The organism is Streptomyces sp. VRA16 Mangrove soil, assembly GCF_017377775.1.
GTDB lineage: Bacteria > Actinomycetota > Actinomycetes > Streptomycetales > Streptomycetaceae > Streptomyces.
Genome location: NZ_JAFVLN010000002.1, coordinates 230,686 through 288,356, shown reverse-complemented (window position 1 = coordinate 288,356; position 57,671 = coordinate 230,686). Strand labels below are relative to the sequence as shown.

At 69.8% G+C, this 57,671-nt stretch carries 40 protein-coding genes and 2 tRNA genes (2 of these 42 only partly in view); 25 read left to right on the top strand and 17 right to left on the bottom strand.

The window, feature by feature from the left end:
- The 3 genes from J3486_RS07035 to frc (J3486_RS07025) all read right to left on the bottom strand — a co-directional run.
- Positions 1-1,204, bottom strand: the 5' portion of a protein-coding gene (locus J3486_RS07035; RefSeq protein WP_207819175.1) for an OFA family MFS transporter. 194 nt of this gene lie to the left of the window's left edge; 1,204 of the gene's 1,398 nt are visible here — the first part of the coding sequence; it begins with the start codon at positions 1,202-1,204; its stop codon lies beyond the left edge, outside the window.
- Positions 1,205-1,325: 121 nt separating this feature from the next.
- Entirely contained in the window at positions 1,326-3,479 is a 2,154-nt protein-coding gene (locus J3486_RS07030) for an acetate--CoA ligase family protein (RefSeq protein ID WP_207819173.1), read from the bottom strand.
- Between the two features lie 3 nt (positions 3,480-3,482).
- Complete coding sequence (frc, locus tag J3486_RS07025) at positions 3,483-4,712, bottom strand: formyl-CoA transferase (RefSeq protein ID WP_207819171.1); 1,230 nt, start codon at positions 4,710-4,712, stop codon at positions 3,483-3,485.
- Positions 4,713-4,890: 178 nt separating this feature from the next.
- Here frc (J3486_RS07025) and sucC point away from each other — a divergent pair, with 178 nt between their 5' ends.
- The 3 genes from sucC to J3486_RS07010 all read left to right on the top strand — a co-directional run bounded on the left by sucC (position 4,891) and on the right by J3486_RS07010 (position 8,645).
- Positions 4,891-6,030, top strand: a complete 1,140-nt coding sequence (gene sucC, locus J3486_RS07020) for an ADP-forming succinate--CoA ligase subunit beta (RefSeq protein WP_207819169.1) — start codon at positions 4,891-4,893, stop codon at positions 6,028-6,030.
- 10 nt (positions 6,031-6,040) lie between these two features.
- Positions 6,041-6,922 carry a succinate--CoA ligase subunit alpha gene (gene sucD, locus J3486_RS07015; RefSeq protein WP_207819168.1) on the top strand — a complete coding sequence of 294 codons (882 nt, stop codon included), beginning with the start codon at positions 6,041-6,043 and terminating at the stop codon, positions 6,920-6,922.
- A 172-nt stretch (positions 6,923-7,094) separates the two neighbouring features.
- On the top strand, positions 7,095-8,645 hold the full coding sequence (locus J3486_RS07010) for an aldehyde dehydrogenase family protein (RefSeq protein ID WP_207819166.1): 1,551 nt from the start codon (positions 7,095-7,097) through the stop codon (positions 8,643-8,645).
- Between the two features lie 97 nt (positions 8,646-8,742).
- Here the strand turns inward: J3486_RS07010 and fdhD are convergent, their stop codons facing one another.
- A complete protein-coding gene (gene fdhD, locus J3486_RS07005; protein WP_207819165.1) occupies positions 8,743-9,597 on the bottom strand; it encodes a formate dehydrogenase accessory sulfurtransferase FdhD in 855 nt (284 codons plus the stop codon).
- A 340-nt stretch (positions 9,598-9,937) separates the two neighbouring features.
- Here fdhD and J3486_RS07000 point away from each other — a divergent pair, with 340 nt between their 5' ends.
- Entirely contained in the window at positions 9,938-10,612 is a 675-nt protein-coding gene (locus tag J3486_RS07000) for a GntR family transcriptional regulator (protein WP_207819164.1), read from the top strand.
- Positions 10,613-10,894: 282 nt separating this feature from the next.
- On the opposite strand, the gene J3486_RS06995 is transcribed toward J3486_RS07000, so the two are convergent.
- Positions 10,895-12,316, bottom strand: a complete 1,422-nt coding sequence (locus J3486_RS06995; RefSeq protein ID WP_207819163.1) for an OFA family MFS transporter — start codon at positions 12,314-12,316, stop codon at positions 10,895-10,897.
- 590 nt (positions 12,317-12,906) lie between these two features.
- On the opposite strand from J3486_RS06995, the gene J3486_RS06990 reads away from it, so the two are divergent.
- The 3 genes from J3486_RS06990 to J3486_RS06980 are packed head-to-tail and all read left to right on the top strand — an operon-like array spanning position 12,907 to position 16,255.
- Positions 12,907-14,460: an aldehyde dehydrogenase family protein gene (locus tag J3486_RS06990; RefSeq protein ID WP_207819162.1), complete on the top strand. Its 1,554-nt coding sequence runs from the start codon at positions 12,907-12,909 to the stop codon at positions 14,458-14,460.
- A 28-nt stretch (positions 14,461-14,488) separates the two neighbouring features.
- Positions 14,489-15,718 carry a formyl-CoA transferase gene (gene frc / locus J3486_RS06985; protein WP_207819702.1) on the top strand — a complete coding sequence of 410 codons (1,230 nt, stop codon included), beginning with the start codon at positions 14,489-14,491 and terminating at the stop codon, positions 15,716-15,718.
- Complete coding sequence (locus J3486_RS06980) at positions 15,719-16,255, top strand: carbonic anhydrase (RefSeq protein WP_207819161.1); 537 nt, start codon at positions 15,719-15,721, stop codon at positions 16,253-16,255.
- Between the two features lie 40 nt (positions 16,256-16,295).
- Here J3486_RS06980 and J3486_RS06975 read toward each other — a convergent pair whose 3' ends face one another.
- Positions 16,296-16,988, bottom strand: coding sequence for a GntR family transcriptional regulator (locus J3486_RS06975; protein WP_207819160.1), 693 nt, complete (start codon positions 16,986-16,988; stop codon positions 16,296-16,298).
- 237 nt (positions 16,989-17,225) lie between these two features.
- On the opposite strand from J3486_RS06975, the gene J3486_RS06970 reads away from it, so the two are divergent.
- The 7 genes from J3486_RS06970 (at position 17,226) to J3486_RS06940 (ending at position 25,416) form a co-directional block, all read left to right on the top strand.
- Positions 17,226-17,969 carry an acyl-CoA dehydrogenase family protein gene (locus J3486_RS06970; RefSeq protein WP_207819159.1) on the top strand — a complete coding sequence of 248 codons (744 nt, stop codon included), beginning with the start codon at positions 17,226-17,228 and terminating at the stop codon, positions 17,967-17,969.
- A 181-nt stretch (positions 17,970-18,150) separates the two neighbouring features.
- The gene (locus tag J3486_RS06965; protein ID WP_207819158.1) at positions 18,151-18,624 is read left to right on the top strand and encodes a formate dehydrogenase subunit gamma; all 474 of its coding nucleotides are present in this window, start codon (positions 18,151-18,153) and stop codon (positions 18,622-18,624) included.
- 12 nt (positions 18,625-18,636) lie between these two features.
- Entirely contained in the window at positions 18,637-20,268 is a 1,632-nt protein-coding gene (locus J3486_RS06960) for an NADH-quinone oxidoreductase subunit NuoF (RefSeq protein ID WP_207819157.1), read from the top strand.
- Positions 20,265-23,042: a formate dehydrogenase subunit alpha gene (gene fdhF / locus J3486_RS06955; RefSeq protein ID WP_207819156.1), complete on the top strand. Its 2,778-nt coding sequence runs from the start codon at positions 20,265-20,267 to the stop codon at positions 23,040-23,042. The genes J3486_RS06960 and fdhF overlap by 4 nt, the downstream gene beginning before the upstream one ends.
- A 1-nt stretch (position 23,043) precedes the next feature.
- Positions 23,044-23,262 carry a formate dehydrogenase subunit delta gene (locus J3486_RS06950; protein WP_229377670.1) on the top strand — a complete coding sequence of 73 codons (219 nt, stop codon included), beginning with the start codon at positions 23,044-23,046 and terminating at the stop codon, positions 23,260-23,262.
- A gap of 163 nt (positions 23,263-23,425) precedes the next feature.
- Positions 23,426-24,397: a 2-dehydropantoate 2-reductase gene (locus J3486_RS06945; RefSeq protein WP_207819155.1), complete on the top strand. Its 972-nt coding sequence runs from the start codon at positions 23,426-23,428 to the stop codon at positions 24,395-24,397.
- An 80-nt stretch (positions 24,398-24,477) separates the two neighbouring features.
- Positions 24,478-25,416, top strand: a complete 939-nt coding sequence (locus tag J3486_RS06940; RefSeq protein ID WP_207819700.1) for a LysR family transcriptional regulator — start codon at positions 24,478-24,480, stop codon at positions 25,414-25,416.
- 25 nt (positions 25,417-25,441) lie between these two features.
- Here the strand turns inward: J3486_RS06940 and J3486_RS06935 are convergent, their stop codons facing one another.
- Complete coding sequence (locus J3486_RS06935; RefSeq protein ID WP_307804716.1) at positions 25,442-26,974, bottom strand: FadD7 family fatty acid--CoA ligase; 1,533 nt, start codon at positions 26,972-26,974, stop codon at positions 25,442-25,444.
- A 272-nt stretch (positions 26,975-27,246) separates the two neighbouring features.
- Here J3486_RS06935 and oxc point away from each other — a divergent pair, with 272 nt between their 5' ends.
- Both oxc and frc (J3486_RS06925) read left to right on the top strand, forming a co-directional pair.
- Positions 27,247-29,001, top strand: coding sequence for an oxalyl-CoA decarboxylase (oxc, locus tag J3486_RS06930; RefSeq protein ID WP_207819154.1), 1,755 nt, complete (start codon positions 27,247-27,249; stop codon positions 28,999-29,001).
- 87 nt (positions 29,002-29,088) lie between these two features.
- Positions 29,089-30,345: a formyl-CoA transferase gene (gene frc / locus J3486_RS06925; RefSeq protein ID WP_207819153.1), complete on the top strand. Its 1,257-nt coding sequence runs from the start codon at positions 29,089-29,091 to the stop codon at positions 30,343-30,345.
- 95 nt (positions 30,346-30,440) lie between these two features.
- On the opposite strand, the gene J3486_RS06920 is transcribed toward frc (J3486_RS06925), so the two are convergent.
- From J3486_RS06920 to J3486_RS06890, 7 genes are all read right to left on the bottom strand, one after another.
- Positions 30,441-30,866, bottom strand: a complete 426-nt coding sequence (locus J3486_RS06920; RefSeq protein ID WP_207819152.1) for a PAS domain S-box protein — start codon at positions 30,864-30,866, stop codon at positions 30,441-30,443.
- Between the two features lie 73 nt (positions 30,867-30,939).
- Positions 30,940-32,445 carry a metallophosphoesterase family protein gene (locus tag J3486_RS06915; protein WP_207819151.1) on the bottom strand — a complete coding sequence of 502 codons (1,506 nt, stop codon included), beginning with the start codon at positions 32,443-32,445 and terminating at the stop codon, positions 30,940-30,942.
- A complete protein-coding gene (locus J3486_RS06910; protein WP_207819150.1) occupies positions 32,442-33,617 on the bottom strand; it encodes an endo-1,3-alpha-glucanase family glycosylhydrolase in 1,176 nt (391 codons plus the stop codon). Before J3486_RS06910 ends, J3486_RS06915 begins: the two co-directional genes overlap by 4 nt.
- Positions 33,614-34,636 carry a hypothetical protein gene (locus J3486_RS06905; protein WP_207819149.1) on the bottom strand — a complete coding sequence of 341 codons (1,023 nt, stop codon included), beginning with the start codon at positions 34,634-34,636 and terminating at the stop codon, positions 33,614-33,616. Before J3486_RS06905 ends, J3486_RS06910 begins: the two co-directional genes overlap by 4 nt.
- Positions 34,633-35,907: an alkaline phosphatase family protein gene (locus J3486_RS06900; RefSeq protein ID WP_207819148.1), complete on the bottom strand. Its 1,275-nt coding sequence runs from the start codon at positions 35,905-35,907 to the stop codon at positions 34,633-34,635. The genes J3486_RS06905 and J3486_RS06900 overlap by 4 nt, the downstream gene beginning before the upstream one ends.
- Positions 35,904-37,442 carry a glycosyltransferase family 39 protein gene (locus J3486_RS06895; RefSeq protein ID WP_207819147.1) on the bottom strand — a complete coding sequence of 513 codons (1,539 nt, stop codon included), beginning with the start codon at positions 37,440-37,442 and terminating at the stop codon, positions 35,904-35,906. Before J3486_RS06895 ends, J3486_RS06900 begins: the two co-directional genes overlap by 4 nt.
- Positions 37,439-39,838: a glycosyltransferase gene (locus J3486_RS06890; RefSeq protein ID WP_207819146.1), complete on the bottom strand. Its 2,400-nt coding sequence runs from the start codon at positions 39,836-39,838 to the stop codon at positions 37,439-37,441. The genes J3486_RS06895 and J3486_RS06890 overlap by 4 nt, the downstream gene beginning before the upstream one ends.
- A gap of 406 nt (positions 39,839-40,244) precedes the next feature.
- On the opposite strand from J3486_RS06890, the gene J3486_RS06885 reads away from it, so the two are divergent.
- Positions 40,245-40,526, top strand: coding sequence for an ANTAR domain-containing protein (locus J3486_RS06885; RefSeq protein ID WP_207819145.1), 282 nt, complete (start codon positions 40,245-40,247; stop codon positions 40,524-40,526).
- A gap of 18 nt (positions 40,527-40,544) precedes the next feature.
- Here the strand turns inward: J3486_RS06885 and J3486_RS06880 are convergent, their stop codons facing one another.
- A complete protein-coding gene (locus J3486_RS06880; RefSeq protein WP_207819144.1) occupies positions 40,545-41,873 on the bottom strand; it encodes a DUF2254 domain-containing protein in 1,329 nt (442 codons plus the stop codon).
- 116 nt (positions 41,874-41,989) lie between these two features.
- Here J3486_RS06880 and J3486_RS06875 point away from each other — a divergent pair.
- A tRNA-Leu gene (locus J3486_RS06875) sits at positions 41,990-42,074 on the top strand.
- A gap of 182 nt (positions 42,075-42,256) precedes the next feature.
- Positions 42,257-42,344: transfer RNA gene (locus J3486_RS06870), tRNA-Leu, on the top strand.
- Positions 42,345-42,388: 44 nt separating this feature from the next.
- On the opposite strand, the gene J3486_RS06865 is transcribed toward J3486_RS06870, so the two are convergent.
- Complete coding sequence (locus J3486_RS06865; protein WP_207819143.1) at positions 42,389-43,900, bottom strand: serine/threonine-protein kinase; 1,512 nt, start codon at positions 43,898-43,900, stop codon at positions 42,389-42,391.
- 669 nt (positions 43,901-44,569) lie between these two features.
- Here J3486_RS06865 and J3486_RS06860 point away from each other — a divergent pair.
- Genes J3486_RS06860 through J3486_RS06845 form a run of 4 tightly spaced genes read left to right on the top strand, consistent with a single transcriptional unit; the run spans position 44,570 to position 53,872 of the window.
- Complete coding sequence (locus J3486_RS06860) at positions 44,570-45,829, top strand: PD-(D/E)XK nuclease family protein (protein ID WP_229377669.1); 1,260 nt, start codon at positions 44,570-44,572, stop codon at positions 45,827-45,829.
- Positions 45,822-47,063, top strand: a complete 1,242-nt coding sequence (locus tag J3486_RS06855; protein ID WP_207819142.1) for a hypothetical protein — start codon at positions 45,822-45,824, stop codon at positions 47,061-47,063. The genes J3486_RS06860 and J3486_RS06855 overlap by 8 nt, the downstream gene beginning before the upstream one ends.
- Complete coding sequence (locus J3486_RS06850; RefSeq protein ID WP_207819141.1) at positions 47,056-50,760, top strand: hypothetical protein; 3,705 nt, start codon at positions 47,056-47,058, stop codon at positions 50,758-50,760. The genes J3486_RS06855 and J3486_RS06850 overlap by 8 nt, the downstream gene beginning before the upstream one ends.
- A gap of 55 nt (positions 50,761-50,815) precedes the next feature.
- On the top strand, positions 50,816-53,872 hold the full coding sequence (locus tag J3486_RS06845; protein ID WP_207819140.1) for a pPIWI_RE module domain-containing protein: 3,057 nt from the start codon (positions 50,816-50,818) through the stop codon (positions 53,870-53,872).
- Positions 53,873-53,903: 31 nt separating this feature from the next.
- Here J3486_RS06845 and J3486_RS06840 read toward each other — a convergent pair whose 3' ends face one another.
- Complete coding sequence (locus J3486_RS06840) at positions 53,904-55,931, bottom strand: N-6 DNA methylase (protein WP_207819139.1); 2,028 nt, start codon at positions 55,929-55,931, stop codon at positions 53,904-53,906.
- Positions 55,932-56,101: 170 nt separating this feature from the next.
- Here J3486_RS06840 and J3486_RS06835 point away from each other — a divergent pair, with 170 nt between their 5' ends.
- Positions 56,102-57,043: a serine/threonine-protein kinase gene (locus J3486_RS06835; RefSeq protein WP_207819138.1), complete on the top strand. Its 942-nt coding sequence runs from the start codon at positions 56,102-56,104 to the stop codon at positions 57,041-57,043.
- Between the two features lie 91 nt (positions 57,044-57,134).
- Positions 57,135-57,671, top strand: partial view of a serine/threonine-protein kinase gene (locus J3486_RS06830; RefSeq protein ID WP_207819137.1) — the beginning only. Its footprint extends 723 nt past the window's final position; 537 of the gene's 1,260 nt are visible here — the first part of the coding sequence; the start codon lies at positions 57,135-57,137; its stop codon lies off the right edge, out of view.

The window sequence follows — 57,671 nt, the reverse complement described above, 5'->3', positions numbered from 1 at the left end:
CGGAGATGAGCTTCGAGCTGTAGACCATTCCGTAGTTGGAGGCGTTGTTGTTCTCACCGAAGTAGTCGGCCGTCATGGCGGCGAACAGCGGGAAGATCGCGCCGCCACCGAATCCGGACACCATGGAGCAGAACAGGAAGAACGGCATGCTGCCCATCGTTCCGGAGATCAGGACACCGAACTGGGCCGAGCCGAGCACGATACAGACGATGATCAATGTGTTGCGGCGGCCGAAACGGTCGGAGATCCAGCCGATGACCCCGCGGCCCGTACCGTTCACGATCGCCTTGAGCGACATGGCCGTCGCGACGATGCCGCCCGCGAATCCCATGTCCTTTCCGAACGGCACCTGGAAAGCGATCCCGAAGATGTTGATGCCCGCGGTGCACAGAAGGCAGAACCACATCATCCACAGAACGGGGGTGCGCGCGGCCTCCCTGGGGGTGTACTGCTTCACGGCAGGCGGGTTCTTCTCCAGGGCACGCCGGATCTTCGGGTCCTCGGACACCTTCAGCGGGTCCACATGGGCGGGCCACCAGCCCTTCGGCGGGTCCTTGAAGAACCAGCCGGCGAAGGCGACCACGGCGCAGCAGATGAGGCCCACCATGATGAGCACGCCCTGGTAGTTGCTGAGATCCATGTAGGACGTGAACAGGAAGACGAACGGCACGGAGCCATAGGCGAAACCGCCGTTGACCAGGCCGGTCTTGCCTCCCTTGCGCTCCGGGTACCACTTGCCGACCATGTTGACGCAGGTCGCGTAGACGAGACCGGCGCCGATGCCGCTGAACACACCGAAGCCCAGATAGGCGACGATGACATGCGGCGCGTACGCGAGCGACAGATAGCCGCACAGGGTGCCGAACGCGCCGAGCATCATGGCGTTGCGCGCGGGCAGCTTCCCGCTCTCGCGCAACTGGCCCGCGGGGAAGGCGACGGCCGCCTGGAAGAACACCCAGACACCCATCAGCCAGAAGATGTGCCCACTGCTCCACATGTGGGCCTCGTGCAGTGTGTCCTCGGCCGAAGTGAACGCGTACTCGGCCGAGCTGATGCCCAGCATGCCCATCCAGGGGAAGAGCACCATGGTCCATCGTGGTCGGCCCATGATGTCGCGATCGGTCTCGCCGACGCGGTACAGGCGTCCGTTGGAGTCCGTCACCTCCCGATAGGGAACGGGCGTGGAAACGTCAGCAGTTGTCATGACGGTTGATCCCCTTGCGTCGAAAGATCTGGGCAGCGCCCCCTGTCCAAATTGCTTTCGTGCGCGCGCGGGTCCTGGGTCCGGCCGACGCGCACCGCCGACCGGACCCTTCTGCGTCACCTCATCGACCGCCTCCCAACAGTCCGGCGGCACGGGCCCAGCGATACTTCGCGCCGAGCACCGCCACGGGCTTCTCGGTCGTGTACGGGTACGCGACCACGCCCCTTTCGTAGAGGTACTGGCAGGCCTCCTCGACCTCGACGTCCCCGGCCAGCGACGCGACCACGGGCTTCTCGATGCCACGCTCCCGGAACTCCTGGACCACGCGGGCCGTTACTTCCGCAAAGACCATGGGAGGGGTGACGATGGTGTGCCAGTAGCCGAGCACGAGCGCGTGGATGCGCGGATCCTCCAGGCCGAGCCGGATCGTCGCCTCGTACGTCGACGGGGGCTCACCGCCGGTGATGTCGACGGGATTGCCCGCGGCCCCGAAGGGCGGGATGAACGCGCGGAAGGCGGCGTCCAGGTCGTCCGGGATCTCCATCAGCCGGAGTCCGTTGTCGGTCACCGCGTCCGAGAGCAGCACACCGGAGCCGCCCGCGCCGGTGATGATCACGACGTTGTCCCCCTTGGGGGCGGGCAGCACGGGCAGGGCCCGCGCGTACTCCAGCATGTCGTTCAGGCCAGGGGCCCGGATCACGCCGGCCTGCCGGAGGACGTCGTCGTACACGGCGTCGTCGCCGGCGAGGGCGCCCGTGTGCGACCCGGCGGCCTTCGCGCCGGCGGCCGTACGGCCCGCCTTCAGGACGACGACGGGTTTCTTCGGCACGGTCGCGCGCGCGGCCTCCACGAAGGCGCGCCCGTCCTTGAGGTCCTCCAAGTGCATGGCGATGCACTGGGTGTTGGGGTCCTCGCCGAACCAGGTGAGCAGATCGTCCTCGTCCAGGTCGGACTTGTTGCCGAGCCCGACGATCGCCGAGACGCCCGTCTTCGTGGTCCGCGCGAAGCCCAGGATCGCCATCCCGATGCCGCCGGACTGCGAGGTCAGGGCGACCCCGCCCTTCACGTCGTACGGGGTGCAGAACGTGGCGCAGAGGTCCTGCCACGTCGAGTAGTAGCCGTAGATGTTCGGCCCGAGCAGCCGAACGCCGTAGCGTTCGCCGATCGCCACGATCTCGTCCTGGAGGGCCTGTTCACCGGTCTCGGCGAAGCCGGAGGGGATCAGGACCGCGTTCGGTATCCGCTTGCGCCCCACCTCCTCCAGGGCGGCCGCGACGAACTTGGCGGGGATCGCGAAGACCGCCACGTCGACATCGCCGGGGACGTCCGTGACGCTCTTGTACGCCTTGCGGCCCAGGATGTCGTCGGCCTTGGGGTTCACCGGGTGGATGTCGCCGGAGAAGCCGCCGTCGATGAGGTTGCGCATCACCGAATTGCCGATCTTGCCCTGCTCGTTGGAGGCGCCGATCACGGCGACCGAGCGCGGCTGCATCAGGCGGCGCATGGTGGTGAGGATCTGCTCGCGCGTGTACGTGCGACGCGCCTTCGGGACACCCTCGGCGAGGATCACCCGGATGTCGGCCGCGACGGCGGCCTCCGGAGTGGCGATCACCGGGTTGAGGTCGACCTCCGCGATCTCCGGAAAATCCGTGACCAGTTGGGAGACCCGGCGGATCTGCTCGGCGAGCGCCTCGCGGTCGACACCGCGCGCGCCGCGCACTCCGCGCAGCACCTCGGCGGCGCCGATGGAGTCGAGCATCCCGAGGGACTCGTCCGCGTCCACGGGCGCCAGCCGGAAGGTGATGTCCTTGAGGACCTCGACCAGCACGCCGCCGAGCCCGAAGGCGACGACTTTGCCGAAGGTCGGGTCGGTGACCGCGCCGACGATGACTTCCTGGGCCTCGCCCCCGGTGGGCAGCATCTCCTGCACCTGAATGCCCTCGATGCGGGCATGGGGCGCGTACGCGCGCGCGTTCTCGAGAATCTGCTGGTACGCGGCCCGTGTGCCGGCTGCGCCCTCGACGCCCACCACGACGCCGCCCGCGTCGGTCTTGTGCAGGATGTCGGGGGAGACGATCTTCAGCACGACGGGCTTGCCGAAGCGCGCCGCGGCCGCCACCGCCTGCTCGGCATCGGTCGCGAGCTCCTCGCCGGGGACGGCGATCCCGTAGGCGTCGGCGATCACCTTCCCCTCCGGCGCGGTGAGCGCGGTGCGGCCCTCGGCCCGCACGGTGTCGAGCAGCGCCCGTACCGTGAGCGTCCGGTCCTCGGCCATCAATCAGATCACTCCGTTCGACTTGAGCAGGCGCAGTTCCTCGTCCCCGAGGCCGAGCTCACCGATGAAGACCTCCTCGTTGTGCTCGCCCAGCAGCGGCGAACTGGTCACGTCCACGGGGGAGTCGGAGAGCTTGAGGGGGGAGCCGACGGTGGTGAAGGAACCACGCTGCGGGTGCGGCACCTCGACGATCATGTCGTTGGCGACGAGGGACTGGTCCTCGATGATCTCTTTGGTGGAGAGGATCGGGCCGCAGGGGATGTTGTGGGCGTTGAGCCGTTCCAGGACGTCCCACTTGGGGAGGGTGGAGGTCCACTCCTCGATGAGCTGGAACATCTTGGTGAGCTGGGGCAGGCGGGCTTCGGGGGTGGCCCATTCGGGGTCGTCGGCGAGTTCGGGGCGGCCGATGAGCTGGGTGAGTGGCTGCCATCCGACGGGTTGGACGATGACGTAGACGTAGTCGTTGGGTCCGCCGGGGGCGCATTTGACGGCCCAGCCGGGTTGGCCGCCGCCGGAGGCGTTGCCGGAGCGGGGGACCTCGGTGCCGAAGTCTTCGTTGGGGTATTCGGGCAGGGGGCCGTGGGTGAGGCGTTGCTGGTCGCGGAGTTTGACGCGGCACAGGTTGAGGACGGCGTGTTGCATGGCGACGTTGACGCGTTGGCCGCGGCCGGTGTTCTCGCGTTGGAAGAGGGCGGCGAGGATGCCGGCGACGGTGTGGATGCCGGTGCCGGAGTCGCCGATCTGGGCTCCGGTGGCCAGTGGGGGGCCGTCGTCGAAGCCGGTGGTGGCCATGGAGCCGCCCATGGCCTGGGCGACGACCTCGTAGGCCTTGAAGTTGGTGTAGGGGCCTTCGCCGAAGCCCTTGATGGAGGCGTAGACGATGCGGGGGTTGATCTCCTGGATGCGGTCCCAGGTGAAGCCCATGCGGTCCACGGCGCCGGGGCCGAAGTTCTCCACCATGACGTCGCTGCGGGCGATCAGCTCGGTCAGCAGCTGCTTGCCGCGTTCGGTCTTGGTGTTCAGGGTGATGCTGCGCTTGTTGCAGTTGAGCATCGTGAAGTAGAGGGAATCGACATCGGGGATGTCCCGCAACTGCCGGCGCGTGATGTCCCCCGACGGAGCCTCCAGCTTGACGACATCCGCACCCAGCCAGGCAAGGAGCTGGGTGGCGGAGGGGCCCGACTGGACATGCGTCATGTCGAGTACGCGGATGCCTTCGAGAGCCTTGGTCACGAACGTCTCACCTCGCTACGTGCTGCTGATGGACTGGATCCTGAGCCGGGCGCGTGAGCAAGGGGAGCCGTCGCCCGTACATTGCATACAGTCATCGAATACTGTATGAAAACTGGTATCCCGCATCCGATGGGTGGTGTCCAGGGGGCGTGCGGCACTTTCTTGTCAGGAGCCGAAAATGGACCTGTACGAACACCAGGCGAGGGATCTCTTTGCGGAGTACGGGATTTCGGTACCGCGGGCCGAAGTCACCGACTCCGCCAAGCAGGCACGTGAGATCGCGCGCAGGCTCGGCGGCCCTGCCGTCGTCAAGGCGCAGGTGAAGACCGGCGGCCGAGGCAAGGCGGGCGGCGTCAAGCTCGCCGCCGACCCCGTCGCCGCCGAGAACGCGGCACGTCAGATCCTGGGCATGGACATCAAGGGCCACACCGTGGGCACCGTCATGCTGGCCCAACCGGTCGACATAGAGAGCGAGTTCTACGTCTCCTACGTGCTCGACCGCGCGGCCGGCACCTTCCTCGCCATCGCCTCCTCCGAAGGAGGCATGGAGATCGAAGAGGTGGCCGCCACGCGGCCCGCCGCCGTGGCGCGCATCCCGGTCGATCCGGCGGTCGGGGTGACCTCGGCCAAGGCCGCACAGATCGTGCGGGCGGGGGGACTTCCGGCGCAGACCGCCGACGTCCTCGTCCGGCTGTGGGATGTCCTGATCCGCGAGGACGCGCTCCTGGTGGAGGTCAATCCGCTGGTGCGCACGGCGAAGGGGCAGATCCTCGCGCTCGACGGCAAGGTCACCCTCGACGACAACGCCCGCTTCCGGCACGCGCGGTGGGGTGTGCAGGACGCGGCGCCCGACGACCCACTGGAGGCGCAGGCGGCCGCGAAGGGCCTCAACTACGTGAAGCTCGACGGCGAGGTCGGCATCATCGGGAACGGCGCGGGGCTCGTCATGTCCACTCTCGACGTCGTCGCGGGCTGCGGCGCCCGCCCCGCCAACTTTCTCGACATCGGCGGCGGCGCCTCCGCGCGGATCATGGCCGACGGGCTCGACGTCATCCTCGCCGACCTCGCCGTGCGATCGGTATTCGTCAACGTCTTCGGCGGCATCACCGCCTGCGACGCGGTGGCCGACGGCATCGTCCAGGCACTCGAACGCGTCGAGTTGACGAAGCCGCTCGTCGTCCGTCTCGACGGGAACAACGCCGCGCGCGGCCGCGCCGTGCTCGACGAGCGGGCCCATCCCTTGGTCGAACAGGCCACCACGATGGACGGCGCGGCCCGCCGGGCCGCCGAACTCGCCCTCGCCGGCCACAACAGCTGAGGAGCAGGACATGGCCATCTACCTCACCCAGGAGAGCAAGGTCCTCGTCCAGGGCATGACCGGGGCCGAAGGCATGAAGCACACCCGCCGCATGCTCGGGGCGGGCACCGACGTCGTCGGCGGCGTCAACCCCCGCAAGGCCGGGCACACCGTCGACCTCGACGGCCGGTCCGTGCCCGTCTTCGGCAGCGTGCGCGAGGGCATCGCGGCCACCGGGGCCGACGTCAGCGTCGTCTTCGTGCCGCCCGCCTTCACCAAGGACGCGGTCGTCGAGGCGGCCGACGCGGGGATCCCACTCGCCGTCGTCATCACCGAAGGCATCCCGGTGCACGACGCCGTCACCTTCCAGGCGTACGCGCGTGAGAAGGGCACCCGCGTCATCGGACCCAACTGTCCGGGCCTCATCTCGCCCGGCGCCTCCAACGCCGGCATCATCCCGGCCGACATCACCAAGCCCGGCCGGATCGGCCTCGTCTCCAAGTCCGGCACGCTCACCTACCAGCTCATGTACGAGCTGCGGGACATCGGCTTCTCGACGTGCGTGGGCATCGGCGGTGACCCCGTCGTCGGCACCACACACATCGACTGCCTCGCCGCGTTCGAGGCGGACCCGGAGACCGAGCTGATCGTCCTGATCGGGGAGATCGGCGGCGACGCGGAGGAGCGGGCGGCGGCGTACATCCGCGAGCACGTCACCAAGCCCGTCGTCGGCTACATCGCCGGGTTCACCGCGCCCGAGGGCAAGACGATGGGCCACGCGGGCGCCATCGTGTCCGGGTCCTCCGGTACGGCGGAGGCGAAGAAGGAGGCCCTGGAGGCCGTCGGCGTTCGCGTCGGAGCCACGCCGACGGAGACCGCACGGCTCGTCTTGGAGCGTCTCGCCGACGGGTAGTGACGCTTCTCATAGGCTTCAACTGCCGGGAACAGTACGGTCCTCGGCATACGGGAGGTGCCCAGCGGGCACCTCCCGTCCACGGCTGCCGTCGCGAGCCGACGGCGCCGCAGAGCACCGACAAGCCATGGAACACCCGCCCCGACTGTGCACCGTGAGCGGAGACCGACTGATGGCGAAAACCCTCGAACTGAAGTCCGGTACGTCCTGGTCCGATGCTTGGCAGCGTTGCCTGGCTGTGGCTCCGGAGGCGTTCCGGGACGATCGTGTGCTGAATCTGTGGGGTGGTGAGTGGCGTGCGGACGGTCGTGCGTTGTCTGCCACTTCGCCGGTGGACGGTGGTCCGATCGCGGGTCCGCCGCGGTTGGATGCCGTGGCGGCGCATCGGGCGGTGCGCGCATCGCTCGACCAGCACCGTGCCTGGCGCCACATCCCCCTCCCCGAACGCCGTGCCCGTGTGGCCGCCACCCTCGACGCCCTCGCGCAGCACCGGGAGCTGCTGGCTCTGCTGCTGGTCTGGGAGATCGGCAAGCCGTGGCGGCTCGCGACGGCGGACGTGGACCGGGCCATCGACGGCGTCCGCTGGTACGTGGACGGCATCGACAACATGCTCGGTGAGCGCACCCCCCTCGCGGGTCCGGTGTCGAACATCGCGAGTTGGAACTATCCGATGAGTGTGCTCGTTCATGCGGTACTGGTTCAGGCACTGGCAGGTAATGCGGTCATCGCCAAGACCCCGACCGATGGTGGTGTTTCCTGTCTGACGCTGGCGTGTGCGTTGGCGGCGCGTGAGGGTGTTCCGGTCACGTTGGTGAGCGGGAGTGGTGGGCAGTTGTCGGAGGCGTTGGTGCGGGCGCCGGAGATCGGCTGTGTGTCGTTCGTGGGTGGTCGTGACACGGGTGCGGCGGTGGCGACGGCGGTCGCGGATCTGGGTAAGCGGCACATTCTTGAGCAGGAGGGGTTGAACGCCTGGGGGATCTGGAACTTCTCGGACTGGGAGCGGCTGACGGCCGTGATTCCCAAGTTGTTCGACTACGGCAAGCAGCGGTGTACGGCGTATCCGCGGTTTGTGGTGCAGCGGGATGCGTTCGACGATTTTCTGGCGGCGTATCTGCCGGCGGTGCGGACGTTGCGTGTGGGGCATCCGCTGGCTGTCGAGGGGCCTGAAGACCCGTATCCGGTGCTGGACTTCGGGCCGCTCATCAACGCGGCCAAGGCCAAAGAACTCACCGACCAGATCACTGAGGCGATCGACCGCGGCGCCGTGCCCCTGCACCGCTCCACTCCCGACCCCGACCGCTTCCTGCCCGGCCAGGACACGAGCGCGTACGTCCACCCGGTCACGCTGCTCGGTCCGCCGTCGTCGTCGCCGTTGCATCATGCCGAGCCGTTCGGTCCGGTGGACACGATCGTGCTGGTGGATACCGAGGCGGAGCTGCTGGCTGCCATGAATGCGTCCAACGGTGCGTTGGTGGCGACGCTGTCGACGGACGACGAGGCGACGTTCGCGCGTCTGGCGCCGCAGATCCGGGCGTTCAAGGTCGGTCATGGGGTGCCGCGGTCGCGTGGGGACCGGGACGAGCTCTTCGGTGGGTTCGGGGGGTCGTGGCGCGGGGCGTTCGTGGGTGGGGAACTGCTCGTGCGCGCGGTCACCGACGGCCCCGACAGTCCCGGCGGCGAGCGGCTGCCCGGCAACTTCCCCGAGTACCAACTCATGCCCTGACACGGCCCGACGCGTCGCAGCTGCGGCGGGGTCCACGCGGCGCAGGGGGCGCTCCCCGCCGCTCATGGACCCCGCCGCCGTGCCGCGGCTGCGCCGCTCAGCCCTGGGGGACCTCGGCCCGCAGGGCGACGCGGTGCTCGCCCGCGTACACGTTCATGGAGTTGCCACGGAGGAAGCCCACCAGCGTCAGACCGGTCTCCGTGGCCAGGTCGACCGCGAGGGACGAGGGCGCCGAGACGGCGGCGAGTACCGGGATGCCCGCCATCACGGCCTTCTGCGCCAGCTCGAACGAGGCCCGGCCCGAGACGAGCAGGATCGTCCCGCGCAGCGGCAGGGTGCCCTCACGCAGCGCGCGGCCGACGATCTTGTCGACCGCGTTGTGCCGGCCCACGTCCTCCCGGACGTCGAGGAGTTCGCCGTCCGGGGTGAACAGGGCCGCCGCGTGCAGGCCCCCGGTGCGGTCGAAGACCTGCTGCGCCGCCCGCAGCCGGTCGGGGAGGCAGGCGAGCAGTTCGGGTTCCAGCCGCACCGGGGAGGTCGTGTCGTCCTCGATCGCCCACCGGGCCGTCGTCCGCACGGCATCCAGGCTCGCCTTGCCGCACAGACCGCAGGAGGACGTCGTGTACACATTGCGTTCGAGCGTGATGTCGGGGAGGACGAGGCCGGGAGCGGTGCGCACGTCCACCACGTTGAACGTGTTGGAGCCGTCCGCCGTCGCGCCGGCGCAGTACACGATGTTCCGCAGGTCGTCCGCGCTGCCCAACACCCCTTCGCTGACCAGGAATCCGGCGGCGAGCGCGAAGTCGTCACCGGGGGTGCGCATGGTGATGGCCAGGGGTTTTCCGTTGAGCCTGATCTCCAGAGGCTCCTCGGCGACGAGCGTGTCCGGGCGGGTGGAGACGATGGTGTCCCGGATGCGGAGCACCGGGCGGCGTTGCGTGACGCGTCCCATGAGCCGTCCCCATTTCCTGCTGTTTCCCCAACAGTGTGCAATGTGTCGACGGGATATTGTCTACAGGATGGGATCGGCGGCGGCAAGGGATGCGGCAACACCAGTGCGCCGGGCCGGAGTTGAGGGTGTGATCGAATGCACGTCTGCGCCGATTCCGGGGCGGGCGGGATGGTGCGCCGTAGACTGTAGGCGAAAGCCAATGTCTTCGACGTGCGTCTCTCGCGGCGCGGCGGCGCGGCGATGTGGCTGCGCGACGGTGCAGCGGCATCAGGGCGCCGCGGTGTCATGACGCGGTCCTGCAGCCGTCGCGTGCGAGAGGTGCCTGGGGGAAGGGGCCGCGATGTTGCCGACCGGACTGCCGCAGGGTGCGGTGCCCAAGCTGGAGCGGCCAGGACCGCTGCGTGAACGGGTCTACGAGGCACTCCTGGAGCTCATCATCACGCGCACGCTGCCGCCGGGCGCGCACCTCGTCGAGACCGAACTGGCCGCGCAACTGGGCGTGTCCAGGCAGCCCGTGCGCGAGACGCTGCAGCGACTCAGCACCGAGGGGTGGGTGGATCTGCGCCCCGCCCAGGGTGCGTTCGTCCACGAGCCGACGGAGTACGAGGCGGACCAACTTCTGGCGGTCCGTACGCTCTTGGAGACCGAGGCGGTACGGCTCGCCGCCGGCCGTGCGGACGCCCGGTCCGTGGCCCAGCTGGAGAAGCTGTGCGCGGCGGGGGAGCAGGCCGTCGCCGAGGACGACGTGGAGGGCGCGGTCGCGCTTAACGCCCAACTGCACGGCGCCGTCATGGAACTGGCGGGCAACGCCGTGCTGGCCGGGCTCGCGGCGCAGGTGGACCGGCGGGTGCGCTGGTACTACACGCCCGTGGCGCGGCAGCGCGGGCACCAGTCCTGGGCTGAGCACCGCGAACTGATTGCGGCGCTGGCGGAGGGAGACGCCGACCGGGCCGCCGAGGTGATGCGGGTCCACACGGAGCACACCCGCACTTCGTACCACGAGCGCGAGAAGTAGCCCTCCCGCCACGGCTCTTTACGAGATGTGTGAGCCCCACAGGACGCAAGGACCCCTACAAGACGTACGAGCTATGCGAGTCGTACGAGACGTGCGAGCCATGCGAGATGTACGAGTCGAGCGAGATGTACGAGCCGCGCGAGTCGTACGAGTCATGCGAGATGCACGAGCCACGCAGATCGTACGAGTCGCCTGAGACGTACGGGTCGCGTGAGACGTACGAGAGCGGGATGGCCCGCCCCCTCACTTGGACAAGGGGCGGGCCATCCGGTCCGGCTCTGCTCAGGTGGCCGCTTGCGGCTGCCGCACCTTGGCCCGGGTGCCCGTCTTGGGGCGGCCGGGCTGCCGCAGCGTCATCGCGATCACCGCGGCGATCAGCGACGTCCCGCCTGCCAGGGCGTACGCGCCGTCGTAGCCCCAGGCGGAGACCACCATGGAGCCGAGGCCACCGCCGAACAGGCCGCTGATGAGCTTGCCGCTGTAGACGAGGCCGTAGTTGGACGCGTTGTAGTTCTCGCCGAAGTAGTCCGGCGTCAGGGCTGCGAACAGCGGGTAGAACGCGCCGCCGCCGAACCCGGACAGGAACGCGAACACCAGGAACAGCCACTCGCTCTTCACGTCACCGGCCCAGATGACACCGAACTGGGCGAGACCGAGGACGAGGATGACCATCACGAGAGTCGGTTTGCGCCCCCACTGGTCGGACGCCCAGCCCACGACTCCGCGGCCGATGCCGTTGATGACGGCCATGACACCCATCGACGAGGCCGCGACGAGAGGTCCGAAGCCGATCTCCTTGGCGTAGTCGACCTGGAAGGAGATGCCGAAGATGGAGACACCGGCGCTGATGACGAGAGCCACCCACATCAGCGGCAGGATGCCCGTCTTGATGGCTTCCATCGGCGTGTACTGACGTACCGCCGGCGGGTTCTTGGCGAGGCTCGCCGCGCTCTTGCCGGAGCCGCTCTGGGCGAGCGGGTCGACCTCGGCGGGCCACCAGTTCTTCGGCGGGTCCTTGAAGAAGAAGGCGCAGACGAAGACGACGATCAGGACGTAGACGCCGATCAGGTCCAGGACGGTCTGGTAGTTCCCGGTGTCGAAGGCGTAGTTGAAGATGAAGATGAACGGCAGGGACCCGTAGGCGAAGCCGCCGTTGACGAAGCCCGTCTTGCCGCCCTTCCGCTCGGGGAACCACTTGCCGACCATGTTGACGCAGGTCGAGTAGATCAGGCCGGAGCCGATTCCGCCGACGACCCCGAAGCCGAGGATCGCGAAGAAGACGTTGTGGATGTGGGAGAGGGCGAGGAACCCGAGCAGGCAGAGGCCCGAGCCCACGAACATGGCCCGGCGTGCCGTCAGGATGCCCTTCTCCCGCATCCAGCCGGCCGGGAAGGAGACACCGGCCTGGAAGAAGATCCAGACGCTGAGGATCCAGAAGGTGTTGGACTGCGTCCAGCCGTGCGCGGAGGACAGGGTGTCCTCCGCCGAGCCGTACGCGTACTCGAAGACGCTGATGGCCATCATGGCGAGCCAGGGCAGGTACACCATCAACTTGCGGGAGTGGCCGAGGATGTCGCGGTCGGACTCGCCGACGCGATAGACGCGGCCACGGGCGTCGGTGATCTCGCGATATCCGCGGGACGACGCGTCGGACGCCTCGGATCCGTCGGGCGCGCCTTCATTTGTCGTGTGGTTCAAGGTCATTTCAGGCTTTCCCTCACAGAGCGGCAGTGCTTCATGTGCGGTGTTCTGGGCCTGGGGTCCGTCGGAGCCGGTGTCCGAGGGGGCGAGGTCCCGTCGGACACGTCCGCGCGAGGCGGTTCGGACCGGGTCGGCTCCGACTTAGTCGGATCCGATCGTGGCGGCCGGGCCGGAGACTGGTTCGTTCTCCGGGACGTCGGCCGAGGCTGTACGTCTTATGTAGACCCAGTCGTGCGGGTACTGAGCCGTCACGTTCCATCTCACCTGTCCCTCGCCTGAGCAGTGAGCAGTGAGCAGTGAGCAGTGAGAAACGGGCAGTTGATGGTGCTGTCGATGACATGGGACGTCGCGGCCGGGATATTGCATACAGTCGACGAATACTGTATGAAGAGTGTTATCCCTCACTGGATGGGTGGGTGTCCAGGGGTCGTCCGGATCTTTTAACGCTGAATGAAGCTTCAACCGGGCCGCAAGATCAACCCCCTTGACGACACCTCGGCCGACACCACCGCTGTCCGCCTGTCACCACCCGCCCCACGAAGGCCCATCGGGCCTCGGCATCTCGACTGTGCACCGAGAGCGGAGAGAGACTCATGGCAAACACCCTCAAGTCCGGTACGTCCTGGTCCGATGCTTGGCAGCGTTGCCTGGCTGTGGCTCCGGAGGCGTTCCGGGACGATCGTGTGCTGAATCTGTGGGGTGGTGAGTGGCGTGCGGACGGTCGTGCGTTGTCTGCCACTTCGCCGGTGGACGGTGGTCCGATCGCGGGTCCGCCGCGGTTGGATGCCGTGGCGGCGCATCGGGCGGTGCGCGCATCGCTCGACCAGCACCGCGCCTGGCGCCACACGCCACTGGAGGAGCGCAAGGCGCGGGTGAGCGCGGCGCTCGATGCGATGACCGAACACCGGGAGCTGCTGGCTCTGCTGCTGGTCTGGGAGATCGGCAAGCCGTGGCGGCTCGCGACGGCGGACGTGGACCGGGCCATCGACGGCGTCCGCTGGTACGTGGAGCACATCGACCGGATGATGGCCGGCCGTGTGCCGCTCGCGGGTCCGGTGTCGAACATCGCGAGTTGGAACTATCCGATGAGTGTGCTCGTTCATGCGGTACTGGTTCAGGCACTGGCAGGTAATGCGGTCATCGCCAAGACCCCGACCGATGGTGGTGTTTCCTGTCTGACGCTGGCGTGTGCGTTGGCGGCGCGTGAGGGTGTTCCGGTCACGTTGGTGAGCGGGAGTGGTGGGCAGTTGTCGGAGGCGTTGGTGCGGGCGCCGGAGATCGGTTGTGTGTCGTTCGTGGGTGGTCGTGACACGGGTGCGGCGGTGGCGACGGCGGTCGCGGATCTGGGTAAGCGGCACATTCTTGAGCAGGAGGGGTTGAACGCCTGGGGGATCTGGAACTTCTCGGACTGGGAGCGGCTGACGGCCGTGATTCCCAAGTTGTTCGACTACGGCAAGCAGCGGTGTACGGCGTATCCGCGGTTTGTGGTGCAGCGGGATGCGTTCGACGATTTCCTGGCGGCGTATCTGCCTGCGGTGCGGACGTTGCGTGTGGGGCATCCGCTGGCTGTCGAGGGGCCTGAAGACCCGTACCCGGCACTGGACTTCGGGCCGCTCATCAACGCGGCCAAGGCCAAAGAACTCACCGATCAAGTGGCCGAAGCGGTCGACAGGGGTGCCGTCCCGCTGCACCGGGGCCGGCTGGACGAGGCCCTGCTGCTGTCCGGCCAGGACACGAGCGCCTACGTGCCGCCCGTCACGCTGCTCGGTCCGCCGTCGTCGTCGCCGTTGCATCATGCCGAGCCGTTCGGTCCGGTGGACACGATCGTGCTGGTGGATACCGAGGCGGAGTTGCTGGCGGCCATGAATGCGTCCAACGGTGCGTTGGTGGCGACGTTGTCGACGGACGACGAGGCGACGTTCGCGCGTCTGGCGCCGCAGATCCGGGCGTTCAAGGTCGGTCATGGGGTGCCGCGGTCGCGTGGTGACCGGGACGAGCTCTTCGGTGGGTTCGGGGCGTCGTGGCGCGGTGCGTTCGTGGGCGGGGAACTGCTCGTGCGCGCGGTCACCGACGGGCCCGACAGCTCCGGCGGAGTCGGCGGCGAGCGGCTGCCCGGCAACTTCCCCGAGTACCAACTCATGCCCTGATGTGCAACGGAGAGAGTGGGTGGCGATCATGACAAAGGCCCTGGAAGGCATCCGCGTCCTGGACATGACGCATGTCCAGTCGGGCCCGTCGGCGACGCAGTTGCTGGCGTGGCTGGGTGCGGATGTCGTCAAGCTGGAGGCTCCGTCGGGGGACATCACGCGTCGGCAGTTGCGGGACATCCCCGATGTCGATTCCCTCTACTTCACGATGCTCAACTGCAACAAGCGCAGCATCACCCTGAACACCAAGACCGAACGCGGCAAGCAGCTGCTGACCGAGCTGATCGCCCGCAGTGACGTCATGGTGGAGAACTTCGGCCCCGGCGCCGTGGACCGCATGGGCTTCACCTGGGACCGCATCCAGGAGATCAACCCCCGCATCGTCTACGCCTCCATCAAGGGCTTCGGCGAAGGCCCCTACACCAACTTCAAGGCCTACGAGGTCGTCGCCCAGGCCATGGGCGGCTCCATGGCCACCACCGGCTTCGACGACGGCCCCCCACTGGCCACCGGAGCCCAGATCGGCGACTCCGGCACCGGCATCCACACCGTCGCCGGCATCCTCGCCGCCCTCTTCCAACGCGAGAACACCGGCCGCGGCCAACGCGTCAACGTCGCCATGCAGCACGCCGTCCTCAACCTGTGCCGCGTCAAACTCCGCGACCAGCAACGCCTCACCCACGGCCCCCTGCCCGAATACCCCAACGAAGACTTCGGCACCGAGGTCCCCCGCTCCGGCAACGCCTCCGGCGGCGGCCAACCCGGCTGGGCCGTCAAATGCGCCCCCGGCGGACCCAACGACTACGTCTACGTCATCGTCCAACCCGTCGGATGGCAGCCCTTGGCCGAACTGATCGGGCGGCCGGAGATGGCGGAGGACCCCGAGTGGGCGACGCCGGAGGCACGCCTGCCGAAGCTCACCAAGATGTTCCAGCTCATCGAGGAGTGGACCTCCACCCTCCCCAAGTGGGACGTCCTGGAACGGCTCAACGCCCACAACATCCCCTGCGGCCCGATCCTCTCCACCAAAGAGATCATCGAGGACCAGTCCCTCGTCGCCAACGACATGATCGTGGAAGTCGAGCATCCCGAACGCGGCACGTACCTGACCGTGGGCAATCCGCTCAAGCTCTCCGACTCCCCGGCGGAGATCACCGCCTCCCCGCTCCTCGGCGAGCACAACCTCGACATCTACGCCGATGAACTCGGCTTGGACCAGGCCGAATTGACGCTTCTCGCAGAGCAGGGGGTCATCTGAATGGCGACCACGACACAGTCGGCCACCGCGGGCACCACCCCCGTCACCGACCGCCTGATCGAGGCGAACGCCCGATACGCCGCCGCGTTCACCGACCCCGGCATGGACGCCCGTCCGGTCCTGGAGGTCGCCGTCGTCGCGTGCATGGACGCCCGGATCGATCTGCACGCCGCGCTCGGTCTCGGTCTCGGCGACTGCCACACCGTCCGCAACGCGGGCGGTGTGGTCACCGACGACACCATCCGGTCCCTGACGATCAGCCAGCGGGCCTTGGGCACGCGCAGCGTGGTCCTCATCCACCACACCGGATGCGGACTCCAGTCGCTCACGGAGGAGTTCCGGCACGAGCTGGAGCGCGAGGTCGGACAGCGGCCGTCGTGGGCGGTGGAGGGCTTCACCGACGTCGACCAGGACGTCCGGCAGTCGATGTGCAAGGTGCGTACGTCACCGTTCCTGCCGCACACCGACGACGTACGCGGATTCGTCTTCGACGTGCACACCGGGCAGTTGCGAGAGGTGGACGCGCCGGTGGCGTGATCCGCCACCGGCGCAGTCCGTCGTGAGCCCCCGCGGCCGGTCAGAGCTCCAGACCGGCCGCGGCCTCGATCTGCCGGCAGTAGAAGTCCGTGGTGTTCTGCGTGTGCCGGCGCATCAGGGCCTCGGCCTGGTCCGGGTCGCCCGCGCCGATCGCCTCGATGATCAGGGCGTGCTCGCTCCAGGCGTCGTTGCCGCGCGGCTTGGCGATGGGCATGTAGTACCAGCGCACCCGCTGGTCGACTTGCGGGATCAGCTCGGCCAGGACGGCGTTGCGGGACAGCGTGGTGATGTGGGAGTGGAGCGCGGCGTTGGCCTCCACGATCGCCCGCGCGTCCTGCGCGGTCAGTGCGTCGAGGCCGGCCTGCTGCAACACCCACAGCCGGGCGACGTCGTCCGCGGTCGCGTGCTCGGCCGCGCCGCGCGCCGAGTACGTCTCCAACACGGCGCGCACACCGAGCAGTTGGGCGCACTCCTGCACGGTGGGCGAGTGCACGAAGGCGCCCTGCGCGGGGCGCAGATCGACCCAGCCCGCGGCCTGGAGCCGCTGCAGCGCCTCACGGACCGGCTGCCGGCTCACCCCGAGACGGTCGGCGAGATCGGCCTCCACCAGGTGCTGCCCCGGCATCAGCCGGCCGCTGATGATCATCTCGATCAGGGCCTCGTAGACGGCCTGCCGCAGCGGGGCGGGCCGGGAGATCGGGCCGCGAGCGGCCACGGCGGGTACGTCGGGCATGGGTGAGCCCTCCCTTGTCCGTCCACTGACGTGACGTCAGAGGCGCTTGGGATACTGACTTTAGTATGCAATAGACAGTCTTGAACAAGGCCCGTAGGGGCGGGAGTTGAAACTCGGCCCGTCGCACATCTGGCGCTGGATCGCCCTGCGGAATACTGTATGCAATCATCGCGTCGCCGCTCAGCGGCAACGCGCTCCCTGCTGGCAGCTCGCTGACGAGAACGAGGGAGTCGCCTCGTGTCGCACCGCACCGCACTTGCGCAGATCCTGAACGAAGTCATCGCCCCGGACGCCGAACTGGCCCGCATGCAGGGCAAGTTCCCGCGCGCCGCCGTCACGGCGCTCGGCCGCGTGGGCCTGCTGGGGCTCACGGTCTCCCCCGAACTCGGCGGTGGGGGAGCGGGGTTCGAGGAAGCCGCCGACGTCGTGGCGGAGGTCGGCCGCGTCTGCCCCGCCGCGGCGGCCGTGCTCCGCTCGCACTACGCGGCGACCGCCGTCGTCGAGGCGTACGGAAGCGCCTGGCTGCGCGGCGAGATCGCCTCCGGGCGCCATCTGTGCTCGCTCGCCCTCGTGGAGCAGGGGGGTGGCGAGTCCGATGCCCCGCGCTCCACGGCCCACCGCACCGCCGGCGAGGTCGTGACCCTGCGCGGCCGCAAGCGCCAGGTGGTCGCGGCGGGGGAGGCCGACAGCTACGTATGGTCGACGCGCCCCTGCGGCGGCCCGGCGGGTGAGGGGCCATCCGGTGACGGGCAGCATCTGTGGCTGGTCCCGGCGCACGCCCCTGACCTGTTCGTGCCCGCCCGGCCGGTGGGCTCCGGTCCGCGGGGCAGTGCCACCTCCACCGTCTGCGCCGACCCCGTGCGCGTACCCGCAGGTGCGCTGCTCGGTGACGAGCGGGCCATGGCGGACGTCCTGCGCCCCTGGCTCCTGGCGTCGGGTCCCGCGGCGCCGGACCGCGCGCCGACGCTTGTCACGTCCTGAGAACCCCTCGAACATCGGTGTACGGCAGGGAAATTGAGGGATCGGGTGGTCCGATTCCGTCCCGCTACTTTACGGCGGGCTTCTGTATACAGAAGTCTGTATGGAGTGGTGTCCTTGTCTCCCGCGCCCGCGGTCCCCTGCGACCGCGCCGGAGACCCGCACGACGGAAGGCGGAGCGATCATGACGAGCAGCGGGACGGACGTGTCGGTCGAGAGCGTGGTCAGGAGAGTGGCGGCCGCACACCGTGCCGAGCGCGGCGCGCTGTTGCCCGTACTCCACGCCGTACAGGCCGAGTTGGGGTGCGTGCCACAGGAGGCGGTCCCGGTCCTCGCCGACGAGTTCAACCTGTCCAGGGCCGACGTCCACGGGGTCGTGACCTTCTACCACGACTTCCGGCGGGAACCGGCGGGCCGCACCACCGTCCGCATCTGCCGCGCCGAGGCCTGCCAGGCCCTGGGGGCGGAACGGCTGCTGGGGCACGTACGGGAGTCCGGCCTGACGCCGGGGGAGACCACGGCGGACGGCGCGGTCACCGTCGAGCAGGTCTTCTGCCTCGGCAACTGCGCGCTCGGCCCCTCGGTGGAGGCGAACGGGCGGCTGCACGGTCGTGTGACCCCCGAGCGCCTCGGCGCGATCCTCAATGGAGCGGTGTGACAAGTGAGTTCGATGAAGACGAGGACGACTGACAGCGGCACGGCGAAGGCCGGCCCGACCACCGTCTACGTTCCGCGCGACGCGGCCGCCCGCTCCGTCGGCGCCGACGAGGTCGCCGAACGGTTCGAACGGGCCGCGGTGGACGGTGAGTTCACCGTCGTACGCAACGGATCGCGCGGGATGCTCTGGCTCGAACCGCTCGTCGAGGTGGCGACGCCCGCAGGCCGGATCGGCTACGGACCCGTCACCCCCGATGACGTGCCCGACCTCCTCGCCGCCGGGCTCCTGGACGGCGGCGACCACCCCCTGCGCCTCGGGCCGGTCGATCAACTGCCCTGGCTGGAACGGCAGAACAGGGTCACGTTCGCGCGCGTCGGCGTCATCGACCCGCTCTCGCCCGAGGACTACGAGGCGCACGGCGGCCTGCGCGGGCTGCGCGCGGCCCTCGCCATGACACCCGCCGACGTCGTCACCGAGGTCACCGACTCCGGACTGCGCGGCCGCGGCGGCGCCGGCTTCCCGGCCGGCATCAAGTGGAAGACGGTCCTCGACTGCGAGGACGAGCTCAAGTTCATCTGCTGCAACGCCGACGAGGGCGACAGCGGCACCTTCGCCGACCGCATGGTCATGGAGGGCGACCCGTTCCTGCTCATCGAGGGCATGACGATCGCCGCGCACGCGGTGGGCGCCCGCGAGGGATACCTCTACATCCGCTCCGAGTACCCGGACGCCATCGCCACGATGCGCGCCGCGATCGACATCGCGCGCGGCAGCGGCTGGCTCGGCAGCGGCATCCTCGGCTCGCCGCTCGACTTCGACCTGCACGTGCGGGTCGGCGCGGGCGCGTACATCTGCGGCGAGGAGACCTCCATGCTGGAGAGCCTGGAGGGCAAGCGCGGCATGGTCCGCGCGAAACCGCCGATCCCGGCGATCGAGGGCCTGTTCGGCAAACCGACCGTAGTCAACAACGTCCTCACGCTCACCACGGTCCCCGTCGTCCTCGCCGACGGCGCCAAGACCTACCAGGACCTCGGCGTCGGCCGCTCCCGCGGCACCCAGGTCTTCCAGCTCGGCGGGAACATCAAGCACGGCGGCATCGTCGAGACCGCCTTCGGCATCACGCTGCGCGAGCTGATCGAGGAGTACGGCGGCGGCACGCTCAGCGGCCGTCCGGCGCGCGCCGTCCAGGTGGGCGGGCCGCTCGGCGCATACCTCCCCGAGTCGCGGTTCGACCTGCCGATGGACTACGAGGCACTGGCCGAGGCCGGCGCCATGCTCGGCCACGGCGGTGTCGTCGTCTTCGACGACAGCGTCGACATGGCGGCACAGGCCCGCTTCGCGATGGAGTTCTGCGCGGAGGAGTCCTGCGGCAAGTGCACCCCCTGCCGGGTCGGCTCCGTCCGCGGCGTCGAGGTCATCGACCGGATCGTCGCGGGCGAGCGGCGCGACGAGAACCTGGCCCTGCTCGAGGACCTCTGCGAGCTGATGACCGACGGTTCGCTGTGCGCGATGGGCGGGCTCACCCCGATGCCCGTCCGCAGCGCGCTCGCCCACTTCCCCGACGACTTCCTCGACAGAGGCGACCGTCCGCTCCTGCCCGTCCATCCCGTACGGCAGACGACACGAACGGAGGGCATGGCATGACGCTCCTCAAGGAACCCGACTACGGAACACCCGAGCGCCCCGGACCCGCCACGGTGTCGGTGGAGATCGACGGCCGGCAGGTCACCGTCCCCGAGGGCACCTCGGTCATGCGGGCCGCGGCCCAGGCCGGCGTCGACATCCCGAAACTGTGCGCCACCGACAGCCTGGAGGCGTTCGGCTCGTGCCGGCTCTGCGTCGTCGAGATCGACGGCCGGCGCGGCGCCCCCGCCTCCTGCACCACCCCCTGCTCCGAGGGCATGTCGGTCCGCACCCAGACCCCGAAGGTGGAGAAGCTCCGCCAGGGCGTCATGGAGCTGTACATCTCCGACCACCCGCTGGACTGCCTGACCTGCCCCGCCAACGGGGACTGCGAACTCCAGGACATGGCCGGAGTGGTCGGCCTGCGCCAGGTCCGCTACGGCTACGAGGGCGAGAACCACCTCGACGCCGAGAAGGACACCTCGAACCCCTACTTCGACTTCGACCCGGCCAAGTGCATCGCCTGCTCGCGGTGCGTGCGCGCCTGCGGCGAGGTGCAGGGCACGTTCGCACTCACCATCGAGGGGCGCGGCTTCGAGTCGAAGGTGGCGGCGGGCGCGGGCGAGTCGTTCATGGACTCCGAGTGCGTCTCGTGCGGCGCCTGCGTCCAGGCCTGCCCGACCTCGACGCTCCAGGAGAAGTCGGTGGTCGACCTCGGCATGCCGACCCGTTCGGTCATCACCACGTGCGCGTACTGCGGCGTGGGCTGCAGCTTCAAGGCCGAGCTGCGCGGCGACCAGGTCGTGCGGATGGTCCCGTACAAGGACGGCGGCGCCAACGAGGGCCACTCCTGCGTCAAGGGCCGCTTCGCCTTCGGCTACGCCTCCCACCCCGACCGCAAGCTTAGGCCGATGGTCCGCGAGTCGATCACCGACCCGTGGCGCGAGGTGGAGTGGGACGAGGCGATCGGCACGGTCGCCCGCCGGATGCGTGAGATCCAGGCCCGGTACGGGACGGGCGCGATCGGCGCGATCTCCTCCTCGCGCTGCACCAACGAGGAGGTGTACGTCGTCCAGAAGATGGTCCGCGCCGCCTTCCGCAACAACAACATCGACACCTGCGCCCGCGTCTGCCACTCGCCCACCGGCTACGGCCTCAAGCAGACCTTCGGCGAATCGGCCGGCACCCAGGACTTCCGCTCGGTCGCCGAGGCCGACGTCATCATGGTCATCGGCGCCAACCCGACCGACGGCCACCCGGTGTTCGCGTCCCGGATGAAGCGCCGGCTGCGCGAGGGCGCCGAACTCATCGTGATCGACCCGCGCCGCATCGACCTCGTGCGCTCCCCGCACATCCAGGCCGCGCACCACCTCCAGCTGCGGCCCAGCACGAACGTCGCCGTCGTCAACGCCCTCGCGCACGTCGTCGTCACCGAGGGCCTCGTCGACAAGGGGTTCGTCGCGGCGCGCTGCGAGGGGTACGAGGACTGGGCCGAGTTCGTGGCGCGCCCCGAGAACAGCCCCGAGGCGACCGAGGAGATCAGCGGCGTCCCGGCCGCCGAACTCCGCGCCGCCGCCCGCCTGTACGCGGGCGCGCCCAACGGCGCGATCTACTACGGGCTCGGCGTCACCGAGCACAGCCAGGGTTCCACCATGGTCATGGGAATGGCGAACCTCGCGATGGCCTGCGGCAACATCGGCCGCGACGGCGTCGGCGTGAACCCGCTGCGCGGCCAGAACAACGTACAGGGCTCCTGCGACATGGGCTCCTTCCCGCACGAGCTGCCCGGCTACCGGCACGTCTCGGACGACGCGGTGCGCTCCGTCTTCGAGAACCTGTGGGGCGGAACCCTCCTCCCCGAACCGGGACTTCGCATCCCCAACATGTTCGACGCGGCGATCGAGGGCGACTTCCGCGGCCTGTTCGTGCACGGCGAGGACATCGCCCAGTCCGACCCCAACCTCCGGCACGTCACGGCGGCCCTGGAGGCGATGGAACTCGTCGTCGTCCAGGACCTGTTCCTCAACGAGACGGCGAAGTTCGCCCACGTCTTCCTCCCCGGGGCCTCCTTTCTGGAGAAGGACGGCACGTTCACCAACGCCGAACGGCGCGTCAACCGCGTGCGGGCCGTGATGCCGCCGAAGTCCGGCAAGCACGAGTGGCAGATCGTGTGCGAGATCGCCACCGCCATGGGCTACCCCATGGACTACGACGACCCGTCGCAGATCATGGACGAGATCGCCACGGTCACCCCGACGTTCACCGGTGTCTCCTTCGATCTCATCGACAAGCTCGGCAGCGTCCAGTGGCCGTGCAACGAGCAGGCCCCCGAGGGCACCCCGACCATGCACGTCGACGCATTCGTGCGCGGCAAGGGCAAGTTCGTGGTGACGTCGTACGTGCCGACCGACGAGCGCAGCACCCGGCGCTTCCCGCTGGTGCTCACCACCGGGCGCATCCTCAGCCAGTACAACGTCGGCGCGCAGACCCGGCGCACCGGCAACGTCGCCTGGCACCCCGAGGACGTCCTCGAAGTGCACCCGCACGACGCGGAGGAGCGGGGCATCCACGACGGCGACCTCGTCACGCTCGCCAGCCGCGTCGGCACGACGACCCTGCACGCGCAGATCTCCGACCGGATGCCGCCCGGCGTCGTCTACACCACCTTCCACCACCCGGTCACGGGCGCGAACGTGGTGACCACGGAGAACTCGGACTGGGCGACCAACTGCCCGGAGTACAAGGTGACGGCGGTCCAGGTCGGACGCGCCCCGGCCGCCGCGGTGGTGGACTGACATGACACATTCCACCGTCCCGGCCGAGCGCCGGATGGCCAACGACATCGCCCGCAACCACGGCCACCTCCCCGGCGACCACGCCGCCGAGGCGATCGCCGGGCACGTCGGCAGGTTCTGGGACCCGCGGATGCGGCAGCGGCTCTACGACCTCGTCGACGCCGGGGACGACGCCCTCGACCCGCTCGTGGTGGCGGCCGTACGGCTGATGCGGATCTAGGGCGCCGGACAGCCATCTCCCAGGATGGCCGCCGCGCGACAGGGCACGCGCGGCGGCCATCCGCTTTCTCGTACGCACATCAGTCCGGCCCGCTCACGTGCTGTGCGGCACCGATGAGCCGGCCGGGAACCCCTCCACACCCTCGAACCCAGGAGGAGCACCCATGAAGATCGCAGTCCTCGGCGCCGGAGCCATCGGCGCCTATGTCGGAGCGGCCCTGCACCGCGGCGGCGCCGACGTGCACCTCGTCGCCCGCAAGGACCATCTGCGCGCCATCCAGCAGAACGGCGTCCAGGTCCTCAGCGACCGCGGCGACTTCACCGCCCGCCCGCACGCCACCGACGACCCGAACGAGATCGGCCCCGTCGACTACGTGTTCCTGGGCCTGAAGGCGCACTCCTACCCGTCGAGCGGCTCGCTGATCGCCCCGCTCCTCGGCGAGCACACCGCCGTCGTCGCCGGCCAGAACGGCATCCCCTGGTGGTACTTCCACAAGCTGACGGGACCGTACGAGGGCCGGCGCATCGAGGCCGTCGACCCGGGCGGCGCGACCAGCAAGGTGCTGCCGCCCGAGCGGGCCATCGGCTGCGTCGTCTACCCGGCGACCGTCATCGAGTCCCCGGGCGTCATACGGCACTTGGAGGGGACACGGTTCTCCATCGGCGAGCCCGGCGGCGGAACCTCCGAGCGATGCGCGGCGCTCAGCGACGCGATGGTGGCGGGCGGCCTGAAATGTCCCGTGGAGCCGAACCTCCGCGACGACATCTGGATCAAGCTGATGGGCAACGCGGCCTTCAACCCGATCAGCGCGCTGACCCGCGCCACCATGGTGGATATGTGCCGGCACCCGCTGACCCGCACCATGGTGGCCCGCGTCATGGAGGAGATCCTCGACATCGCGGCCCGCGTCGGCTCGTCGCCCGACATCTCCATCGAGAAGCGGCTGCGCGGCGCCGAGGGCGTCGGCGCCCACAAGACGTCCATGCTCCAGGACCTGGAGGCCGGCAAGCAGCTGGAGCTCGACGCGATCGTCACGGCGGTGGTGGAGATGGCCGACATCACCGGCGCCGACGCGCCGACCCTGCGCACCGTGCACGCGGCGACGGATCTGCTGGCCCGCACGGCGGCCGCGTAGCGCAGGGGTCTTGCCAGGTCGGCAAGGGCCCGGCAGGCTGCCAATGATCATCGCGGCCAGGGTGGGAGGAGATGCGGCACATGCTGTTCCGGCAGTTGGAGTACTTCGTCGCGGTCGCAAGGGAACGGCACTTCGCGCGCGCCGCCGAGTCCTGCTACGTCTCCCAGCCCGCCCTGTCCGCGGCCATCGCCAAGCTCGAACGCGAGCTGAACGTCACGCTGATCAACCGCGGCCACAACTACCAGGGGCTCACCCCCGAAGGTGAGCGCCTGGTGGTGTGGGCGAAGCGGATCCTCGCCGAGCAGGAGGCGTTCAAGGCGGAGGTGGCCGCCGTCCAGTCGGGTATCACCGGGACGCTGCGGCTCGGCACCGACCCGACGGCGTCCACCACGCTCGCGCTGCCCGTCGGCGCGTTCTGCTCGGCGCACCCGCTGGCCAAGGTGCAGGTCCGCTCGCGCCTGTCGACGAAGGAGCTGCACCGCCAGCTGCGCGACTTCGAGCTCGACGCCGCCATCGCCCACTTCGACCCGGACGACCAGGAGGGGCTCCAGGTCGTCCCGCTCTACCAGGAGCGCTACATGCTCCTGGTCTCCGTCGAACAGGCCGCGTCCCTCTCCGGCGAGCTGACCTGGGCGGACGCCGCGCAGCTCCCGCTCGCCCTGCTCACCCCCGACATGCGGATCCGGCAGATCGTCGACAAGGTCTTCGCCGACAAGGGCCTCGAAGTGACCCCGCAGGTGGAGACCGACTCGATCGCCTCGCTGTACGCGCATGTGGGCGGCGGCGAATGGGCGAGCATCGTCCCTCACACCTGGCTCCGCGCGATGCCGGTCGTCGGTCGTACCCGGGCGCTGCCCCTCCTCGACCCGGAGGCGGGCGCCCAGGTCTCGGTGGCCATCCACGCGGGCACCCCCGGCTCGGTGGCGGCCCGCGCCTTCGTCAGCGCGGCCACCGCCCTGAACCTGGACGAGGTCTTCGCCCACCCGCTGCCGACGGGGCCGCAGACGCGGGTGCGCTGAGAGCCTGTGTCCGAGCGCGGGCCGTTCACGCGTACCGGTCCCGCACCGCCAGCCGGTCGAGGCCGCCCTGCGCCGTCCTCGGCAGCGCCGACACCAGCACGATCCGGTCCGGAACCGCGGCCGCCGCCAGACGTTCCCTGCAGTAGCGCAGGATCTCCTCCGGGCCCGCGCACTCCTCACCCCGTACGACGACGGCCGCGCCCAGATGCTGTCCGTCCACCGCGTCCGGCACCGCGAACACGGCCGCCTCCGCGACCGAGGGGCACCCGGCGAGGACGTCCTCCACGTACTCGGGGGAGATCTTCCGCCCGCCGCGCAGGATCAGGCTCTCGATGCGGCCGGTCAGCGACAGATAGCCGTCCGCGTCCAGGGAACCCAGGTCACCGGTGCGCAGCCAGCCGTCCGTGAACCCCCGTGCCGTGTCCGCGGGGCGGGCCAGATATCCACGGGCCACCGTCGGCCCCTGCACCCACACCTCGCCCCGCACCCCGGCCGGGCACCGCTGCCCGTGCTGGTCCACGACGCGCAGCCGCACCCCCGTGGCCCGTCCGACGGTGCCGTGCTTGAGCGGCCCGTACGACGGCAGCGGCTCGCTGGCCACCTGGTGCGCGGCCTCGGTCATCCCGTACGCGGACAGCAGCGGCGCCCCGAACATCCGCTCAAGGGCGCGCTGCGTGGCGGCGTTCAACGGGGCACCGCAACTGCGGACGAAGCGCAGCGGCGGCGGGGGAGGGGCCGCGGGGTCGTCGGCCTCCGAGCGGTCCAGGAGCAGCTCGTGGACGGTCGGCACCGCGGTGAACCAGGTGGCGTCCACGGCCCGCAGATCCGCCCAGAACGTCTCCGCCGCGAACCGGCCGCCGGTCGGCAGCAGCACGCATCCGCCGCTGGCCAGCGACGACAGCAGCGTCGCGAACAGGCCGTGCCCGTGGAAGAACGGCATGACCGCGACGGTCGCGTCGTCCGGGCCCAGCCGGTAGCAGGCGCAGATGTTGCGCACGGACGCCGCCGCGTTGGCGTGCGTCAGCGGCACCATCCGGGCCCGCCGGGTGGTGCCCGCGGTGAACAGGACGAGGGCGTCCCCGGGCCGCACGGTCCGGGCGACACGCTCGTCGGACAGCGGGCCCGGACGGAAGTCGACGGTGTCGGGCCGCACCCGGAGCGTCCACTCCCCGGCGCCCTCGCCCAGCACCGCCCGCACCCCCAACGCCCGGACACGCGCCCGTAGTTCATGGTCGGGCAGCGCCGGGTCGAGGGGTGCGACGGCCACCCCGGTGCGGGCCGCGCCGAGCAGGGCGACCACGAACTCGGCGGTGTTGCCCGCGACGAGCCCCAGCAGGTCGCCCGGCCGCAGCCCCGCCTTGGTGAGATGGCCCGCGGTCTGATCGGCGAGCGAGTCGAGCGTCCGGTACGACAGCGGCCACGACGGCTGCGACAGCGGCTGCGACGGCGGCTGCGGCGACGGCGAGCCGGGCACGACGAGCGCACGGGAGTGGGGCCGCACGCGGGCCTGCCGGTCCAGGAGACCGGCGAGCCCCTCGACCGTGATCGGTCCTTCCACGCCTCCCACCTCCACCACGTAGGGAGCAGCAGTCCTCAGTGAGGGTGCGGTCGGCTGCCGCCCACGTCCAATACGCACTCCCGAACACCCGATAGCGACCGCTTATCAACAAGGAAACAGCAGGTCGGAGGCCGTGGATCGGCACCAACTCGGCCTCGATAGACGTTGTTTATCGCCTGGAAGCCGATGGGTCTTGGACGCGGCGCCGCGGGCTGCCGAAGGTGAAGTCAGTAGCCGCTCCGGCAGTGCCTGTCCAAGGAGGAACTCGGATCATGACCGCAGACTCGACCGCTGACCACACCGCCCAGGCCGCGGCAGCAGACGACGCGCCGGGCGAGCTCACCGACGGGTACCACCTGGTCGTCGACGCGCTGAAGCAGAACGACGTCGACACCATCTACGGAGTCGTCGGCATCCCCATCACCGACCTGGCCCGCCTCGCGCAGGCCGAGGGCATCCGCTACATCGGCTTCCGCCACGAGTCCAACGCGGGGCACGCCGCCGCCATCGCCGGCTACCTCACCAAGAAGCCCGGCATCGCGCTCACCGTCTCCGCGCCCGGCTTCCTCAACGGTCTGGTCGCCCTCGCCAACGCCACCACCAACTGTTTCCCGATGGTGCAGATCTCCGGCTCCAGCGAGCGCCACCTCGTCGACCTCAAGCAGGGCGACTACGAGGAGATGGACCAGCTCGCCGCCGCCCAGCCGTTCGTGAAGGCCGCCTACCGCGTCAGCCGCGTCGAGGACATCGGCCGCGGTATCGCCCGCGCCCTGCGCACCGCGATCTCCGGCCGTCCCGGCGGCGTCTACCTCGACATCCCCGCCGCCGTTCTCGGCTCCGTGATGGACAAGGCGGCCGGGGCGAAGACGCTGAGCCGCCTCGTCGACCCGGCGCCGCGCCAACTCCCCGCCCCCGAGGCGGTGGACCGGGCGATCGACCTGCTCGCGAACGCCGAACGGCCGCTGATCGTGCTCGGCAAGGGCGCCGCCTACGCGCAGGCCGACGACAAGATCCGTACGTTCGTCGAGTCGACCGGCATCCCGTACGTACCGATGTCCATGGCCAAGGGCCTGCTCCGCGACGACCACCCGCAGTCCGCGGCCACCGCCCGCTCGCTCGCGCTGAAGAAGGCCGACGTCGTCATGCTGGTCGGCGCCCGCCTCAACTGGCTGCTCAACCACGGCGAGCGCGGCTGGAACCCGGACGCCACGTTCGTCCAGGTCGACATCGAGGCCCGGGAGATGGACTCCAACCAGCCCATCGCCGCCCCGCTCGTCGGCGACATCGAGTCCGTCCTCGACCAGCTCGCCGAGCGCACCAAGCCCGGCCAGATCACGGCCCCGGCCGCCTGGCGCGACGAGCTCGCCGCCCGCTCGGAGCAGAACGTCGCCAAGATGGCCAAGCGGCTCGAAGCCGACCCGCACCCGATGCAGTTCATGGGCGCGCTCAAGGCCGTGCGCGACGTGGTGCACCAGCACCCGGAGACGTACATCGTCAACGAGGGCGCCAACACCCTCGACATCGCCCGCAACGTCATCGACATGCACCACCCGCGCCGCCGTCTCGACAGCGGCACGTGGGGCGTCATGGGCATCGGCATGGGGTACGCCATCGCCGCCGCCGTCGAGAGCGGGGGCGCGCCCGTCGTCGCCATCGAGGGCGACAGCGCCTTCGGCTTCAGCGGCATGGAGCTGGAGACGATCTGCCGGTACCAGCTGCCGGTCATCACCGTGATCATGAACAACGGCGGTGTCTACCGCGGCGACGAGGTGATCGGCGAGGGCCCCGCCCCGACGACCCTCATGAGCGCGGCCCGCCACGACCGGATGATCGAGTCGTTCGGCGGCAAGGGCTACCGCGCGACCACCCCCGCCGAGGTCACCGCCGCCCTCACCGAGGCCATCGCGGCCGGCGGCCCGGCGCTCATCGACTGCGTCATCGACCCGTCGGCCGGCACCGAGAGCGGCCACATCGCCCACCTCAACCCGAAGGGCATCACGAGCGGCAACATCGCCGCCAAGAAGTGACGCCCTGCCGAAGCCGGTATCCCGCCCGCACCACCCAGCCCGTCCTCGCTCGTTCACGAGGCTCGCTCACGAAAAGGAAGCACGCACATGAGTGAATTGCCGCTCGCCGGTATCAAGGTGATCGACTTCACCGGCGTCCAGGCCGGTCCCGCCTGCACCCAGATGCTCGCGTGGTTCGGTGCCGACGTCCTCAAGGTGGAGCGCACCGCCGGTGGCGACGTCACCCGCAACCAGCTCCGCGACGACCCGGACCTGGACGCCCTCTACTTCACGATGCTCAACAGCAACAAGCGCTCGCTGGCCATCAACACCAAGACACCCGAGGGCAAAGAGGTCCTGGAGAAGCTGATCAGGGACGCGGACGTCCTCGTCGAGAACTTCGCCCCGGGCGCCCTGGACCGCATGGGCTTCTCCTGGGAACGCATCCAGGAACTCAACCCGCGCCTGATCTTCGGCTCGGTCAAGGGCTTCAACGAGTGGTCGTCCTGGAACGACCTCAAGACGTACGAGAACGTCGCCCAGTGCGCCGGCGGCGCGGCCTCCACCACCGGCTTCTGGGACGGTCCGCCCACCATCTCCGGCGCCGCGCTCGGCGACTCCAACACCGGTATGCACCTGGCAATCGGCATCCTCACCGCGATCATCGACCGCAACAAGACCGGCAAGGGCCAGAAGGTCTCCGTCTCCATGCAGGACTCCGTCCTCAACCTCTGCCGCGTCAAGCTCCGCGACCAGCAGCGCCTGGAGAAGATCGGCTACCTGGAGGAGTACCCGCAGTACCCGAACGGGGAGTTCACCGACATCGTCCCGCGCGGCGGCAACGCGGGCGGCGGCGGCCAGCCCGGCTGGGTCCTCAAGTGCAAGGGCTGGGAGGACGACCCGAACGCGTACATCTACTTCACCGTCCAGGAGCAGAACTGGAAGCGCACCGCCGAGGCCATCGGCCACCCCGAGTGGGCCGAGGACCCGGAGTACGCGACGGCGCGCGCCCGACAGTCGCACATCTTCGAGATCTTCGCGGAGATCGAGAAGTGGCTCGCGGACAAGACCAAGTACGAGGCCGTGGACATCCTGCGCAAGTGGGAGGTGCCGTGCGCCCCGGTGATGAGCATGAAGGAGATCGCGTACGACAAGGACCTGCGCGAGGCCGGCACGGTCGTCGAGGTCGAGCAGAAGGGCCGCGGCACCTATCTCACCGTCGGCAGCCCGGTGAAGTTCTCCTCCTTCAAGCCGGAGATCGTCGGCGCCCCGCTGCTCGGTGAGCACAGCTCGGAGGTGCTCGTCGAGCTCGGGTACGACGAGGAGTCCATCGGCCACATGAAGGAGTCGGGCGTCATCGTCTGACCGGCACGGTGCGGCACGACGAAGCGGCCGGGCCCCTCGGGGTCCGGCCGCTTCGCCCGCGCGCGGAGCACGGGTTCAGAACACGGAGAACGGGATCAGACGCTCGCCTCGGCGCGGCGGCGCATCATCTCCCGCTCGCGCTCACGGCGCGCGGTGACGTCCCGGACGACCGCGCCGCAGTACGGGCTGTCGTCCGGGCCCTTGAGCAGGACCACGCTGAACTCGATGGAGATCCGGCGGCCGTCCGAGGTCAGCGCCGGCACGTTCAGCAGGTCGGCCTCGCCGTACTTGCTGGAACCGCTCGCCATGGCCTGCTCGAACCCGTCCCAGTGCCGCTTGCGGTGCTTCTCCGGGATGATCACATCCAGGTTCCGGCCGTCGACCTCGGCGGCCGTGAAGCCGAAGATCCGCTCGGCGCCCTGGTTCCAGTACCGGATCAGTCCCGCACTGTCGATGATCATGATGCCGTCGGGTGCCTGATCCGACATGCCCAGGATCAGTGCGGGGTCCAGGTGCGCCATGGTTCCTCCGAGCAAGTGCCGTGGATGCGGGTGCAGTTGGTGCAGACAGTATACAGAATCCCTTGCCGGGAACTCAGGGCGTGAGCGGATACGTCTGCACGTCGAAGGTCTGCCCGAGCGAGTTCGTCGGCGCCACCGTCACACTGCCGCCGCTCACCGTCACCTTCAGGAAGTGGTAGACCTGAGCGTCGTCCGTCGGCACCGGCGCGCTCCCGCACGCGGTGCCCCGGCTGCGGCTGTACGACCAGCCCACGGCGTACGCGTCCGAGGCCGAACACCCCGACGTCCCCACGGTGTTGACGTCCGCTCCGCCGCCCCCGGTCACATAGGTGACAGGGTTCGTGGTGTTGCGCTGGTAGATGTGCGAGTGACCGTTGAACACGACGTCGACCCCGCCGGTGCGCAGCACGTCCTCCAGGCCGCCCGTCGCCGTCAGATACGCGTCCGAGGGCTCGCTCGCGCTGTCCGAGTGCAGCGGGAAGTGGAAGAACGCGAACTTCGCCCCGGTCGGATGCGCCGCCAAGTCGGCCTGCAGCCACTGCATCTCGGCCGAACCGGGCTGCCAGTGGGCGTGCGCGTCCTGCTCGTAGATCGCGCAGTGCGAGCCGCACGCCCCGCCCGTCGCGTTGCCGGTGTTGGAGTTGCCCCACGCCGCGTCGAGCAGATAGAAGCGGACACCGCCGGTGGTGAAGGCGTAGTACGTCGTCGGGTAGTCGATCTGCGACGAGCCCAGATACGACGGGTACGTCACCAGGTCGAAGACGCCGTTGGACGCGGCCGTGACCGTGGGCTGTTTCCACACCGACAGATAGGTCGGCGTCATGCTGTGATTGCCGACCGTCCCGAACAGCGGCACCTTCATGCCGGTCCCCGCCCAGTAGGACGGCCCGAACCACGAACTCACGCCGGGGCCGGTCTGGTTGAGGTCGCCGTACTGCGTCTGCGAGGTGCCGGGGTGGGTGATGTCGCCGGTCTGCACGACGAACCGCGCGCCGCTCGCGCCGATGAGCCGGTGCACATTGGCCTGGTTGACGTTGACGGACCCGTCGTCGACCCCGCTGTTCGTGGTCTCGCCGGTGTCACCGAGCACGGCGAACGTGAACGGGGCAGTGGAGTTCGCCGCGTCCGGGGTGGTCGACGACGGCGTCGGCAGCGTGCCGAGCAGATCCGTGCCGGACCCCGTGTAGACGCGGTAGCAGAAGGCCGTGCCCGCGCTCAGACCGGTGAGCTTGACCGTGTTGCTGTACTCGCGCAGGGTGCCGACCGTGATCGGCGAGCCGAGCGCCGTCGACGTGACGCTGTGCGCGGCGCAGTCGCCGGGTGGCCCGTAGCGGACCTGGCCGCGGCTCTGCGTGCTGGTCGCCCACGACACCTGCACGGACGTCGTCGTCGCGTCCGTGAGATAGGGGGCGCGCGTCAACTGCGGGTCGGCGCCCGGCAGATCGGCGTGCGCCGCCCCCGCGAACGACAGCGCCGCACCCGCCCCGAGTGTCAGGGCGAATGCGGCGCTGAGCAGCGAACGCCGCCGGTTGCGGCGGGCGTTGCTGTGGGTGCGCAGGAATCTTCTGTTGTCTCTCATGTGCGGGTCTCCCTCTCTCTTGCTCCGGCGGATCTTCTTGATCTGCCGGCCAGCACGGTCACGGCGCCGACGAGCAGCGCGGCTGCCCCGGCCATCCGCAGCACGTTCGGCCAGAAGACGGGCCCCTGACGGGGCGCGCGGTGGTCGGCGCCCGGCACCGCGGGGTCCGGGGCGGCGGGCAGGCCGCGCAGCCGGCGCAGCGTGTCCAGGGCCTGGGTGCCGTGGTCGACGGACGGTTCGACGTGCGAGTTCTCGCTGAACTCGTTCCAGCTGATGAGCCCCAGCACATCGGGGCGCGAGGCGACGGCCGCCTCGTACTCGCTCGTCATCGTGCGCCCGCCCTGGCGCGGCACCTCACGCGTCCCGCCCACGAGCCGCGCGTCGAAGCCGGGCGCGAAGGGCGCCATCCAGTAGTGCCGCTCGGACGCGCGCACGGTGCGCGCCATCTCGCGCAGCTTCGCAGTGTGCCGGTCGTTCGTGTCCGGGTTCACCGACGACCAGTAGTAGGCGTCGCCGTCCGTGACCGCCGCGAGCCGCCGCACACCGGCCGGGTTCTTCTCCGTGCCCAGCACCAGCATCCGGCCGCGCACGGGCCCGGTGATCCGGGCGATGTCGGCCGTGGAGTACTCCCAGGTCCCGCTGAACAGCGTCAGCGGCTTGCCGCCGAGCCGGAAGAACGCGGGATCACGGGCGTAGCGGTCGCGCAGCAGCCGGAAGTCCCGGGCCACGCGGTCGGGCGGGAGCGGGCGGCGGTGGAAGTCGAGCCCCTGGTAGATCACCGCAACCTTGAAGTCCTGTGCGCGCGCCCGGTCCAACAGCAGATCCAGTCGTCGGTCGTTGACGGTCCCGGATTTCCAGCTCACCACGAAGCCGTCGATTCCGGCAGACTTTGCCCAGGAGATATGCGTACGGATCACGGCGGGGTCGTCGCTCGAGTACCGGCCGAGCTTCGGATAGTCGGTCTTGGCCCGCTGCCACGACGACGGGTCGAACCACTGGTAGTAGTACGCGAGCAGGGGAGCGCGGGCGGCCGCGGCGGCGGCCGGGCCCGGTGAGCCGAACGGCCCGAGTCCCAGCAGACACAGCACCGCCGCGAGCACCAGCGGCACCCGGCGTCTGCCTCTCGTCGCCGCCGCCCTCGTCATCGCCGTCACCCCGGCCACCCCACTCATGACTCCTGCCTCCGCAGCCTGTGGCGCAGCAGCCGGCCCACGCCGAGCAGCCCTCCAGCGAACACCAGCAACGCGCCGCCCGCCAGCAGCAGATCGGCCCGGCTCACCACGCGCACGCGCACGGCCTGGTCCCGCGAGAGCCGCACCGACTGCCGGGCGCCGAGACCCTGCGCGCCGGTGATCTCGATGTCGTAGCGGCCGTGCGGCAGATCGCGGACGACCGCGGTGCGATCGGTGCCGAAGCCGACCTCGCGCACACTGCCGTCGGGCAGCACGACCCGCACCCGCCGCCCCGCGTGCGAACCGAACACCGCGTCCCGGCCCGACACCGACAGATCGTGGAACGGCGTCGTGAACACCACCTCGGCCGCGCCCCGCGCCGGCACGAACCGCTGCCGCCCGGAGTCCACCGTGTTGGCCCCGTACGCCGCAGCGTCCACCAGCGCGTACCGCACCCGCCGCACCGTCAGAACGCTCTTGCGGTAGACGGGCAGCAGCCCGTCGAGCCAGACCGGCCGGCCCACGGTGACCCGCACGGTCGCCCCGGTGTCCGCGCGCAGCGTCACCCGCGGGATCCGCCCGGCCGGCACCGTCCGCCCCCGCTCGTCGACACAGCGCACCGTCGTTCGGAACCGGCCGGTGAACGCCGCGGTCACCGTGTAGTCCGCCCGCCGCGGCAGACCGCGCACCGTGCGCCGGAACGCCTGATCGGGATCGCGCTGCCCCGCCCACCGGGCGAACGTGAACCTCCGCCCCTCGGCGGCGAGCCGGCTGTCGTCGACCCGCAACGTGTGGGTGTCGAAGTCGTGCGGCCCGCTGAACCGCACCGCCCCGTCGGCCCCGGTCACCGCCTCCTGCCCGTCGAGGGTGAACCGGGCCCCGGCCAGCGCGGGAACCGTGCGCACCGTGATCGTGACGGTCCGCTCGACGCGTCCACCGGGATCCGCCTGGGCGGCGGCGAACCAGCCACCGACCGCCCACAGCAGCAGCGCGCTCACCAGTACGGCCACGCGCCTCATGCCCGCCTCACCTTCCTCGGCGCGACCACCCGGAACGCCCAGAGCAGACACGCCCCGGCCACCGCGACCGCCCCGGCGTACACCGCGTACACGACGCCGGGCGGCGGCCGGTGGGCCACGGGCAGCGCCGCCTCCTTCGCGCTCATCGGGATCAGCTCGGCCCGCCGCGGCGGCTGTCGGAAGTCGAACGCCGACGCCAGACTGCGCGCCTGCGTGTCCCTGGCGCCCAGCGGCCGCAACCCCCAGTTCTCGGTGACGAAGCGCAGCGCGCTCGCCGCCTCGTACGTCCCGTGCGCGATCCTGCCGCGCGCCGCGTACGGACTGACGAGCAGCGCGGGCACCCGCAGACCGCGCCCGGCGGGCGGCTTCACATGGTCGTACCAGCCGCCGGAGCCGTCGTACGACCACAGCAGCGCGGACGACTTCCAGTACGGGCTGACCATGAGCTGCGTACTCAGCTCCCGGACCAGGCGCTGCCCCGCGGACACCGACCGCGCCGACCGCTCGGCCGCGCCCGACGACGCGACGAACGCCACCGCCGGCAGCGTGCCGCGCTCCAGGTCCCGGTAGTACTCCGACAGATCCGCGATGTGCGCGAACCGCCCCGGGTCGGTCACGAACCGCGGCATGTCGAGCAGCGGCACCCGCACCGTCTGCGTGGCGGGGTTCGACGCGGACGCCGTCCGGTACGTCTGCCGCGGATCGTAGTTCTGCACATAGAACTTCCAGCTCACCCCGGCATCGGACAGCCGGTCGAAGAGCGTGGGCCCGCTCAGGTCGTCGCGGCCGGTCACCCACTGCGCGCGGTTGGCGCGGGTGCCGTCGAGCGACGAGGAGAAGAAGTGGTCGAGCAGCGTGTACCGGTCCGCCGCGTTCCAGTAGAACGGCAGGTCACGACGGTCGTAACGGCCCATGGCGAGCCGCCCGTCCCGGCCCTGCCGCTGGAAGGCGGAGACGAAGGCGTCCATCTTCCCGCCGTCCACCTGCTGCCGCACGAGCCGCGGCCCGGCGCCCGGCGACCCGGGCGCCTCGTCGTGCAGCGGGTACGGCGCGATCCCGTCCTGCCGCGCGTCGGCGGGCGGTCCTTCGGCCCCCGGGTACGCGCCGAAGTAGTGGTCGAAGGTCCGGTCGCCCTGCATCAGATAGACGAAATGCTCGATGGGCGTACGCGCCCGCACAGTCGCCGCCTGCGCGGTCGCGCCCGGCGCCGCCGACGCCCCGAGCACCAGGAGCGCGAGCACGGCCGGCCACCCGGCCCACCGCGCCCTCATGACGCCCTCACCCGGTACACCACGACCACCTTCACCCCGTCCGCGTTGTGTGCCGTGAAAACGGGGCGCCCGTGGTAACGCCCCACCAGGTCAAGAAACTTGGCCGTGAAGAACGGCGTCCTGCGGGCCGTGTACGCGTCCCACACCAGGTACTGGAACGTGCCGTCGCGCATCGCCCGGTCGGGATTCGGCACCGGCCGGTAGCTCGGATTGCGGCGCGCGGGATCGGGGGAGACGGAGAGCGCCGAGACCGGCCGCAGCCCGTAGTACTGCACGACGTTCGCCATCGACGGACCGATGGCGAGGAGCCGCGCCCCGTCCGGCGCGTTCGCCCGGACCCAGTGCCCCGCCTCCCGCCCGCCGGGCAGCCCACCGCTGCCCGCCAGGAACCGGGTGGAGGTCGGCGGCCGGGTCACCGCGAGCGCGGCCGGCACCGCCGTGGCCACCACCACCGCGCACACCGTGACCGCCGCGCCCACTCGTTGCCACCGCGCCACCCGCGGGAACGACACCAGCGTCCGCCCCGCGAGCACCGCGAACACCGGCGCCGCGGGCAGCAGATACTGGAACCCCTTCACCGGCCACACCGTGAAGAACAGCGCGGGCACCGCCACCCAGCACACCAGCAGCCGCTCCCGCCAGGTGTTCTCGCGCCGCAGCCAGACAAGCCCCGCCACGGCGGCCACGACCACCAACAGGCCCACGGCGAGTGGCACTTCACTGCCGTAGAAGGTGTACGGGTGGTTGGCCTTGCGGAACATCTGCCACAACAGATAGTTCCCGCCCGCCTTCGAGTGCCCGGCGAGCGCCTGCGACAGCGGATGCGCCAGCGCCACCACCATCAGCATCCCGAACGCGGGCAGCAGATGCCGCCAGCGCGTCCGGACCGAGGGCGTCAGCGCGAAGAAGGCGTAGAGCGAACCGAGCAGCACGATCGACGTCTCCTTGGCGAGGAACGTCAGACCGAGCACCGCTCCTGTCGCCAACAGGCCCCGCGGAGAAGGTGATTCGGCATACCGGGCCACGCAGTACAGCGCCGCAGTCGCCCCCAGCGTCATCGGCGCGTCGAGCAGCACCTGCCGGCTGACGACCACGTGGTACGGCATCACCGCGAGCAGCAGCGCCGCCACGATCCCGGCCCGCCGCCCGTACAGCCGACGGCCCAGCGCGTACGTCATGGCCACCGTCGCCGTGCCGAGCAGCGCGGGCACCGCGCGCGCCGCCCAGTCGCCGGGGTGCGCTCGCAACGCCAGCGACACCAGCGACTGGAACAGCACCGGATGAGCCCTGAACACCGGGAACAGCGAGCCGAGTCCGGGATCCCCCGCGAGCGAGGCGGACGTACCCGCGTACACCGCCTCGTCACTGTTGAAGCCGGTCGCCGTCAGCCGGAAGAAGCGCAGGAACACCGCGACGAGCAGCACCGCGGTCAGCGGTGCCGCCCGTCGCAGCGCGGCCCCGCGACCGGAGCTCCGGGGGGAGGGCCCCGGGTCGGCGTGCGAGGCCGGGGCGGGCGGCGACAGCCGGTCGCTCATGCCGCCGTACCGGGCCGCAGACCCCAACGAGGCCACGCCTCGAGGGAGTTCACGGACACCGTGTGCGACGGGGCGTCGTCCCCCACGAGCCGCGGAATCTCGTCGGCCCAGCCGAAACAGTCGGAGGCGAGCACCCGGGTCCGCACACCCGACAGGAACCCGGCGAGGATCTCCCGCTCCTTGGCCCGCAGCTGGTCGTAGTCCATGCCGTCGATGCGCAGCGCGGGCGCGAGATACCGGTAGGGCGGGAAGCCGTACGCGTCCTCGGTGTTGACCAGCATCCGCTCCAGGGCGGCCGCCCGGTCGAGCCCCGACAGGCGCGGCGCGCCCCGCTCGATGATGAACAGTTCCTCCACCCGGGTGCGCGACCCGAGCCGGCACGGCACCAGCCGGTCCACGCTGTACTTCGGCGGCGGCACGAGGATCTGCGTGATCGCGTTGATGCCCATGATCGGCAGATTGAACCGGGACAGCATCAGCGCGATCGACCGGCCGCCCTTGGAGTGCAGCCGCGACTGGAAGTTCAGCCGCCGCCACTCCTTGCGCGTCAGGTCCTCGGCCTGCACCGCCCGCAGTGTGTGCGAGCTGATCGTCAGCGGCTTCGGGAAGCACACCGCGAGCCCGCTCGCGTCGACCACCGTCATGTCGTCGGACAGGAACCGCCCGCCCTGCTCGCGCAGCAGCCGCAGGATCGTCGCGGTCTTCCCGGTGTCGGTCAGCGCGCTCAACATCACGCCGTGGCCGCCGAGTTCGAGGCATGCCGAGTGCAGCAGCATCCGGCCGCGCGAGATCAGCACGAACCGCAGCAGCGCCTCGACCACGTTCGTGTACACGACGTGCGGGGAGCGCGCGAGCAGCGGCCCCACCTCGACGGTGATCGGCGGACCCAGCGTCACCCGGAAGTTGGCGCCGAGCCGGCCCAGATGCTCCTCGTAGCGCAGTGCCGTGCCGCGCTCGCCCGGATCCTCGGTGAGCGCGGCCCGCCGCCGGGGCCTGCGCCGGCCCACGTCCCCGACCCGTACGGCGATGTCCACGTCGGCGTCCGGGACCCACTGGGCGCGGAAGAACTCCAGCTCCGGCAGCCGGATCTGGGAGCCGATGGTGACCGTGCCCGCGACGTCGTAGCGGTAGGGCAGATACACCGACCGCTTCTTCGCGGCGGCGGGAGCGGGCGAGGCGGCAGTGGTGCTTCCGGTGTCCACCAACACCCGTACGGGATCGCGGCGTTGGACCTTCGCCTCGCCGCCGCGGTAGATCATCCGGTCGCTCACCAGGAACCGCAGCAGGAAGAGCAGGACGAGAGTGAGCGCGTTGGCGGTGAGCACCCCGACGCCCGCGAGCACGAGCCACTGCAGCAGCGGAAGCCGGGCGAGCAGCAGCAGGTTGTTCATCGCGAAGAACCGGCCCGCACGACCGGACCAGCTCCCGATGCGCTCCCGCTTGCGGTAGACGGCGGCATCGGTGAGGACGAAGTTCCAGGCCGTCGAGAACTGGGTGGCGAGCGCGGCGCCGACCAGGTGGTGCACCCCGAGCACGTCGAAGAAGAGGTACAGCGCGGCCGTGTTCACGAGGATCCCCGACGCGCCGACCGCGCCGAACGCCGCCATCCGCATCAGGCGCCGCTGCCCGCCCGCCACCGAGCGCCGCAGCCGCCCCACGTGCCGTACGAAGGCGAACCCCTCCCGCACCGACGCCTTCGAACGCCCCGCCTGCCGCGGTTCGAACGTGTACGCCACCTCGGCGACCCGCGCCGCCGGATGCCGTACCAGGATCTCCAGCAGGATCTTGAACCCCACGGGCCGCAGCCGCTCCACGTCCACCGCGTCCCTGCGGAACGCGAACAGGCCGCTGAGCGGATCGCTGACGGTCGCGAGCCGGCGCGGGAAGGACGCCTTGACCAGCCGGGTCGCCCCCGACGACGTGGCCTGCCGGCCGGCCCCCGCGAGCCCGGCGCTGGCGCCGCCGCCCGCGTACCGGGTGCCGACCGCGATGTCGATCCCCTCGCGCATCGCGGTCCGGGCCAGGAGTGCGGCGGCCTGCGGCGGATGCTGCAGATCCGCGTCCATCACGAGGACCCATGCGCCGCGTGCGGCACGGACCCCGGCGACCACGGCTCCCGAGAGGCCGCCGCCGCGGGCGCGCTGCTCCCGGTGCAGCACCCGCACGGGCACGGGCGAGTCGACGGCGGCGGCCGTGATCTCGTCCACGGTCGCGTCGTCACTGTCGTCCACGAAGAGAATCTCGGCGTTCAACGGCCCCACGGCCGGGCCGAGTTGGGCCAGAAGCAGCGGAACGCTCTCCTGTTCGTTGCGCGTCGGCACCACGACCGTGAGCCTCGGCGGGGCGTGCTGCGGCTCCCCGGCCGCGGACACACCCGTATCGATGACATGCGTCATGAAGGTCCCCCCTGGGACGTGCCCGAAGCGCGCGCAGCACGACGGACACCGAGAAAGCGAGCGGTGACCCTCGCGGCGTGCGGTCTCGACGCGGCGCAAGGAGAGATGAGACGAGATGAGACAAGACGAGAGAGCAAAGCCAGGTACTGGCTCCACGGTCAGGAGCAGACGGCAGAGGCTAGCAGCGGGCGCACCTGGTTCGCCGGGGATTGGTTGCCGATACGCCCGCAATTTGCGTGTTGTTAACCGGAGTCGGAGACCGGGAGCCCCACGGCCTGTGAGTGGTCCCACCTGCACCACTGGGGGGCGTGCATGGGCGTACGCATGCAGTACGTGCCGCCACAACTCTGCGCATTCTTCATAGGCCCTCTGGCGACTCCTTCATTCCGCGACAACCATGACGGGTATGTCTTCAGAACCACCGGCCGTATCGGAAGACGCCGCGGCCACGCTGCTGAACGCGCTCCGCGCCGCGCTCGCGCTCCTCGACGACATCGAGGCGCTGCGCACGGAGAACCGCCAGCTCAAAGAGGCCCTGGAGGGCCGGGCACTGATCGAGAGGGCCAAGGGCATGCTGATGGTCCGGCAGGGCTGCGACGAGGCGGCGGCCTTCCGCACCCTCGTCGCCCTGGCCCAGCGGGAGGGGCGGAAGGTGAGGGTGGTCGCGGCGGACTTCGTGGCGGGCTGAGCCCGTGGACGGGGTGCCTCAGCCGATGCCCTGCCGGTCGGGCCGCAGCGCGAAGGCCCGGTCGGCGGCGTCCGGCACCGACCGCTCCACGGCCTGCGCCAGGAGTTCCCGATGCCGCAGCAGCGGCTCGCGCCGCTCGGCCGGCACCAGGGCCAGCAGATCGTCGAGCCCGGCGAACACCCGCCGCGTGACCTGCGGGCTGTGCACGGCACACCCCCGGATCTCGGTGAACCCGAGGTCCACCAGCTCCTCCCACCCCGGCACGGGCTGCACCAGACGCACCACCCCGTCCCGGTCCGGGTACCGCAGCACGTCCAGGGGCCGCCGCCCGATGGCGGCGAGGAACTGCACGATCCGGTCGATCGCCTGCACCGCGGTGGTCGGATCGTTCACGGCGGCCGACAGCGCTCGCAGCGCGATGTCGGCGAGCACGCGCAGCCCGAACCCCAGATCCTGGTGGAAGGTCCGCTCCGCCGCGACGGACATGCAGGAGCGCAGGGCCCGCCGCGACGGCGCGGCCCCGCCGTGCACCGCGAACACCGGCGTCCCCGGCACCACGAAATCCCCGATCCGCGGAATCAGCCACAGCACGACCCCGTGCCCGCGCGCCACCCGCACCAGCCGCGCGATGTTCACGTCCCGCAGCACTCCGGCGGGCCCGTCGTAGGCCACGACGGCACGCTCGTCCCCCGACCCCTGCCTGCCACTCCCGTCCGCGTACGGCATCCGCTCCACGACCCGGAACGCCTCCCCGGTGATCCGGTCGATCACCTGGCTGACCCGCATCATCCGCAGCGTCGAGTTCACGTACAGCACGAAGAGCAGCACGCTCAGCCCGACCATCCCCAGCGTCAGGAACGCCTGCACGAACGGCACGCTCGTGATCAGCTCCGGGTCCTTCTCCCCGTCGTACGAGGTGAGCACCAGCAGCGACAGCAGGAACGTGGCCAGGAAGACGGCGAAGGTGGCCTTGGTGATGCGGCTGCGCACGAAGAGCCGGACGACCCGGGGGCTGAACTGTCCGCCGGCCATCTGCACGGCCACCAGCGAGATCGAGAACACCACACCGATGAAGGTCATCATCGCCGAGCTGACCGTGGACACCACGGTCCGCGCGTCGTCCGCGAACCCCATCAGATCCTTGACGGTGTCCACGTCTCCGCCGTCCCGCAGCCCCTCGACGATCAGGTCGTCGAGCCCGGCGGCGAGCAGCCACACCAGAAACACCAGCACCATCGCCGCGGTCGGCGCGAACCAGAAGGTGTCCCGCAGATGTTCCCGCAGCGGGGACAACATCCGAGGTCGGCGCACCTTTGATGCCGCATCCGTCACCGCTCGCTCACTCATGGTGAAACTCTAGGTGCCCCCTGCCCGCACGGGCGGATATGGGGGTGAAGGGCACCCCGAAACCTTGGTATTGTTGAGGTGTCGCCGCGGGGAGCACCCACGGCGCACAGTACCTGGTCCGGGTGGCGGAATGGCAGACGCGCTAGCTTGAGGTGCTAGTGCCCTTTATCGGGCGTGGGGGTTCAAGTCCCCCCTCGGACACAGAGAGTGACCGCGAAGGCCGGTCGGGAGAGATCCCGGCCGGCCTTCGCGCATATCGGCGCACATCCCTCCGAGGACGCCCTCAAGGCCGCGTTTATGCAGGTGAGAGGTGCTCCCAATCCTTGATATGGTGTTCCACGTCGCCGCGGGGGAACACCCCGCAGCCAGGCGGCAGACACCTTGTCCGGGTGGCGGAATGGCAGACGCGCTAGCTTGAGGTGCTAGTGCCCTTTATCGGGCGTGGGGGTTCAAGTCCCCCCTCGGACACCAGTAAGGGTCCTGGTGGAGATGTATCTCGACCAGGACCCTTTTTGTCATCCGGGGCAGTGTACTGCTCTGCCCTCGACCGTGCTTCCGCCTAAGGCGGGGCCGTGGGCCGAGAGTTGTTCATCGACTGTGAGTCGTACGGCTTCGACCTGACGGGCCAGTTCGTTCGGCAATCCGGCAGCGGTGCGGCCCGCCCAGTAGACAACCTCCCTGGCCGCCTCGATCTCACCGAAGGCGAGTCGGCATTCCGCCAGACGTAGGCGGGTCACCGAGCGCTCCGCGCGATCAGTGGGTCCGTCCCCTTGGATCATGGCTTCGTCGATTACCCGATAGAGACGCGAGGCTGATCCGAAGTCGCCGGTGAGTCGAAATCCGTCCGCCGCGTTCTGCAAGGCGCGGCGCACCACCGGCCTGCGATCGCCCCACTCCTTTCGGACCCGCTCCGTCAGTCCGCGTAGCTGGAGAGATGCCTCGCCGGCTTCGCCTCGGGCAATCTCTGCCTCGGCCTGCGTGCAGAGCTGCTCGACGGTCCGCTGATCCAGCCATTCGGCCTCCGGTGGCGTCGGCGTGGCAAGTGGGTGCTCGGGAGCGGTGTGGCGGTGGTGGGCCGACTCCTGCGGGCGACGCAAGGGGGCGGTCGGATCGGGATGGGTGCGAGGCCGGGGTTCGGCGTCGCCGGGCTGCGGTGCGAACGGGGCGAGGGTGGCCAGAACTTCGTCGATGTACGGACGTTCATCGGGCTTCTTGGCGAGCATTCGCAACACCAGATCGTCGATCTCCTCAGGAATGCCGGCCGCGTAGAGACCGGGTGGGAGCGGCTCCTCGCTGAGGTGCTTGTCGGTCAGGCCGGAGTCGGCGCCGAGCGGGAACGGTGGTTGTCCGGTGAGAAGTTCGAAGAGGATGCAGCCGAAGCAGTAGACGTCCGTCCGTGTTGTGGGGTCCAGCTCCCGGATTTGCTCAGGTGCCTGATAGCCGCGGGTGCCCAAGGTGGAGCCGTGTGCCGTGTAGCGCGTGGCGTCGGAGCGAAGTGGCTTGGCGATTCCGAAATCGATGAGAACGCCCCGCCCCTCCTCGTCGATCATCACGTTCGCGGGCTTGAGGTCGCGGTGCACCACGGGGAGGGTGTGTGCGCATGCCAGCGCGTCGGAAACCTGTACGGCAACCGCAATCGCCGTGGGCAGAGGCAGCGGACTGTGCTCGTCGAGGAATGTCCGAAGGTTCACCCCGCTCACCAACTCCATGGCGAGGTACGGCACACCCCGGTGCTTGCCACTCGCGTACAGGTGTGGAATGCCAGGGTGCATGAGCGTACCCAGGAGTCGGGCTTCGCGCTGCAACCGGCCGTCCCTGGCAGCGAGTTCGGCTTCCCAGTCCTGCGAGTCCAGGCGCTGCAGGTCCTCGGAGTCGTGACGCAGGAACTTTACGGCGACGTCCGGGCCACCTGAAGCGTCCCTGGCCTGCCAGACCTGGGCCATCCCTCCCTTACCGAGGGGGATGCTCAACTCGTAGCGCCCATCCATCAGATCGCCCGCACTGGGCCTGTACGCGTCCGCGTCCACTGTGGCGCTCCTCCTCGATCCTGCTTGGCCAGGTGTATCAGATTAGCGTGCCTTCCCTTTCTCGCGGGATGGTCATTGACTGAGTTCACAGTTATGTGTGATGCTCGAAGTGTGCTCGTAGCCTCGGCGTCCTGTCGGTTCTGCGTGCTTCCTCGTCCATGCCGCCGCTCATGGGGGTCTCTCATGCAGGTCCCAGCAGGGCTCATCGGACACGACTGGCTGATCAAGGCGAGTCCCCGGATGGTCCGGCCCGATGACACCACCTGCCCCACTCATCGGCGTATCGCCATGCATCCGCTCCTCGTTGCGGACCCGGCCGTGCCGCACCGGCCCTCGCCGCGTGAGGAGTTCACGTTCGGTCCGCTCTTATCGGCTCTCGACCTGGTGGAGCGTGACAAGTGGTTGCTCGCCCGGGTCCGTGAGGAACTTCGCTCCACTCGCGGCCCGTTCCGCGGGCAGGGTGATGCGGTCCATCCTGCCCATCTGGCATGGACGGCAGCTGCCTTGGAGCGCTACGTGGCAGCCCGCGCGGCGGAACAGGCAGACGCCCGTCAGTCGGGAGTGCCGCCTACCATGCCGGTCGGGCTTCCGTGGACCTGGCGTACCCGACGTAGGGACACCCCGGATGCGCGAGGGGTCCGGCAGTACGAGCACACCGTGTGGGGGCGCATGTACGCCTCCGAGGACGGAACGGTGCGCGACCTGTGGCTGCCATCGCTCGGACGGGCCAAGACAGCCCGACCCGCCGCCGAACTCGGTGCCGTCGCCAAAGTGATGGCATACGGAGCTTCCACGCCGTGGCGGAAGTTCGGGGCCTTGCCGCCGGCCTCCGAGAGCGATGCTGTTCGGTTGCCCGAGCTGATTCGTGTCTTCGACTTCGGATGTGCCGACGGTTCGCTGGAACTCCTGCTCTCCGAAGGGCCGGAGCAGGCGCAACAGCGGTTCATGGCCGACGCGGCTCCTGCCTTCCTCGCAGCCGCCACCGGGGGCGGGACTCTCCCATGGGAAGACTGTGTGGATTGCAAGGCCATACAAGGCTGTTCGGATCTCAAGCGCGCGCCGCGTCTGTGGGGCGGGCGACCGACCGTACCCGAACGTAAGCGCCGGTCTCTCTCGACCTGGGACCTGCGGCTGCACGCGGAATGCCCGGCCCAGTACCACCTGGTGCGACGTCTGCACCTCAACGACCTCTCCATCGAGAACCGGGGCGCCCGCCGCGGGCGGGCCGTGGACCGTTGGCTCGATGCCAGGCACGCTGAACGCCCGCTGCGTGCCTGCGGGGATCGAGAGTTCCCCGACCTCGCCGCGTTGCGTGCCGAGACCGGACTTGACGAACCAGCCGCGTGCGAAGCCATGGGCATGCTCGCCGAGCACCGATTGCTCTGTCCGATCAACGGGCTCGGTGCGCAGGAGCGCGTGCTCGTGCAGCACCGCGTGACGGCGTACGTGCCCGAACTCGACCTGGTGGTCCTGGCCAAGCCCGATCTTGTACACACGGACCGCGGTCGATGGATCTGGCGCGAGACCAAGACCTCAACCCGCCCTCTGTGGGAAGGTGCGTCGCTTCTGCGAACGTACCCTCAACTCGCCCTCGGAGTGCTGCTGTTCCATGCGGGTGTGCTCGGTGAAGATGCCCGCCGCTGCTGGGTCGAACTGGAGCACCTGCGCGTGGGGCGGGGGTCCAGCCGCCTCGAAAGGATCGACCCCGGGCGTCCCGAGACCGTGGACGAGGCCCGGACCGTCATCGCCGAACTCGCGCAGCCGCTCCTGGGCGACACTACGTACGAGCCGCGGACTGGCCGACACTGCCACGGCTGCCAGGCCCGGACCTGGTGCCGCCCCGGTACCGCCCATGTTGCGGACCATCCGCTCCCGGAGAAGCCCGAAGCGGACACCTCACGGCTCGGAAGGGAGGCGGCCGATGACTGACCAGCAGTCTGTGCCGGACTGGTTGTCCAACCCCGACGTCGTTCTCCTGCGCGATGTTGCCACGGCCGTCCTCGCCTTGGTCGCGGTGGAGGATCTCGACTCCTTCACCCTTCCGTACCCGGACGCCGCACAGCGGGCTCTGGACGCTCTGGTGTTGCAGTGTCTGCGCAACGGCGCCCAGCCGCCCGCCGGAGTGCCCGAGATGATGCGCTGGGCTCGCCGTCGGCCGCTGGGAAGCTGGCCTCTCGACCGGCTTCCCGCCGACCTGTTCGACGGCGCCGACCGGCTGATCGACGCGGACTCGGGGGAGCCCGCACAGCTCTGCCACGAACTCGCCGTGCGCGGGTACCGCGACAGCACTGGGCGGCAGTACGACGCCTTGGTGATCCACGAGGCGCTGCGCGCATGCCGAGCCATGTCGGCTCCTGAGTCATACACCGCCTTCCGCAGGCTCCTGGTCACTCGGCCTGTCCTCACCGAGGCGGACTGGGCCGCGGTCGGTTCCGATCTCTTCCTCGATCCCGTCCGCTTCCTCATCGAGGAGATCTACGCTCCCGTACCGGCGGGGCGTCGGCGTGATGGTGCCTATCTCTGCTGCCACCGCTGCCTCACCCTCCTGCATCCGGTGTCCGACACCGACTGGTGGTGCGAGCACGACCGGTGCCGTCACCGGGGGCCCGCGCCCCGCGGACGAGTGCTCATCGCCGCAGAGGTGGGGGAACTCAGGCAACTACGCAAACCCCTGAGGCAGTTCGTGACCGGACCCGGTCAGGCCGAGACGGCACTGGAGCACCAGCTGCGGGCGTTGGGGCTGGATGTCGAGATGTGGCCCGGCTTCGACGCGTACGACCTGCGGGTCACGTTTCCCGACGGATATGTATGGGCTGCCGACGTCAAGGACTGGGCGCACCCTGCCTTCCTTGGACGCGCCGCGAGCGCGGTCCGGGCCGAGCCTCCCTACGACGAGGCCTGTTGGGTGGTCCCAGACTTCCGGGTGCGTGCCCGCCGGGACTACCTGGAGGTCTACGCGAGGGAGCGAGGCTCGGGAGCGGGTGGCCTGCGACTGCTCACAGACGACCAGTTTCTGCGCGCGGCGCGGCTGCGGCTGTCGGGTGAACGAGGTCCGAGCGCCTCCATCGGTTCCTTTCGCGCCGGTGGGACGACCCAAGAACCGGAAGGGGACGCTGAGGTGCCGAACGGTATCGACCGGCCGAACGGAGCGGATCGTGCGTGATCGCATCAGCTGGTACCAGCCAGTGGTCGTTGCCCTCGGCCCGTGGCCCGAGGAGCACGCCAAAACCAGGCCTGCCCTGCTGTGCCAGGTCGAACTCGGACTGCGCCTCCTGGAGACCGTGGCACCCGGGCACAGCGCGGACGGAGCGTGGGTCCTCCTCGGTGGTTACGCACTGCCTTTCGCGCGGGCTGCGAAGCTCCACGTCGGGCTTTCCGAAGAGGTCGCGTTGAGCGCGGCCAGGCACCTTCTGTGGCCGATGCGCCGCCGCCGGATGTGGCGACAGAGCCTGGATGCCTACCTGCAACTTCCCGAACGGTTGCGCGCGTACCGGGTACCGGATGAAGGGGAGCCTGCCCATCGGGTCCCTCTCAAAGTGGCCGCTGACCGACTCTCGGTCTACGACGACGCGCTGGCGGGCCTGCCGGGCTTCGCCACCAAGCCGCTGCCCCGGGCGGAAGCCGGCGAACACCGGTTCATGGACCGCCGGCACCGGCGCACTTCCGTCAGCATCCCCGACGAACTGGTTCGAGACCCCGTGCCTGGACATCCGCTCACGGCTGCACGCCCGTTCACCGTGGAGGCCCGCTGCGTGCCGCTCAGTGAGCTCGCCGACGTGGCGCGGTGGATGGACGCCGAGGAGCGGCGGCTCGGGCTGAGCGCAGGGAACTGGGAGGAGCGGCTCGACCACCTCGACCTGGACACCCGTCCACGCGACAGCGCGGACTTCGAAGAAGCGGATGCTCTGCCGCTCGACGGCCTCACTCACCTGGTCGGCATGGTCGGCGCAGGCAAGTCGACGCTGATGACGCTGATCGCCGTATGGGCTCACAGCAAGGGCCTGCGGATCACTCTCGTCGTCGGCGACGTGGCGGAACAGCTCGCCCTGACCGAGCTGTTCCGCACGCTCGGCCTCAGCGCCGCCGTCGTCCAGGGCGGCACGACGCGGCCACAGCACACACAGCGGCTGCACCGACGACTTGCCGCCCGGGGCGAACACTCGCTGCTTGCTCACACGGGGCCCGTCTTCGCCCACCTCAGCACCGCTTGCCCTTTGGACGCGCTGCGTGCCCTCGATGTCTCCGAGCCGCTGCGCTACACCGATGCGCCGTGCGGGGCCTTGCATCCTGTACGACGGAAGGACATGGGCGAGCAACATGGGGAGGCCAACGCCCTGCGCGCCCTTGCCCGTGCCCGGGGCGCCGATGCACCGCAACCCGCGGTGCACGACGGAGACGAAGACGATCTGGGCACCCCGCACGCCTGTCCGCTGTGGAGCGCCTGCCCCAGGCACTCCTCCACCCGCGCCCTCGTCGATGCGCTGATCTGGGTCGCCAACCCCGCAAGCCTCGTTCAGACCGCGGTCCCGCGCCAACTCAACGAGGAACGCCTGCGCTACCTGGAACTGGCCTGTCTGCGGAGCGACATCGTCGTTGTCGACGAGGCGGATCGCGTGCAGATGCAGCTCGACCAGATGTTTGCGCCCTCGGCGACCCTCGTCACCAACACAGGAGTCCACGACTCCTGGCTCGACCAGTTGCAGACCCACGAGATCGCCGAACTCGCCCGGCAAGGACGGATCCAACTTTCCGACCAGGACGTAGAGCGGTGGTCGGCGGCCCTTGACGTCGTCGGATCCACAGCGGACCGGCTGTACGCCATGCTCATCGATGACGAAGGGCTGCGCGAGTGGGCCCAGATCGACTACTTCAGCGCCTGGACTCTCCAGGAGAAGCTCCTGAACACCTGGTACCCGCCGAAGGCCGGCCGCTCGGACCGCTCGGATCCGGTGGATGTGGAGGACGAGAGCGCACTCTACGACGACGAGGACGGACTGGGAGAAGCTCGTCCCGCCGCGCTGCAGGAGCCGGCCTGGGCGCGGCGCCGATCGGAGATCACTGGCTTCTTCGACACGTTCCGCGACGATCCCCTCGGCGGTCGAGGCCCGTACGGGGGTACCGCCGACCGGCTCACCGCTCTTGCGCTCGACGTTCTGCACACGCTCGACGAGAAGCAGACGAGGCGCAGGGTCCGGGGACTGCTTGACGCACTGCTCGACGAGTCCCCCGGTCCGCAGGAGCGTCCTGCTCCTGCAGCCCAGCGTGACAGGGGGGTGGCCGCCGAAGACGTTCCGCTGAGCGAGGAGTGGCGTGAACTTCAGGCGCAGAGGCTGGAGTTCACCCTGGTTCTGGCAGCTCTGCATCAGCGCCTCGACCGGGTGACGTTCCTGTGGCCGCAGGTTGAGGCGGCGCTTCGGCTCGACTCGGCGAGCCACGAACTGACCCGTCGTCCGCCGCTCGACTATGCGCCCCTGCTGCCGGAGGCGCCCATGGGCAACGTCCTCGGCTTTCAGTACCTGGTGGACGAACGGGCCGCCGCCCGCAACAAGGACGGCCATCGCACCGGAACCCTGCGCTTCTTCCGCTGTGCAGGCGTCGGCCGCGAGTTGCTCCTCAACCTGCCTCAGCTCGGCGCCGACCCCGGCCGGGGGCAGGCCGGCCCGCACGTCGTCCTGATGTCGGGCACCAGCTGGTCGGGCACCTCAACCCGCGCCCACGTACTGGCCCCTGTACGTGCGGTGCTCAAGCCGCAGCGCAAGGCGCTCGATGCCATCCGCGAGACTGTGTTTCGCGCCGAGTTCCAGTACGACGCCGCAGGGCAGCCGATCCGGCTCTCCGGGCAGGACCCCGACCGGCGTGAGGACGTGTTGCGCCTCATGATCGACCGACTGGCCCGGTCCCGAGGCGACGGTACTTCCTCTCCACTGCAGAGCGAACTCGCCCAGATCTCCGACCAGCGACGTAAGCGCGCGCTGCTTCTCGTGGGCAGTTACAAGGAAGCCAGAACGGCCGCCACGGCCTTGAACGAGATTCCCCGATGGCGGGGCCGTGTCCGTGTCCTGGCCGCCGATGACGCAGAACTCGAGGCGGCCGTGGACGGGGCGTCGGCAGCCAACCACGCGTCAGGGACCGGTCCGGCAACCGGAGCGATCCGGCGCGGCGATCTGGCCTCGTTCGCCGACGACCCGGACGCGGAACTGCTCGTCGCGCCGCTGCTTGCGGTGGAGCGCGGGCACAACATCCTGACCGTGCCCCAGCGCCCGGGCGAGGAGCGAGTGGCGGCGTTCGGCACCGTGTTCTTCCTGGTCCGTCCGCATCCCCGTTCCGACGACCTGTCCCTGGCCGTTTTCGCCATCAACGACTGGGCGACCCGGTTCGTGCGCGGTCAACTGAAACGCAGGGAAGGCACCTTCGGCGAGATGGTGACCGAGGCGGACGGGCTGGACGCGGCGGGAGGCGCGTTCCGGACCGCAGCACGTGGTGAGTGGCGGCACTTCCTGTCCCGTCCCTACATCTACTCCGCACTCTCGGACGATGAGAAGACGTCGTTCGTCTGGGACCAGCTCGTCACCATCTGGCAGGTCATTGGGCGCCTGGTGCGAGGCGGTGTGCCGGCCCGTGTCGTCTTCGTCGACGCTGCCTTCGCGCCGCAACTCGCGGCATCTCGGGCCCCATTCACCGGACAGGGGCCTCGACCTCGCCTCGGCAGCGATCCAGGGCTCCTCGTCCGACTGCGCGATGTCCTCGCCCCGTACTTCGACGACGGCGTTCCCCGCGCAGCTTCCGACCGCGCGGACACAGCGCTCGTCAGGCTTCTCTACCTCCCGCTCTACGAGGCGCTGTGCGCCATGGGCCGGTAGCCGTCCGCGGATGCGGATGGCAGTCGACGCACACATTGCCCCGAGGAGAATCGACATGTATCAGCACATCCGCCGTTCTGCTTACCACTTGGCAGACGGCGGGACACCCTGGACTGAGGACTTCCGCGCTCTCTCGTTTCCGGAGCACTGGCAGTCCGGGCTGCTCGAACTGCACAATCATGGTCGCCCCGAGGACAGGCGAAAACTGACCCTGCCCACACGCAGGCTCGACGGTGTCCTGCAGACGCTTGCGCCCGACGTGATCGTGCGTCCCCGTCCGAGGATTCCCGTCGAGCAGGGCCCGCGCGTTGCCGAGGACTTCTGGATGTACGTTCCTGCCTCGGCCCCGGATCCGCTCCCGGGCCGCGCGATGGAGCAGCTCCTGGATTCCTGGTTGCGCACGCTGGGTCCCATGTCGGGAGCTCAGGAACCTCAGTTCCGCTCGCTCCTGCTCGCGAGCAGCGCCGAGTTGAAGCGGAACCTGCCGACCTGGGAGCCGGTCGCGGGCGTCGAGCTCGTCACAGAGGAGACGACGCGCGGCGGTTGCGCGGCCCCGGAGCCGCGTCAGTTCCAACTGGCCACGGACGCCCTGGCACGCCGGATTCTGGCCCTGGACCCCTACGTGTTCGAAGGCGGAGAACTCTGCTTCCGTGCCCTGCCCCGAGGCCCCAAGGATCAGGGCGCCGAACTCATGTCGCAGCCGCTGTGCCGGACCGTGAAGCGCAAGGAGTGGTGGTTCTCCGTCGTATTGAACATCTCCCTCCACACCACGCCCTTCGCGCCGAAACTGCGCCTGCACCTCCATTGGGGCGTCCGCCGCTGGGCCACCCACCCGCAGGGAGCGTCCAAGCGCCTCAAACTGCCCTACCGAGAGGCCACGACGGTCTACCTGCGCCCCACCATCCCGTGGCTGCCCGGGGCGCCCGCCACCGAGCGCTACGCCCTCGCACGGTTGCGCCGCGACCGGCAGGGCGACACCTTCGCCTGGTCGGAGAACGACAGCGCCGGCATCCTGAGCGGGCTCAGCCTCGCCGGTAACTTTCCCGACCCGCAGCAGCTTCTCACGGAGCCTGTCTCCTGGATCGGTGACGGTCCTGGTGTGCGCGCGGCGGTGGTCCACAGCACCCGGATGGGCAAGCACGAGATCGGTACCGGCTTCATGCCCAACCAACGAGCTCAACTGACGGAATGGGCCGAGCAGGCCCTGCCCGAAGAGCTCGTTCGTGTGCCTGACCTGGTACGTGGTCGAGGCAAAGGCATCGGCGCTCCGCAGAACAGGCCCCCCAAGCCGAGGACCGAGGAGGCGAAGAAGGACAAGCTGCTCCGTGAGGCGCAGGCGCGGCGGGCGGCGCTCGCGGCCCAGCACCGGCTCGCCGGCAGCGGTTTGGAACATGACGGTCCGCCCGTGGTCGAAGCCCGCCTCTTGTGGCAGTCGCCCGAGGTGCGCAGGGAAGCAGTGGCCCAGTTCGCGGGTGCCCTCGGGCTCGACGGCGACGGCGGCATCGCCGAAGGCCGTGGGGCTGAGTGTGCGTTCGATGAGGCGGCCCCCGGGGCGCCGGTCGTCCTGGAGTGGCGGACGGAGGAACTCATCGCGCGGCTGCGCTGTCTGCCGCTCGGCGAGGGACTCGGCGACCGGCTCGTGCCCGACGTCTCGGCCAAGGGGAAGGGGGCGGCGATCGCATCGGCAGTGACCGCGCGCCGCCGAGCCCTGCGGGTTTGGCTGAGCGCGGACGGAGCCGACCCGTCGCGCCCGGCACTCGCCCTCGTGGAGATCGCGCACGGTTCGACCTTCCGTCCGGCCTCGACGGATCCGAAGTTCGCCATCCGGCTGGGGTGCGCGGACGCGGGCCTGCTGACCCAGTTCGTCGTGACACCGTCTGCCGACCGGCAGATCGACAACGTGGACAGCCTCGGCCACCGCACGCTCAGTTCGTGGCTCGACGGGCTGCGCCAGCTCGGCGTCCGTGTCCTGCCGCAGCACACGCTGGGCGAGGACCTGCCGGTCGACTTGAACTATGCGGCGGTGTGGATGGTCAAGCGGCGCAAGGATGGTCCGACCAGACTCCCCAAGCATCTGCCCGTGGCCGTCCGCGTCACCGCGCTTCCTCACGGCGGCGGCCTTGCAACCGTAGAGGGATGGGACGACAGCGAGGGGGCATGGGTGTCCTATCCGCGGTTCCTCCTCGGCCTTGTCAAGCAGGCCGAGATCGATCCGCAGGCATTCGCTGACGACCCGGTCCCGTTGAGCGGTGACGGAGCGGGTGATACGGAGCCGGCCAGGCCCTTCGTCACCGGAAAGCAGTGGCGCTCCAACCTTGCCGAGCAGCGCAAAGAGACCGCCCGATTCCTGCAGCGCATGCTTCACTCGCTGCGCGGTCGGCCGACGGTTTTGATCACCCATGCTCAGAACAGCAGGCTGCACTGGCCGTGGCTGCAGGACGGCCAGGTCGAGCGGAATCTGATCCGCGTCGGCCACGCCCCGGCAGGACGGCTCGACGACGAGCTGCGCATGGTGCGTGTGCGCGGGTGCGGCGGCCGCGAAACCGCCCAGTGGTGGGGTCTGTCCGACCCCGGAAAGCCGCACGGGCAACCGGCAGGATTCTGGACTCAGGCCGGGCCGGGAGCAACCGGGACGGCTTCGGACGAGCGCGTCTTCTACAGCACAACCGAACGCCCCGGAACACACACGATCTCACCGTCACTCGACCGCCTGGCCGCCCGGCGCAACGCGGCCGGCAACCTCACTTCGCAGGCAGGCACCAGCGCCTGGAACCCGACGCTCGTTGAGATCGCGGTACTGGGCTGCCATGACGGCAAGGGACCCGATGCCGGGTGGCCGGGCGAGCCGGACGACGCAGAGGCGCTGGCGCTCGCCATGCACCAGCTGCGCCAGGCGCCGGACTACGCCGCCGCCCTGTCGCTCCCCCTGCCGTTGCATTTGGCCGGGCTGGCCCAGGCCTACGTTCTTCCGATGCTGGCGGAGGGCGACGCGACGGCAGTCGAAGAGGCAACCGGAACAGCCGGCGGTTCGGAGGCCGAGGACCCGGACCTGGCAGCCTCGCCCGGCCTGGTCCCGCAACCCGACGACGAGGACGACGCAGGGCCGCGTTGATCCGACCGCCTTCGTTCTGCGCCCAGGCTGATCAGCCTGATTGCTGCGACCGGACCCGAGCCGTGGCGGGGCCGGTCGCAAGGCCGCTCGTCGCCAGCCGGTCGCTCACTCCGTCGGACAACTCCCGACCCAGTACGTTGGTTCGGCTCAGCAGGGCCGTGAAGCTCGACAGCCGACGGAACGTATCGGCGTAGGCGGCTTGTTCCTCCAGAGGCAGTTGAAGTACCTGGAGCCGACGGATGTCCACCCGTGAGGAGCTGGAGGTGTGCGTGCCTGCCTGACGCCCGTTGACGGGGGCACGCAGGCAGCCGGCCAGGAAGTGGGCGTCGAGCCGCGTCGGGTCGACACTCAGTGCGTGCAACTGCGGCCCGAGGGCCAGGGGAGGCCCTTCATGCACCCAGGCCCGGAAGGCGCGGACCACACCGACGATGATCACGTCACCGGCCTCGGCGATCGTGCCGTGTGTCTGGACTTCGGCAGCCGTGAGTCGGGTGCTGGGGATGCCGTCCATCAGGAGGTCAGGGACGGTCAGCAGAGGCATGGACACCGCTGCCGCCGCCCCGGCCTGCGCCGGTTGCTTGCCGGTGCGCAGCGTCAGTACGCCGGCCCTGATCAGGTCGGCCACGGTCGTCTGGGTCTGATCGGCTGCGGCCCCGAACCTGATGTCGGACAACTGGGCTGCCTGGTCAGCCAGTTCGGCGAGGACGGCTCGCAACTCGCTCCAGGAGGAAGTGAGTTCGCTCCGTGAGGGCTCCGAACCGATCGAGATGTATCGACCGGGGGTGACGTCGACCTCGTCGTCCAGTAGGTCGAGCAGCGGGATCCGGGCAGCGCCCTCGGGAGGCTCCTGATCCGGGTGGTCGAGTGACTCCAGGGCCGTGACGACGAAGGAACTGAGGGCGTCCCAGTCCGGGCCCGCCTCGCGAGCGCCCGGCCTGGCGAAGCGGGTCGCGTCGACGAGAAGCGCGTCCTGGTTGCCCGGTGCGGGGTCCGGGCCGCTGGTGGCGATCCGTAGCACCCACAGTTGCAAGGAGACGCTGTGCGGTTGGGCGCTGCCGGGCGGCATGGCGACGACGGCCCGCAGTACGCCGGTGCGCAGCAGGGAGCTGCGGATGCGGCGGCCGGCCTTGCGCGAGGCGACGGCGGGGGGCAGGACGACGACCGCCGTGCCACCGGGCCGCAGGTGGGTGAGAAGGTGCTGCACCCAGGCCAGTTCGGGTTCCGTGCGGGGCGGCAGACCGTGGGTCCAGCGCTGATCGGTGGCGAGTTCCTCGTAGCCCCAGTCGCGCTCGTTGAACGGCGGGTTGCACAGGGCGATGTCGGCCGTCTCCCCGGCGAAGGGATCATCGCGCAGAGCGTCGGCGGTTTCGATCCGTGTCCGCAGGTTCCGCCCTTCCCCGAGGAAGTCGAGGCGGGCCTGGGCGAGTGCGGCGAGAGCTGGATCACGTTCGCATCCGAGTACGCGCAGACGGTCCTTGCCGCACTCCTCGGCCGCCGCTGCCGGGAGATGGCCGGTACCGCAGGCGGGGTCGAACAGGGTCAACGGGCCGTCGCTCTCGGAGCGGCGCACACGCAGTGCGGCACGGACCATGAGCGTGGCGAGCTGAGGCGGCGTGGTGCTGAGCTGCCGGACATGTGTGTCAAGCCACCGCTGCAGAAGGAATTCGAAGGTGTCGCGGCCGCCTTCCTCGCGGCCCAGTTTCGCGGCCTTCTCGGCCAAGGCCTTCGCCTCGGGTGAAAGTCCGGGCGCGGTGCGTGTGCGGGAACCGCGCATCCGGCGGGCTGCTTGCGCGATGGCGAGCCCTGCCTCGTCCCGGCCGCTGAGCGTCTCGAAACGGGGCCACAGCAATTCGCGGCCGGCCACGTCCTTGAGCTTGCCGTGTTCCCGTAGCCACTGTTCGACCTCTGCCAGAGAAAACTGTGGGCTGACGTCGGTGCCGCCGATGCGGGCGGGGAACGAATCATGGCGACGCCGCCAGTTGCTGACCGCTGCGCGCCCGACGCCGGCGATCCGTGCGATCTCCGCGAGGGTGACGGGTACGGCGTCAACCCGGCTCATGGACTTCCTTGAGCTCATCGAACAGTCTCCGGTGTGCTGGCGGGCCTGGTCGGCCGACAACCCGGCGGCCGCGGTGCCCCGCAACCCTACTACGCTCATTGACTCTGTTCACAGAGTAGATGTGTGACTCAAGCGTGTGAAGAGTGAAGAAGATGTGGAGGGATGGCTGAATGCAGAGGTTCCTGCCGGGTGACGTCCTGCGCGACCGTTATCGACTGGGCACCGTGCTCGGGAGGGGTGCAATGGGGCAGGTGTGGGAGGGGCGCGACCTCCATCTGGACCGGCCGGTAGCGGTCAAGACCATCGCTGTGGATCTGTTGGCGGTGCCGGAGAGTCGAGCCGGGGCCGTGGCGCGATTTCGACGTGAGGCGCGAGCGGCGGCGTGCCTGGACCACGCCAATGTGGCCACCGTGTTCGACGCCTCCGATGCCGGAGATGTGTGTTGTCTGGTCATGGAGCTGATCTCGGGTACCACGTTGGAGTACCTCTTCGACGGTCAGCCCGACGAGCGGTTCGGTGTGGAGTCGGCGGCGGCCGTCGCCGCGCAGCTGTGCTCCGGACTGTCCGCTGTGCACGGTGCGGGTCTCGTGCATCGCGATCTCAAGCCGCAGAACGTCATGGTTCGCAGGGACGGGATCGTCAAGATCCTCGACTTCGGTCTGGTGAAGCTGCTGGCCGACACCGACCCCCGGTTGACCATGACCGGTGAGGGGGTCGGAAACATCCAGTGCGCCTCTCCCGAACTGCTCTCCGGGCAGGGCGTGTTGGACGGTCGCAGCGACCTCTACGCCGTCGGCTGCCTGCTGTACCACATGGTGACCGGGATGCCGGTTTTCCCGACCTCCCGGCCGGCTGAGCTGGCCTCCTGCCATCTCGCTTCCCCTGCGCCGCGCGTGGGCGACGCGGGAGTCGACGTTCCGGCCGCGCTGGGCGAATTGGTGGCTGCGCTGCTGGAGAAACGCCCCGAGGACCGGCCTTCCGACGCCGCCGAAGTGTATGTGGCGCTGGCCCCCTACCTCCCGGCTCCCGTGCCGGCGCTGGCCCTGTCCGGTGGGCGCCCCGAGGATCCGCGCCGCCCGTTCCTGTTGCCGCAGGGGCCGGGGCTCGTGTGAGCGGTGCAACAATGTTGTCGCTGACCGGGTGCGCCGCGCCGCCCCGGTCGCGGGGAGTCACAGGGGCTGAGGTCGGGACCGGGGACGGGCGATGCGGCGGAGCTTTGGGCGATACGACCTGGTGCGTGAGCTGGGCCGGGGTGGCATGGGCGTCGTCTGGGAGGCGTATGACCGTGCCGAGCGCCGGAGGCTGGCCCTCAAGCTTCTGGCATCGCGGCGTCCCGGCGTCGAGAGGACCACGCTGGAACGCCGGTTCCTGCGCGAGGCGCGACTGACGAGTCGGCTCAACCACCCCGGTATCCCGACCGTGCACGATCACGGCAGCCACGAGGGTGAACTGTTCCTCGCCATGGACCTCGTGCCGGGCCACTCCCTGGATGCAGTACTGAAACATGAGGGGCCCCTCGCCATAGAGGACGCGGCCGCCGTGGCCAGGAGCGCAGCCGAAGTGCTGGCCTACGCGCACGGTCAAGGGATCGTGCATCGCGACCTCAAGCCGTCCAATGTGATGGTCACGCCGGCCAAGCACGTCAAACTGCTCGACTTCGGAGTGGCGGCGGCCATGGAGCCGCAACCGGGCGAGACGCGTTTCACCGCCTCGAACGGCATTCCGCCGGGCACCGTGATC

Coding starts and splice junctions, on each gene's coding strand:
- J3486_RS07030 (WP_207819173.1), bottom strand. CDS start 3,479: ATGGCCGAGGACCGGACGCTCACGGTACGGGCGCTGCTCGACACCGTG.
- sucC (WP_207819169.1), top strand. CDS start 4,891: ATGGACCTGTACGAACACCAGGCGAGGGATCTCTTTGCGGAGTACGGG.
- sucD (WP_207819168.1), top strand. CDS start 6,041: ATGGCCATCTACCTCACCCAGGAGAGCAAGGTCCTCGTCCAGGGCATG.
- J3486_RS07010 (WP_207819166.1), top strand. CDS start 7,095: ATGGCGAAAACCCTCGAACTGAAGTCCGGTACGTCCTGGTCCGATGCT.
- fdhD (WP_207819165.1), bottom strand. CDS start 9,597: ATGGGACGCGTCACGCAACGCCGCCCGGTGCTCCGCATCCGGGACACC.
- J3486_RS07000 (WP_207819164.1), top strand. CDS start 9,938: ATGTTGCCGACCGGACTGCCGCAGGGTGCGGTGCCCAAGCTGGAGCGG.
- J3486_RS06995 (WP_207819163.1), bottom strand. CDS start 12,316: ATGACCTTGAACCACACGACAAATGAAGGCGCGCCCGACGGATCCGAG.
- J3486_RS06990 (WP_207819162.1), top strand. CDS start 12,907: ATGGCAAACACCCTCAAGTCCGGTACGTCCTGGTCCGATGCTTGGCAG.
- frc (WP_207819702.1), top strand. CDS start 14,489: ATGACAAAGGCCCTGGAAGGCATCCGCGTCCTGGACATGACGCATGTC.
- J3486_RS06980 (WP_207819161.1), top strand. CDS start 15,719: ATGGCGACCACGACACAGTCGGCCACCGCGGGCACCACCCCCGTCACC.
- J3486_RS06975 (WP_207819160.1), bottom strand. CDS start 16,988: ATGCCCGACGTACCCGCCGTGGCCGCTCGCGGCCCGATCTCCCGGCCC.
- J3486_RS06965 (WP_207819158.1), top strand. CDS start 18,151: ATGACGAGCAGCGGGACGGACGTGTCGGTCGAGAGCGTGGTCAGGAGA.
- J3486_RS06960 (WP_207819157.1), top strand. CDS start 18,637: ATGAAGACGAGGACGACTGACAGCGGCACGGCGAAGGCCGGCCCGACC.
- fdhF (WP_207819156.1), top strand. CDS start 20,265: ATGACGCTCCTCAAGGAACCCGACTACGGAACACCCGAGCGCCCCGGA.
- J3486_RS06950 (WP_229377670.1), top strand. CDS start 23,044: ATGACACATTCCACCGTCCCGGCCGAGCGCCGGATGGCCAACGACATC.
- J3486_RS06945 (WP_207819155.1), top strand. CDS start 23,426: ATGAAGATCGCAGTCCTCGGCGCCGGAGCCATCGGCGCCTATGTCGGA.
- J3486_RS06940 (WP_207819700.1), top strand. CDS start 24,478: ATGCTGTTCCGGCAGTTGGAGTACTTCGTCGCGGTCGCAAGGGAACGG.
- oxc (WP_207819154.1), top strand. CDS start 27,247: ATGACCGCAGACTCGACCGCTGACCACACCGCCCAGGCCGCGGCAGCA.
- frc (WP_207819153.1), top strand. CDS start 29,089: ATGAGTGAATTGCCGCTCGCCGGTATCAAGGTGATCGACTTCACCGGC.
- J3486_RS06920 (WP_207819152.1), bottom strand. CDS start 30,866: ATGGCGCACCTGGACCCCGCACTGATCCTGGGCATGTCGGATCAGGCA.
- J3486_RS06915 (WP_207819151.1), bottom strand. CDS start 32,445: ATGAGAGACAACAGAAGATTCCTGCGCACCCACAGCAACGCCCGCCGC.
- J3486_RS06910 (WP_207819150.1), bottom strand. CDS start 33,617: ATGAGTGGGGTGGCCGGGGTGACGGCGATGACGAGGGCGGCGGCGACG.
- J3486_RS06905 (WP_207819149.1), bottom strand. CDS start 34,636: ATGAGGCGCGTGGCCGTACTGGTGAGCGCGCTGCTGCTGTGGGCGGTC.
- J3486_RS06900 (WP_207819148.1), bottom strand. CDS start 35,907: ATGAGGGCGCGGTGGGCCGGGTGGCCGGCCGTGCTCGCGCTCCTGGTG.
- J3486_RS06895 (WP_207819147.1), bottom strand. CDS start 37,442: ATGAGCGACCGGCTGTCGCCGCCCGCCCCGGCCTCGCACGCCGACCCG.
- J3486_RS06890 (WP_207819146.1), bottom strand. CDS start 39,838: ATGACGCATGTCATCGATACGGGTGTGTCCGCGGCCGGGGAGCCGCAG.
- J3486_RS06885 (WP_207819145.1), top strand. CDS start 40,245: ATGTCTTCAGAACCACCGGCCGTATCGGAAGACGCCGCGGCCACGCTG.
- J3486_RS06880 (WP_207819144.1), bottom strand. CDS start 41,873: ATGAGTGAGCGAGCGGTGACGGATGCGGCATCAAAGGTGCGCCGACCT.
- J3486_RS06860 (WP_229377669.1), top strand. CDS start 44,570: ATGTACGCCTCCGAGGACGGAACGGTGCGCGACCTGTGGCTGCCATCG.
- J3486_RS06855 (WP_207819142.1), top strand. CDS start 45,822: ATGACTGACCAGCAGTCTGTGCCGGACTGGTTGTCCAACCCCGACGTC.
- J3486_RS06845 (WP_207819140.1), top strand. CDS start 50,816: ATGTATCAGCACATCCGCCGTTCTGCTTACCACTTGGCAGACGGCGGG.
- J3486_RS06840 (WP_207819139.1), bottom strand. CDS start 55,931: ATGAGCCGGGTTGACGCCGTACCCGTCACCCTCGCGGAGATCGCACGG.
- J3486_RS06835 (WP_207819138.1), top strand. CDS start 56,102: ATGCAGAGGTTCCTGCCGGGTGACGTCCTGCGCGACCGTTATCGACTG.